The 57,671-nt window shown below is 36.6% G+C and carries 55 protein-coding genes (2 of these 55 cut by a window edge); 24 read left to right on the forward strand and 31 right to left on the reverse strand.

Translation table 11 applies throughout. The features are described 5' to 3' along the window. Together M0G43_RS13180 and M0G43_RS13185 are read left to right on the forward strand one after the other, a co-directional pair. Positions 1-1,039 carry the 3' portion of a tetratricopeptide repeat protein gene (locus M0G43_RS13180; protein ID WP_248027098.1) on the forward strand. 839 nt of this gene lie to the left of the window's left edge, so only the last 1,039 of its 1,878 coding nucleotides appear in the window; its start codon lies off the left edge, out of view; the stop codon is at positions 1,037-1,039. A 71-nt stretch (positions 1,040-1,110) separates the two neighbouring features. Then, on the forward strand, positions 1,111-1,761 hold the full coding sequence (locus M0G43_RS13185; protein WP_248027100.1) for a response regulator: 651 nt from the start codon (positions 1,111-1,113) through the stop codon (positions 1,759-1,761). Here M0G43_RS13185 and coaD read toward each other — a convergent pair. Continuing rightward, positions 1,754-2,209: a pantetheine-phosphate adenylyltransferase gene (gene coaD, locus M0G43_RS13190; RefSeq protein ID WP_248027102.1), complete on the reverse strand. Its 456-nt coding sequence runs from the start codon at positions 2,207-2,209 to the stop codon at positions 1,754-1,756. The genes M0G43_RS13185 and coaD overlap by 8 nt on opposite strands. Positions 2,210-2,278: 69 nt before the next feature. Then, positions 2,279-3,256: a D-alanine--D-alanine ligase gene (locus M0G43_RS13195; RefSeq protein WP_248027103.1), complete on the reverse strand. Its 978-nt coding sequence runs from the start codon at positions 3,254-3,256 to the stop codon at positions 2,279-2,281. Positions 3,257-3,360: 104 nt separating this feature from the next. Here M0G43_RS13195 and M0G43_RS13200 point away from each other — a divergent pair, with 104 nt between their 5' ends. From M0G43_RS13200 to yaaA, 4 genes are all read left to right on the forward strand, one after another. Continuing rightward, a complete protein-coding gene (locus tag M0G43_RS13200) occupies positions 3,361-3,924 on the forward strand; it encodes a PASTA domain-containing protein (RefSeq protein ID WP_248027105.1) in 564 nt (187 codons plus the stop codon). Further along, entirely contained in the window at positions 3,924-4,970 is a 1,047-nt protein-coding gene (locus M0G43_RS13205; protein WP_248027107.1) for an RluA family pseudouridine synthase, read from the forward strand. The genes M0G43_RS13200 and M0G43_RS13205 overlap by 1 nt, the downstream gene beginning before the upstream one ends. Positions 4,971-5,020: 50 nt before the next feature. Then, positions 5,021-5,386, forward strand: coding sequence for a VOC family protein (locus tag M0G43_RS13210; RefSeq protein ID WP_248027109.1), 366 nt, complete (start codon positions 5,021-5,023; stop codon positions 5,384-5,386). Between the two features lie 88 nt (positions 5,387-5,474). Further along, complete coding sequence (gene yaaA / locus M0G43_RS13215) at positions 5,475-6,233, forward strand: peroxide stress protein YaaA (RefSeq protein ID WP_248027111.1); 759 nt, start codon at positions 5,475-5,477, stop codon at positions 6,231-6,233. Here the strand turns inward: yaaA and M0G43_RS13220 are convergent, their stop codons facing one another. Continuing rightward, entirely contained in the window at positions 6,234-6,365 is a 132-nt protein-coding gene (locus M0G43_RS13220; RefSeq protein WP_248027113.1) for a 30S ribosomal protein THX, read from the reverse strand. A gap of 171 nt (positions 6,366-6,536) precedes the next feature. Here M0G43_RS13220 and M0G43_RS13225 point away from each other — a divergent pair, with 171 nt between their 5' ends. After that, complete coding sequence (locus M0G43_RS13225; protein ID WP_248027115.1) at positions 6,537-7,202, forward strand: uracil-DNA glycosylase family protein; 666 nt, start codon at positions 6,537-6,539, stop codon at positions 7,200-7,202. Here M0G43_RS13225 and M0G43_RS13230 read toward each other — a convergent pair whose 3' ends face one another. Continuing rightward, positions 7,203-7,874: a YceI family protein gene (locus M0G43_RS13230; protein ID WP_248027117.1), complete on the reverse strand. Its 672-nt coding sequence runs from the start codon at positions 7,872-7,874 to the stop codon at positions 7,203-7,205. A gap of 147 nt (positions 7,875-8,021) precedes the next feature. Here M0G43_RS13230 and M0G43_RS13235 point away from each other — a divergent pair, with 147 nt between their 5' ends. The 10 genes from M0G43_RS13235 to M0G43_RS13280 all read left to right on the forward strand — a co-directional run bounded on the left by M0G43_RS13235 (position 8,022) and on the right by M0G43_RS13280 (position 18,045). Beyond that, positions 8,022-8,555, forward strand: coding sequence for a nucleotide exchange factor GrpE (locus M0G43_RS13235; RefSeq protein ID WP_248027119.1), 534 nt, complete (start codon positions 8,022-8,024; stop codon positions 8,553-8,555). A gap of 45 nt (positions 8,556-8,600) precedes the next feature. Then, complete coding sequence (dnaJ, locus tag M0G43_RS13240) at positions 8,601-9,719, forward strand: molecular chaperone DnaJ (protein WP_248027121.1); 1,119 nt, start codon at positions 8,601-8,603, stop codon at positions 9,717-9,719. A gap of 237 nt (positions 9,720-9,956) precedes the next feature. Beyond that, positions 9,957-10,883 (forward strand): ABC transporter ATP-binding protein, encoded by a 927-nt coding sequence (locus M0G43_RS13245; protein WP_248027124.1) that lies wholly within the window; start codon positions 9,957-9,959, stop codon positions 10,881-10,883. Between the two features lie 2 nt (positions 10,884-10,885). Next, the gene (locus M0G43_RS13250) at positions 10,886-12,199 is read left to right on the forward strand and encodes an ABC transporter permease (RefSeq protein WP_248027126.1); all 1,314 of its coding nucleotides are present in this window, start codon (positions 10,886-10,888) and stop codon (positions 12,197-12,199) included. Between the two features lie 3 nt (positions 12,200-12,202). Next, positions 12,203-13,045 (forward strand): mechanosensitive ion channel family protein, encoded by an 843-nt coding sequence (locus tag M0G43_RS13255; RefSeq protein WP_248027128.1) that lies wholly within the window; start codon positions 12,203-12,205, stop codon positions 13,043-13,045. Between the two features lie 3 nt (positions 13,046-13,048). Continuing rightward, the gene (locus M0G43_RS13260; protein ID WP_248027130.1) at positions 13,049-13,930 is read left to right on the forward strand and encodes a hypothetical protein; all 882 of its coding nucleotides are present in this window, start codon (positions 13,049-13,051) and stop codon (positions 13,928-13,930) included. A gap of 1 nt (position 13,931) precedes the next feature. Beyond that, positions 13,932-15,095 carry a sigma-54-dependent transcriptional regulator gene (locus M0G43_RS13265; protein ID WP_248027132.1) on the forward strand — a complete coding sequence of 388 codons (1,164 nt, stop codon included), beginning with the start codon at positions 13,932-13,934 and terminating at the stop codon, positions 15,093-15,095. Positions 15,096-15,127: 32 nt separating this feature from the next. Beyond that, entirely contained in the window at positions 15,128-16,006 is an 879-nt protein-coding gene (locus tag M0G43_RS13270; RefSeq protein ID WP_248027134.1) for a PPK2 family polyphosphate kinase, read from the forward strand. A gap of 85 nt (positions 16,007-16,091) precedes the next feature. Continuing rightward, entirely contained in the window at positions 16,092-17,465 is a 1,374-nt protein-coding gene (locus tag M0G43_RS13275; protein ID WP_248027136.1) for a M20/M25/M40 family metallo-hydrolase, read from the forward strand. Positions 17,466-17,472: 7 nt separating this feature from the next. Beyond that, entirely contained in the window at positions 17,473-18,045 is a 573-nt protein-coding gene (locus M0G43_RS13280) for a hypothetical protein (RefSeq protein ID WP_248027138.1), read from the forward strand. Between the two features lies 1 nt (position 18,046). On the opposite strand, the gene M0G43_RS13285 is transcribed toward M0G43_RS13280, so the two are convergent. The 7 genes from M0G43_RS13285 to lysA form a co-directional block, all read right to left on the reverse strand. After that, positions 18,047-18,679: a hypothetical protein gene (locus M0G43_RS13285; protein ID WP_248027140.1), complete on the reverse strand. Its 633-nt coding sequence runs from the start codon at positions 18,677-18,679 to the stop codon at positions 18,047-18,049. A gap of 170 nt (positions 18,680-18,849) precedes the next feature. Continuing rightward, positions 18,850-19,194 carry a cupin domain-containing protein gene (locus tag M0G43_RS13290; RefSeq protein WP_248027142.1) on the reverse strand — a complete coding sequence of 115 codons (345 nt, stop codon included), beginning with the start codon at positions 19,192-19,194 and terminating at the stop codon, positions 18,850-18,852. Between the two features lie 163 nt (positions 19,195-19,357). After that, positions 19,358-20,680 (reverse strand): MBOAT family O-acyltransferase, encoded by a 1,323-nt coding sequence (locus tag M0G43_RS13295; protein ID WP_248027144.1) that lies wholly within the window; start codon positions 20,678-20,680, stop codon positions 19,358-19,360. A 95-nt stretch (positions 20,681-20,775) separates the two neighbouring features. Then, positions 20,776-21,813 carry a hypothetical protein gene (locus M0G43_RS13300; RefSeq protein WP_248027146.1) on the reverse strand — a complete coding sequence of 346 codons (1,038 nt, stop codon included), beginning with the start codon at positions 21,811-21,813 and terminating at the stop codon, positions 20,776-20,778. A 335-nt stretch (positions 21,814-22,148) separates the two neighbouring features. After that, positions 22,149-22,517: a hypothetical protein gene (locus tag M0G43_RS13305; RefSeq protein ID WP_248027148.1), complete on the reverse strand. Its 369-nt coding sequence runs from the start codon at positions 22,515-22,517 to the stop codon at positions 22,149-22,151. A 92-nt stretch (positions 22,518-22,609) separates the two neighbouring features. After that, the gene (locus M0G43_RS13310; RefSeq protein WP_248027151.1) at positions 22,610-23,647 is read right to left on the reverse strand and encodes an AI-2E family transporter; all 1,038 of its coding nucleotides are present in this window, start codon (positions 23,645-23,647) and stop codon (positions 22,610-22,612) included. 103 nt (positions 23,648-23,750) lie between these two features. Then, the gene (gene lysA / locus M0G43_RS13315) at positions 23,751-24,959 is read right to left on the reverse strand and encodes a diaminopimelate decarboxylase (RefSeq protein WP_248027153.1); all 1,209 of its coding nucleotides are present in this window, start codon (positions 24,957-24,959) and stop codon (positions 23,751-23,753) included. A 184-nt stretch (positions 24,960-25,143) separates the two neighbouring features. Between lysA and sucC the strand changes: the two genes are divergently transcribed. Both sucC and M0G43_RS13325 read left to right on the forward strand, forming a co-directional pair. After that, the gene (sucC, locus tag M0G43_RS13320; protein WP_248027155.1) at positions 25,144-26,334 is read left to right on the forward strand and encodes an ADP-forming succinate--CoA ligase subunit beta; all 1,191 of its coding nucleotides are present in this window, start codon (positions 25,144-25,146) and stop codon (positions 26,332-26,334) included. A 121-nt stretch (positions 26,335-26,455) separates the two neighbouring features. After that, positions 26,456-27,037 carry a hypothetical protein gene (locus tag M0G43_RS13325; RefSeq protein ID WP_248027156.1) on the forward strand — a complete coding sequence of 194 codons (582 nt, stop codon included), beginning with the start codon at positions 26,456-26,458 and terminating at the stop codon, positions 27,035-27,037. Between the two features lies 1 nt (position 27,038). Here M0G43_RS13325 and M0G43_RS13330 read toward each other — a convergent pair whose 3' ends face one another. The 3 genes from M0G43_RS13330 to M0G43_RS13340 form a co-directional block, all read right to left on the reverse strand. After that, positions 27,039-27,737, reverse strand: a complete 699-nt coding sequence (locus M0G43_RS13330) for a phosphoadenylyl-sulfate reductase (RefSeq protein ID WP_248027159.1) — start codon at positions 27,735-27,737, stop codon at positions 27,039-27,041. A gap of 99 nt (positions 27,738-27,836) precedes the next feature. Then, entirely contained in the window at positions 27,837-28,073 is a 237-nt protein-coding gene (locus M0G43_RS13335; protein WP_248027161.1) for a DUF1456 family protein, read from the reverse strand. Between the two features lie 12 nt (positions 28,074-28,085). After that, entirely contained in the window at positions 28,086-28,778 is a 693-nt protein-coding gene (locus tag M0G43_RS13340) for an alpha/beta hydrolase (RefSeq protein ID WP_317231460.1), read from the reverse strand. Between the two features lie 259 nt (positions 28,779-29,037). Here M0G43_RS13340 and M0G43_RS13345 point away from each other — a divergent pair, with 259 nt between their 5' ends. Beyond that, on the forward strand, positions 29,038-29,439 hold the full coding sequence (locus tag M0G43_RS13345) for a TerB family tellurite resistance protein (RefSeq protein ID WP_248027165.1): 402 nt from the start codon (positions 29,038-29,040) through the stop codon (positions 29,437-29,439). A 2-nt stretch (positions 29,440-29,441) separates the two neighbouring features. Here the strand turns inward: M0G43_RS13345 and uvrB are convergent, their stop codons facing one another. From uvrB to M0G43_RS13395, 10 genes are all read right to left on the reverse strand, one after another. Continuing rightward, entirely contained in the window at positions 29,442-31,445 is a 2,004-nt protein-coding gene (uvrB, locus tag M0G43_RS13350; RefSeq protein ID WP_248027167.1) for an excinuclease ABC subunit UvrB, read from the reverse strand. Positions 31,446-31,595: 150 nt separating this feature from the next. After that, positions 31,596-31,958 carry a hypothetical protein gene (locus tag M0G43_RS13355; protein ID WP_248027169.1) on the reverse strand — a complete coding sequence of 121 codons (363 nt, stop codon included), beginning with the start codon at positions 31,956-31,958 and terminating at the stop codon, positions 31,596-31,598. Between the two features lie 124 nt (positions 31,959-32,082). Next, positions 32,083-32,862 carry a hypothetical protein gene (locus M0G43_RS13360; protein WP_248027172.1) on the reverse strand — a complete coding sequence of 260 codons (780 nt, stop codon included), beginning with the start codon at positions 32,860-32,862 and terminating at the stop codon, positions 32,083-32,085. A 67-nt stretch (positions 32,863-32,929) separates the two neighbouring features. Continuing rightward, the gene (locus M0G43_RS13365) at positions 32,930-33,421 is read right to left on the reverse strand and encodes a hypothetical protein (RefSeq protein WP_248027174.1); all 492 of its coding nucleotides are present in this window, start codon (positions 33,419-33,421) and stop codon (positions 32,930-32,932) included. 90 nt (positions 33,422-33,511) lie between these two features. Beyond that, positions 33,512-35,842 carry a T9SS type B sorting domain-containing protein gene (locus M0G43_RS13370; RefSeq protein WP_248027176.1) on the reverse strand — a complete coding sequence of 777 codons (2,331 nt, stop codon included), beginning with the start codon at positions 35,840-35,842 and terminating at the stop codon, positions 33,512-33,514. A 150-nt stretch (positions 35,843-35,992) separates the two neighbouring features. Further along, the gene (locus tag M0G43_RS13375) at positions 35,993-40,819 is read right to left on the reverse strand and encodes a T9SS type B sorting domain-containing protein (protein ID WP_248027178.1); all 4,827 of its coding nucleotides are present in this window, start codon (positions 40,817-40,819) and stop codon (positions 35,993-35,995) included. Positions 40,820-41,076: 257 nt separating this feature from the next. After that, positions 41,077-42,915: a gliding motility-associated C-terminal domain-containing protein gene (locus M0G43_RS13380; RefSeq protein WP_248027180.1), complete on the reverse strand. Its 1,839-nt coding sequence runs from the start codon at positions 42,913-42,915 to the stop codon at positions 41,077-41,079. A gap of 51 nt (positions 42,916-42,966) precedes the next feature. Beyond that, on the reverse strand, positions 42,967-46,239 hold the full coding sequence (locus tag M0G43_RS13385; RefSeq protein ID WP_248027182.1) for a T9SS type B sorting domain-containing protein: 3,273 nt from the start codon (positions 46,237-46,239) through the stop codon (positions 42,967-42,969). Between the two features lie 30 nt (positions 46,240-46,269). Continuing rightward, the gene (locus tag M0G43_RS13390; protein WP_248027184.1) at positions 46,270-47,097 is read right to left on the reverse strand and encodes an ABC transporter permease; all 828 of its coding nucleotides are present in this window, start codon (positions 47,095-47,097) and stop codon (positions 46,270-46,272) included. Between the two features lie 19 nt (positions 47,098-47,116). Further along, positions 47,117-48,013 (reverse strand): ABC transporter ATP-binding protein, encoded by an 897-nt coding sequence (locus M0G43_RS13395; protein WP_248027187.1) that lies wholly within the window; start codon positions 48,011-48,013, stop codon positions 47,117-47,119. A gap of 186 nt (positions 48,014-48,199) precedes the next feature. Between M0G43_RS13395 and M0G43_RS13400 the strand changes: the two genes are divergently transcribed. Continuing rightward, positions 48,200-49,000 (forward strand): TIGR00266 family protein, encoded by an 801-nt coding sequence (locus M0G43_RS13400; protein WP_248027189.1) that lies wholly within the window; start codon positions 48,200-48,202, stop codon positions 48,998-49,000. 185 nt (positions 49,001-49,185) lie between these two features. Next, positions 49,186-49,383, forward strand: a complete 198-nt coding sequence (locus tag M0G43_RS13405) for a hypothetical protein (protein WP_248027191.1) — start codon at positions 49,186-49,188, stop codon at positions 49,381-49,383. A 25-nt stretch (positions 49,384-49,408) separates the two neighbouring features. On the opposite strand, the gene M0G43_RS13410 is transcribed toward M0G43_RS13405, so the two are convergent. Continuing rightward, positions 49,409-50,347 (reverse strand): LysR substrate-binding domain-containing protein, encoded by a 939-nt coding sequence (locus tag M0G43_RS13410; RefSeq protein ID WP_248027193.1) that lies wholly within the window; start codon positions 50,345-50,347, stop codon positions 49,409-49,411. 105 nt (positions 50,348-50,452) lie between these two features. Here M0G43_RS13410 and M0G43_RS13415 point away from each other — a divergent pair, with 105 nt between their 5' ends. Beyond that, positions 50,453-50,932 carry a Dps family protein gene (locus tag M0G43_RS13415; protein ID WP_248027196.1) on the forward strand — a complete coding sequence of 160 codons (480 nt, stop codon included), beginning with the start codon at positions 50,453-50,455 and terminating at the stop codon, positions 50,930-50,932. 134 nt (positions 50,933-51,066) lie between these two features. Here M0G43_RS13415 and M0G43_RS13420 read toward each other — a convergent pair whose 3' ends face one another. The 6 genes from M0G43_RS13420 to M0G43_RS13445 all read right to left on the reverse strand — a co-directional run bounded on the left by M0G43_RS13420 (position 51,067) and on the right by M0G43_RS13445 (position 57,402). Beyond that, positions 51,067-52,338 (reverse strand): DUF58 domain-containing protein, encoded by a 1,272-nt coding sequence (locus tag M0G43_RS13420; RefSeq protein ID WP_248027699.1) that lies wholly within the window; start codon positions 52,336-52,338, stop codon positions 51,067-51,069. Between the two features lie 129 nt (positions 52,339-52,467). Further along, positions 52,468-53,547: an AAA family ATPase gene (locus tag M0G43_RS13425; protein WP_248027197.1), complete on the reverse strand. Its 1,080-nt coding sequence runs from the start codon at positions 53,545-53,547 to the stop codon at positions 52,468-52,470. A 2-nt stretch (positions 53,548-53,549) separates the two neighbouring features. Continuing rightward, a complete protein-coding gene (locus M0G43_RS13430; RefSeq protein ID WP_248027200.1) occupies positions 53,550-54,746 on the reverse strand; it encodes a DUF4350 domain-containing protein in 1,197 nt (398 codons plus the stop codon). Next, a complete protein-coding gene (locus tag M0G43_RS13435) occupies positions 54,743-55,507 on the reverse strand; it encodes a DUF4129 domain-containing protein (protein WP_248027202.1) in 765 nt (254 codons plus the stop codon). The genes M0G43_RS13430 and M0G43_RS13435 overlap by 4 nt, the downstream gene beginning before the upstream one ends. Then, positions 55,500-56,438, reverse strand: coding sequence for a hypothetical protein (locus M0G43_RS13440; RefSeq protein ID WP_248027204.1), 939 nt, complete (start codon positions 56,436-56,438; stop codon positions 55,500-55,502). Before M0G43_RS13440 ends, M0G43_RS13435 begins: the two co-directional genes overlap by 8 nt. Then, on the reverse strand, positions 56,425-57,402 hold the full coding sequence (locus M0G43_RS13445; RefSeq protein WP_248027206.1) for a stage II sporulation protein M: 978 nt from the start codon (positions 57,400-57,402) through the stop codon (positions 56,425-56,427). The genes M0G43_RS13440 and M0G43_RS13445 overlap by 14 nt, the downstream gene beginning before the upstream one ends. Before the next feature lie 23 nt (positions 57,403-57,425). Between M0G43_RS13445 and M0G43_RS13450 the strand changes: the two genes are divergently transcribed. Continuing rightward, positions 57,426-57,671 carry the 5' end (the start) of an RDD family protein gene (locus M0G43_RS13450; protein ID WP_248027208.1) on the forward strand. Its footprint extends 498 nt past the window's final position, so only the first 246 of its 744 coding nucleotides appear in the window; the start codon lies at positions 57,426-57,428; its stop codon lies beyond the right edge, outside the window.

Genomic DNA, 57,671 nt, shown 5'->3' on the forward strand with positions numbered 1-57,671 from the left:
TATTGACAGCGCATATATTTTTGCCAACGAATCTAAAACGGCTGTAGATATTGAAATGGCTTTGGAATTGTATTCACAATATTATGAAGCTAAAAACGACACAAAGACTGCATTAAAATACTACAAAGATTACACGAAGATAAAGGACAGTCTGTTGAATTTTGATACCAATGAAAGAGTTGCAAAGCTCGAAATTGAATATCAAACCGAAAAAAAGGAAAAGGAAATTCTGTCGCAACGAGCCGACTTGGCTGAAAAAGAACTCGATTTAAGCAAGAAGAATTATTACATTCTAGGATTGGTAGCATTAGCCGTTGTGCTGACGCTATTGGGTTTTTTGGTCTATAATCAGCAGAAGCTCAAAAACCGACAACTCAAAAAGGAGAATGAGTTAAAAGATGCTTTGATTAAAATTGAAACCCAAAATAGGTTGCAAGAACAACGCTTACGAATCAGTCGCGATTTGCACGACAATATTGGAGCGCAGCTTACCTTCATCATTTCATCGCTAGACAATCTAAAATATGGTTTTCAACTTCCTGAAAAACTAGGTCAAAAGCTTAAAAACATCAGCGAATTTACCACAACCACTATCTATGAACTGCGCGATACCATTTGGGCAATGAACAAAAACGAAATCTCTTTAGAAGATTTACAAACACGTATTTCAAATTTTATTGAAAAAGCTGATTCTGCTTCAGATGCTGTTAATTTTCAGTTTGAAATGGATAAGAATTTGAATGGTGATTTGAAGTTTTCATCTGTAGAAGGAATGAATATTTATAGAATTATTCAAGAAGCCATTAATAATGCTTTGAAATATGCTAATGCCAAAACCATTAAGGTGCATTTTGAAAAAATTGATGATGAACTGCATATCATTATCAAAGATGATGGTGTAGGATTTGATGATATGACAGTGCAGATGGGCAATGGCATTAATAATATGAGAAAGAGAGCTCAAGAACTGGGAGCAAGCATCACTATAAATTCAACAGTGAATCAAGGAACAGCTATATTGTTGAAATATCATCTGTGAATATACGCTAAATGACGTATTTGTATAAATTCTCAAAATTGTAACTTACGCCTAAACTAAATTGATTCGTAATGAATATTAAGATAGCCATTGTTGACGATAATATGTTTTTAATTAATGCGGTAAAAGAGAAACTTTCTTTTTTTGAAGAACTGAATTTCAAATTTTCTGCAATGAATGGCTCTGAATTGTTGATACAACTTGAGGGCAATTCAAATCTCGATTTGATATTGATGGATATTGAAATGCCTGTGCTGAACGGCATTGAAACTACCGAAATTGTCAAGCAAAAATATCCGCATATCAAAATCATTATGTTGACGGTTTTTGATAATGATGAAAATATTTTCAACGCCATCAAGGCAGGAGCAGATGGTTATTTATTGAAAGAAATCAACGCCAAAGATTTATACAACGGCATTCTTGAAACCTTGAATGGAGGTGCAGCGATGAATCCATCGATTGCTATGAAAACATTGAAATTGCTTCGTAATCCAATGGCAATTGAAAATCCAGACGATAAAGAAGATATTCAGTTGACCCAACGAGAAATTGATGTTCTCGAACAGTTAAGTAAGGGTTTGAATTATAACAAAATCGCTGAAAATCTCATATTATCATCAGGAACTGTAAGAAAGCATATTGAAAATATTTACAGAAAATTACAAGTGCATAACAAACTTGAAGCTGTTCAAAAAGCAAAAAAGAACAATCTTATTTGATTGTTACGCTTTCAGGAACCAAAACGGTATAATCACCATTGTTTCTGATGACATCTCTCACAATTGAAGAAGAAATAAATGATGTTCGAGCAGCTGTTAAAAGAAAAACCGTCTCAATTTTAGAGAGTTTTCTGTTGGTGTGAGCAATCGCTTTTTCGAATTCAAAGTCCGCCGGATTTCTTAAACCACGAAGAATAAATTGGGCATCAATTTTATGACAAAAGTCAATCGTAAGACCTTTATAAGTCATTACTTTTACTTTTGGTTCATCTTTGAAGGCTTCTTCTATAAACTGTTTTCTTTCTTCCAAAGAAAACATATATTTCTTATCAGCATTGATACCAATGGCTACCACCACTTCATCAAACAATTTGACGCCTCTTTTTATGATGTCGTAATGACCTAAAGTAATTGGATCAAACGATCCTGGAAATAATGCTCTTCTCATACCACTTCCTGCAAATGCAGTACTTCTGAATTAATGTTAGTATTATCAAAGATACTTAATTATTCATCATTAATTGGCAAGAGCTTCCTCAATGGCATTTCCAAACAATTCACCCAAACTGATACCAGCTGCAGCAGCTTGTTGAGGTAAAATACTAGCCTTTGTCAAACCTGGTACTGTATTGACTTCCAACAAATGTGGTTCGCCATCTTTAAAGATATATTCGCTCCTGCTGAAACCTGTCATTTTTAAAACTTCATAAACTTTCTTGGCAACTGAATTTACCTTTTCTTCTTGCTCTTTCGAAATTCTGGCAGGTGTAATTTCTTGTGATTCACCTAAATATTTTGCTTTATAATCAAAAAAATCATTGTCGCTCACGATTTCCGTGATTGGCAAAACCTTCACTTCACCTTTGTAAGTGATGACTCCGACAGATACTTCGGTGCCATCCAAAAACGATTCAATAATCACTTCATCATCTTCCTTAAAAGCTACTTCAAGGGCATACTGAAGTTCTTCTTTTTTGTAAACCTTGGTCACGCCAAAACTGCTTCCTGCTTTGTTCGCTTTCACAAAACAAGGCAATCCAACTTTATCTATGATTGCTGGTTCATCAACAGTATCGCCATAATTCACGTAATAAGAAGTCGCTGTTTTGATGCCATAAGGTTTAAGGACGCTTAAACAATCCCTTTTATTGAAGGTGAGAGCCGCTTGGTACATACCGCAACTCGTATGCGGAATATTCAATAACTGAAAATAGCCTTGCATATAACCATCTTCACCAGGCGTGCCGTGAATCGCATTGAAAACACAGTCGAAGGTTGTTTTTTGACCTTCAACAGTTACGGAAAAATCATTTTTATCAATTGGAAATTCAGCCTCATTTTCATCAACATACACCCATTTATTCTTGAAAATATGAACGCGAAAAGCGTTATAGTGTTCTTTGTCCAAAGTTTCAAAAACCACTTGGCCACTTTTTAGCGAGATTTCATATTCGCTGGAATAGCCTCCCATAATGATGGCAATATTCTTTTTCATATATAAAACAAACGACGGAAATAATCGTTAAGCTAAAATATCACATAAAAACCAAAAGAAAAAACGCTTTGGTTTTTATATATTTGTCCTATACAAAAAACTTAATGAGCCTTAAAAATTTTCTGACCAGCAAAGTATTTCTCAAGCAATTGGCATTGGCTATTTTGGCACTGGTTGTTCTCTCTTTTATCATTTTGAAATGGTTAAACATCACCACAAATCACGGTAGTTTTGTGGAAGTGCCTGATTTGACCGGGAAATCTTTGGAAACAGTTCAAATAGAATTGGAAGACAGAGATTTAAGAATGGAAATTCAAGATTCGGCAAACTTCAATCCTAAATATCCAAAGTATTCTGTGATAGAGCAATATCCTTTGGCAGGAACCCAAGTAAAGGAAGACCGTAAAATTTATTTAACATTGAATCCTTCAGGCTATAGAAAAGTTGAGGTGCCAAATATCGTAAGACGAACATTTAGACAAGCTAAACCAACGCTTGAAGCCCTTGGTTTTGAGGTTGGAAAAATATCTTATGTTGATGATATCGGGAAGGATGAAGTATTGTCAATGAGTTTCAAAGGTGAGAAATTGGCGAAAGGCGATTTGTTGCCAATTACTTCAAAAATCGATTTGGTTCTTGGCAATGGTAATAGAACGGATGGCGAATAATGATTGAAGATACTACACCCAATGACGAAAATGACGATGATGATTTATACGAGCATCACGCATTTACGGTAGATAAAGGCCAGCAGCCACTTCGCATCGATAAATACTTGATGAATCGTGTGGAAAATGCCACTCGAAACAAAATTCAGACGGCCGCAAAAGAAGGAAGCATCTACGTTAACAATGTGCCTGTAAAACAGAATTACAAGGTTAAGCCATTTGATAAAATACGGGTGCTGTTTTCGCATCCTCCTTACGAATACCTTCTTACGCCTGAAAATATTCCATTGGATATTGTGTATGAAGACGATGAGTTGTTGGTAGTCAATAAACCTGCAGGTATGGTGGTGCATCCTGGTCACGGTAATTATTCTGGGACGCTTATCAATGCCTTGACGTATCATTTTGATAATTTGCCAAATAACTCCAGTAATAGACCTGGTTTGGTGCATCGTATTGATAAAGACACCAGCGGACTATTGGTCATTGCGAAGACAGAAGAAGCGATGACGCATCTGGCAAAGCAGTTTTTTGACAAAACCAGCGAACGTGAATATGTAGCCATTGTTTGGGGAAATGTGGAAGCCGATGAAGGCACCATTGAAGGCAACATAGGTCGTCACCCAAAAAATAGATTGCAGAATACCGTTTTTGAAGGTGATGATGAAGACAAAGGCAAGCCAGCTGTGACGCATTATAAAGTTTTGGAGCGTTTGGGATATGTCACTTTGGTAGCCTGTACACTAGAAACAGGTCGTACGCATCAAATACGTGTGCATATGAAACATATTGGTCATACGCTTTTTAATGACGAACGTTATGGTGGTGAGAAAATATTGAAAGGAACTACGTTTAGCAAGTACAAACAATTTGTTGAAAACTGCTTTAAAATTTTGCCAAGACAGGCATTACACGCAAAAACACTCGGTTTTGAACATCCTAAAACTGGTAAATTATTGCGTTTTGATTCTGAAATTCCACAAGATATGCAAGACTGTATCGAGAAGTGGAGGAATTATGCAAAGCATCAAGATATTGAGGAATGAAGTGAATTCTTGCAAAAACGAGAATCTTTGAGGTTTTAATCTTTCAAACTATGCATTTCAAATCTATTACACCAATGCTCTATACAGAGGATATAGAAGAAACCATTCAATTTTATACGACGTATTTGGGTTTTATTTGTGCCGAAAAGAATGATGATTGGGGCTGGGCTGCAATGCATCGAGATGATGTTGACATTATGTTAGCCAAACCCAATGCACATATTCCATTTGATAAACCAACGTTTTCGGGTTCGTTTTACATCAAGGTAGAGGATGTAGAAGCTGTCTGGGACAAGGTGAAAGACAAAGTAAGGGTTTGCTATCCTTTGGAAACTTTTGATTGGAATATGCGTGAATTTGCCATTTATGACAATAATGGGTATTTGCTTCAGTTTGGACAAGATTTAATAGAATAGTTTTTACTTATCCCTAAATTGAAATTATAAAACATGCATCTTGAATTTTCTCGTAGGTAATTGTAACTTTGAAAACTATTTGACAATTATGAAACTTGTTCTATCTCCTGCAAAATCACTTGATTTCGAAAGCAAATTACCAACTACTAAACATACTGAAGCACAATTCTTAAATGCTTCAGAACGTCTAAACAAGCTGTTGAAAAAGAAATCAGCAAAAAGTCTTTCAAAATTGATGAGCATATCAGATGCTTTGGGCCAACTCAATTATGAACGCAATCAGGAGTGGTCCTTACCTTTTACTGAAGATAATGCACGGCCTGCTATTTATGCTTTCAGTGGTGATGTATATCGAGGGTTTGATACGTATTCAATTCCGAAGAACAAAATTGACGTTGTTCAAGATAAAGTAAGGATTCTTTCCGGATTATATGGGTTGCTGAAACCTCTCGATTTGATTCAACCATACCGTTTGGAAATGGGTACAAAATTGCCTGTCGGAAAGCATAAAAATCTATATGAGTTTTGGAAGAAAGACATTGTGAAGGCTTTGAACGAAGAATTGAAGGATGATGAATTGTTCCTGAATCTTGCCAGTAACGAATATTTCAAGGCCATTGACACAAAAGCACTGAAAGTTCCAGTTATTACAGCCAATTTTAAAGATCTTAAAAACGGTGAGTATAAAACCATTATGACCTTTGCAAAGTTGGCACGTGGCTATATGGCTCGTTATGTGGTAGATACCAATGCCAATACCATCGATGACCTCAAAGGCTTCAATTACGAAGGTTATGGCTTTAGTGAACAGTTGTCATCCGAAAACGAACTTGTGTTTATCAGATAATTAAGGAATATCTTTTTTATCGACATTGATTTTTTCCAGTGTAGAAGGGCGCTTTTTGATCTTCCTGCGACGCACGCCATAAGTTCCTCTGTGTATTTTACCTCGTCTTGTTTTTTTATCTCCTTTTCCCATTGAAATTAGTTTTTTTATTCCCTTGAAAAAGGGAAACACTCCTGCGAAGACAGAAATCTTCTAAATTAAACAGTAATTTTAGAACATTTAAGATACAACAATTAATGCGGAGAACCAAGTCTATTTAATTTCGGTTTATGCGTTAACTTTGTCATAAACATTCAAACAATCGTGTTCCTCCACAAACACCCATATCCACCATTCATTAAAGAAGATACTACCAAGTTAATCGTTGGAACCTTACCACCACCTAGATTTTCAACAGGCGATTTGTTCGAACAGGATGTTGATTTTTGCTACGGAAGTTATTATAATTCGTTGTGGCTATATATAGATGCAATTCATCATCTCAATTTACGCTATGATAATTCAGAAGAAGCCGTCAATCAACGAAAAGATTTTCTCATTAAACATAAAATAGGTGTCTGTGACATTGTTGAAAGTGCTGAACGTGCCAAAATTGACGCCTCCGATTTAGGTATGACTAACGTCATTTTGAGAGATTTGATCGGTTATCTCAAACAATATCCAAATATCGACACACTTTTGTTTACAGGAGGTAATAGCAAAAATGGCCCTGAATATTTTTTCAGAAAACACATTAAAGATTATCAGTTAAAAATGCGATTGATTTCTGATGAAATCCCAAGAATTCACGAGATGAAATTACCATCTCAAAACGAAGACAGAGTTATTAAAACAGTATCCTTGACTTCAGCATCAGGTTCTGCGAATCGCGCTATTGGGAGTATGCCTTTGTACCGACAGTTAAAAAATAAAAACCCGAAATTCAAAACATTTGATTTTCGGGTCATGCAATATCGAGAGTTTTTTTAGTTACTCTTTTTCAGCAACTAATGTAACCTTCAATTCAATCTCGTCATTGATAAATTTGTCTCCGAGATTATCAAATACAGATTTTGAACCGAAGTTGATTCCCCATTTTGTTCTGTCAATGGTAAAAGGTTCGCTATTGATGGTTAGGCTTTGCTCATCTTTAGTAACCTTTACAGGAAAAGTAATATTGTTTTTTACACCTTTAATGGTTAGGTTGCCAGAAAGGTTAAAAGCACCATTTTCGATAGCTGCAATAGTCGTGATTTCAAAAACCGCTTCAGGAAACATTTTCACATTAAAAAAATCGCCTTCTTTGCCCTCAACAGTTCCTTTTAAATGATTTTCAAGATTGTACTTCATATCGCCTTCCAAATCCAAAACAGATATCGATGACATATCAATCACAACTTTCCCGCCAGATAACACGTCATTATTGGTATTGATGTTGCCGTATTCTACACGAATGACACCATTGTGAGTAGCCGTTGGTTTAAATCCTTTCCATTCAATGAAAGATTCCGTAGCATTTACGATATACTTTTCAGAGGAAGCATCAGCCACTTTTGCTGGTTCAGCTTCGCTCATATTAGCTTCATTTGCTTTGTCTTTACACCCAAAAATGGCAAGGCAAATCAATAATGTCATCAAACTTTTGCTCAAATGGTTTTTCATTGGTATATGGTTAATGGTTTCTTACAAAAATAGACATAAGAACTTTACTTTGAAAAAAAGACTAAAATATATGGTGACATTTTGACATTTTATCAATAATGGCAGTACTTTTGCCAAATTGAAAAGAAATATTTAAGCTATTGAAAAATGAGTAAAAAAGATAAAAGCGAACATATAGATGATGAGCTTGTTATGGAAAATGAGCAAGCAGAACAGAAAGAAGAGCAATCAGTTGAAGAGCAATTGAAAGAAGATCTGGGTAAGGAAAAGGACAAATTCCTGCGTTTGTTTGCCGAATTTGAAAATTATAAGCGTCGAACTTCAAAAGAACGAATAGAATTGTTTAAAACAGCAAGTCAGGATGTTATGATTTCGTTGTTGCCAGTTTTGGATGATTTTGAGCGAGCGCTGTTGCATACAGAAGATGACAAGGAAGCTGAACATTTAAGAAAAGGCGTGTTGCTGATTTACCAAAAGTTGCTTTCCACTTTAGAGAAAAATGGCCTGACAAAAATGGAGGTTGCACAAGGCGATGCTTTTAATGCTGATGAGCACGAGGCTATTACTCAAGTTGCAGCACCTTCAGATGATCTCAAAGGTAAAATTATCGATGTAGTGGAGAAGGGTTATAAATTGGGTGATAAAATCATCCGTTTTCCAAAAGTTGTTACTGGATTTTAAAGAAAAAAGCCGTTTCAACTACAAAAGAACAAATAACAAGTTTCGATGAAAGAAGATTATTACGACATACTAGGAGTTTCAAAAAGTGCCTCGGCAGATGAGATTAAAAAGGCTTATCGCAAAATGGCGTTGAAATACCATCCTGATAAAAATCCGGACAACAAAGAGGCCGAAGCAATGTTCAAAAAAGCAGCCGAAGCTTATGAAGTGTTGAGCAATCCTGAAAAGAAATCACGATATGACCAATTTGGACACCAAGCCTTTGAAGGAGGCGGATTTGGTGGAGGTGGTATGAATATGGACGACATATTTAGCCAATTCGGTGATATTTTTGGAGGAGCTTTCGGTGGAGGCGGTTTTTCTGGATTTGGTGGTGGCTTCGGTGGAGGTCAACGACGAGTGAAAGGCAGTAACTTGAGAATTAGAATTACGTTGACTCTTGAAGAAATTGCCAATGGTGTCGAGAAAAAACTAAAAGTCAAAAGAAAAGTTCAGGCCGAAGGAACCACTTATAAAACCTGCTCAACTTGTAATGGTCAAGGTCAGGTGATGCGTGTTACCAATACTATTTTAGGAAGGATGCAAACCGCTTCAACGTGTCACACTTGTGGTGGTTCTGGTCAAATTATTGATAAAAAACCTTCTGATGCAGATGCTCAAGGTTTAATTACTAAAGAGGAGACCGTTTCCGTAAAAATTCCAGCTGGTGTTGTAGATGGAATGCAACTTAAAGTTTCTGGTAAAGGTAATGACGCTCCAGGTAATGGTATAGCTGGTGATTTATTGGTGGCCATTCAAGAGGAAGACCATCCGACTTTGAAACGTGAAGGCGATAATCTTCATTATGATATGTATATCAGTCTTCCAGACGCTGTACTTGGTACGTCCAAAGAAATTGATACTGTAACTGGAAAAGTTCGTATTAAAATCGATTCTGGTGTTCAGTCTGGCAAAATTTTAAGACTTCGTGGTAAGGGAATTCCTAGTATCAATGGCTATGGTAAAGGTGATTTGTTGGTTCACGTGAATGTTTGGACACCTAAAACACTGAACAAGGAACAAAAAGAATTCTTTGAAAACATGAAGAATAATGAGCATTTTGAACCGAAACCAGACAGCGAAGAAAAATCTTTTTTTGAAAAAGTAAAAGATATGTTTTCTTAAAAAAGGGTTTTTTGATAAAAAACACTATATTTGAATATCACTAATTCACATTAGTGGTATTTTTCTTTTTCATAGCAATTTTTTCCCATCCTTGATTTATTAAGGGTGGGTTTTGCTTTTATAGAGTCTCGACCTTTCCGAAATAAGTTAAAAATATCCTCTATTTTGTTAACGTAACCTTTGACATTTAATATATTTACAAATCAAAATTTTGTAATCCTTTCAACCCTCATATTTATGAATAACTTATTAGTCGCCGAAAATGTTTCCAAACATTTTGGGGATTTTAAGGCGCTAAATGACGTTTCCATCGCAGTTCCAAAAGGAAGCATTTTTGGGCTATTGGGTCCCAACGGAGCAGGGAAAACCACTCTTATTAGAATCATCAACCAAATCACTATGCCAGACAAAGGCAAGGTTTATTTAGATGGTGAAGCTTTAAAACCGACTGACATTCAGAATATTGGATACCTTCCAGAAGAGCGTGGGCTTTACAAATCGATGAAAGTAGGTGAGCAAGCACTTTATTTGGCGCAACTTAAAGGTATGTCCAAGCAAGATGCGAAGGCACGATTGAAATATTGGTTTGAAAGACTTGAAATAGGTGATTGGTGGAACAAGAAAATACAAGAATTAAGTAAAGGTCAAGCACAGAAAATACAGTTTATCGTAACGGTATTGCACAGGCCTAAATTGCTCATATTTGACGAACCTTTTTCAGGATTTGACCCCATTAACGCCACATTAATCAAAGATGAAATTTTACAATTGAGAGAAGAAGGTGCAACGGTTATATTCTCGACACATCGTATGGAATCGGTTGAAGAATTGTGCGACCATATTGCCTTGATTCATAGATCCAATAAAATTCTAGACGGAAAATTGATAGACATAAAAAGACAGTTTAAGACCAATACGTTTGAGGTCGGTTTGCAAACACAAGATTCAGAAGCTGTGGTGAGTAGCATCAAGGAACGTTTTGAAGTGCTTCCTGCAACATTCAAAAATCTGAATGATGATATAAAGCTCAATGTTAAGTTAGCTGAAAACGTATCTTCAAATGATTTACTTTCTTTTCTGACCTCAAAAGCAGAAGTGCATCATTTTGTAGAAGTGATTCCGAGTGCCAATGACATTTTTATTCAAACCGTAAAAAGAAACTGAAGATGAATCATTTACCTCTTATCATTAAGCGTGAATATTTGACAAAGGTTAGAAATAAGTCATTCATCATTATGACCTTTTTAAGTCCGATGATTATGATTGCCTTGATAGCTTTGGTAGCTTATCTATCACAAATAAATAATAATCAAGACCGCACTATATCTGTTCTAGATGAAACAGGAGTTTTTTCTGAAGTGTTTACTGATGAAGAGCATATTAAGTATAATTATTTAGATAATATTAATTTGGAAAATGCCAAAGATTTGGTCAGTTCCAAAGAAGAATATGGATTATTATATATCAAAAAGGGTTCGGATTCTTTGTCGCAATTTGAAAGTGCAAAATTTTATTCTGAAGACTCACCATCGTTGAGTATCATCTCTAGTTTAGAAGGAAAAATTGAGAAAAAACTAACCGATTTGAAATTGGTTCAAGATGGCGTTGATATTGAAAAGATTCAGGCTTCACGTACACGAATAACTATTGGTCAAGAGAGTTTTTTAGGAGAAAAAACATCGAAAACAGATAGTTGGTTGAAGCTGGCTTTCGGAGGTGCGGCAGGTTACCTGCTGTTTATGTTCATCATCATTTATGGAAATATGATTATGCGCAGTGTCATTGAAGAAAAAACAAGTCGCATCATTGAGGTGATTATTTCGTCCGTAAAGCCTATCCAACTGATGATGGGAAAAATCATCGGAACATCATTGGCTGGTATTACGCAATTCATCATTTGGGTTTTACTCGGAGGTGTAATGTTGCTCCTGGTTTCGGCGATTTTCGGAATAGATGTAATGCAAATGCAAGGACCGCAACAGGAGATGATCCGTCAGGCAATGGAATCACCAGAAGCTCAAAACCAAGCACAGGAATTGTTCACGGCATTTTTGAATTTACCGTTGCTCAATCTGTGTGTGGCTTTTATGTTTTTCTTCCTAGGTGGATTTTTGTTGTACAGTTCATTGTACGCAGCTATAGGCGCCGCAGTGGACAGCGAGACCGATACACAACAATTTATGATGCCTATCATTATGCCATTGATCATTGCAGTGTATGTAGGTGTTTTTACGGTTATTGAGGATCCACACGGAACGGTTTCAACAATTTTTTCGTTTATACCATTGACGTCGCCTGTCGTGATGCTTATGAGAATTCCTTTTGGTGTTCCCATATGGCAGCAAATTTTGTCGTTAGCTATTCTGATTGCAACTTTTGCTTTTACAGTTTGGTTTGCAGCAAAAATTTATAGGGTTGGTATTTTGATGTATGGAAAGAAGCCAAGTTACAAGGAATTGTTCAAGTGGTTAAAATATTGATAAATGGAAGAGTTATTTAATTTTCTCCGAAAGGAATATCACATTACAGAAAAGATTTCTTTAAGTCTGATGGACTTGATTATCTTAACAATTGTCTTGATCATTGCTACCATCGTGATGAGGATTATTTTGAAATTGTTGAGCAGAAATCTGCCTTATGATGATAAAAGGAAGTTCAAGGTAGTTTTCGGTTATGCAAGATGGTTAGTGTACGTCATTATTTTGCTCATAACTTTCCATTCACTCGGCATTCCAGTTACAGGAGTTTTTGCCGCTTCAGCCGCGTTATTGATAGGTATCGGTTTGGCGCTTCAAACCTTATTTCAAGATATCATCTCTGGCGTTTTTATTCTCATTGACCAATCGGTTCACGTTGGTGATATCATAGAAATTGAAGGTAAAGTAGGTAGAGTAGAGGAAATCAAATTACGAACAACTCGCGCTGTCACGATAGATAACAAAATCCTTATTATACCGAACCATCTATATCTTGAGAACAGTTTATACAATTGGACCCAGAATGGAACAACTACTCGCGAAAATGTCAAAGTAGGTGTTGCTTACGGAAGCGATGTTCAACTTGTAAAGAAATTATTACTTCAAGCGGCCAATGCACAGCCTGAAGTATTAGAAAAGCCAGAACCGACAGTTTTATTTACGGATTTTGGTGATAGCTCATTGAATTTTTCAGTTGCATTTACCATAAACGATAGTTTTAATGCACGCTTTCCGCAAAGTGGAATTCGTTTTGAAATTGATAGATTGTTCAGGGAACATAACATTACCATTCCTTTTCCTCAAAGAGATATTCATATCATTGAAAAGAATTTACCCCAAAAAGAATAACATATGCCAAATAAAAATAAACTAGTAATAGCTTTCTTGTCGATATTCTGTAGCTGTTTAATATCTGCACAGACAAGCGATTTGTTAAGATTGGAATATTTAAATATTCCTAATTCCAATTCAAAAAACTCAATTAGCCGATTTAGGGCTTTGATTCAGGCACCTTTAAAGGTTAGCGAAGGGAATTACATAGTGATTGGTGGTGAATATCGATATATTGATTTTACTTTTGACAATGTACCGTTTTCAACTGATGATTTACAATCAATTCAAAATATTGAGGCAAGTCTTGGATTTCTGCATCGCTCAAAAAATACTGATTGGATTTATGCGGGTAAAGTTGCAGGTAGAATCTCTTCTAATTTCGAAACAAAATTAACATCTGATGATTACATCTACATTGTTACAGGTTACGCCATTAGAGATAGAACAGCTGAAGGTAAGTCAGACAAACCCAATCGATTGATTTTGGGACTCGAATATTCCACTACTCCTGGCAGAAATTATCCACTTCCCATTATTAACTATTACAGAGAATTTGCTCCAAAATGGACTTACACATTGGGTGTTCCTAAAACAAATATCCGTTATAAGTTTGATGACAAAAATCATATACAAGCATTTGCTACTCTAGATAATATTTTTGCCAATATTCAAGGAAATAAAACAATTGATGGAAAAGTGGCCGAAAATATTTCCGCAACCTTGGTTTTAGGTGGTTTAGGATATGAACACTATTTCACAAAACATTTACTATATTACGGGTATGCTGCATACAGTATTACTAACGATTATCGTTTGAGAGATAATGAACGGGAAGATATTTATACCATAGACGATAAAAACACAATCTATTTTAGAACAGGAATAAAATTCAAATATTAAAATGCCAAAAATTTTAGTCATAGAAGACGAAGCAACCATCAGAAGAGTTCTCATAAAAATTTTAACCGAAGAAAATGACGCTTATGATGTGGAGGAAGCAGAAGATGGGTTAGCAGGAATTGAAAAAATCAAAAAAGAGGATTATGACTTGGTCCTTTGTGATATCAAAATGCCTAAAATGGATGGCGTCGAAGTATTGGAGGCTGCAAAAAAAATAAAGCCTGAAGTGCCTATTGTGATGATTTCTGGTCACGGCGATTTAGATACTGCCGTAAACACAATGCGTTTGGGAGCGTTTGACTACATTTCAAAACCACCAGATTTAAACAGACTTCTCAACACCGTAAGAATTGCTCTTGACAGAAAAGAACTTGTTGTAGAGAATAAGATGCTCAAAAAGAAAGTGAGCAAAAACTATGAAATGATAGGTGAGAGCAAGGCTATTTCTCAAATCAAGGATATGATTGAGAAAGTCGCGGCTACAGATGCACGGGTTTTAATCACAGGACCAAATGGAACAGGAAAAGAGTTGGTGGCACATTGGTTGCACCAAAAAAGTGAAAGAGCAGCCGGACCATTGGTTGAAGTGAATTGTGCTGCAATTCCTTCCGAATTGATTGAAAGTGAATTGTTTGGTCACGTTAAAGGTGCGTTTACGAGTGCTGTAAAAGATAGAGCAGGAAAATTTGAAGCTGCAAATGGTGGAACGATTTTTTTGGATGAAATTGGCGATATGAGCCTTTCGGCACAGGCGAAAGTGTTGAGAGCGCTTCAAGAAAATAAAATTCAAAGGGTTGGTAACGATAAAGATATCAAAGTTGATGTTCGCGTTGTTGCCGCTACCAATAAAAATCTGAAAAAGGAAATTGAAGAAAACCGATTTCGAGAGGATTTATATCATCGACTTGCTGTAATTCTCATTCAAGTTCCAGCATTGAACGATAGGCGAGAAGATATTCCGCTATTGGTTGATTATTTTTCAGGTAAAATTGCTGAAGAACAAGGCACAGCTAAAAAATCCTTTTCATCTAAAGCATTGAAATTATTGCAAGAATATGATTGGACAGGTAATATTCGGGAATTGCGAAATGTTGTGGAGCGATTGATTATTCTTGGTGAAAAAGAAGTAAATGAGAACGATGTGAAAATGTTCGCTTCAAAATAAACTCAAATTAAGAATCAAAATCCAACCATAAAATGAAAGACATCAGTATCAACGACTTCCAAATCACTGAAAAAATCAATATCAAAGATTTAAAGACGACTTATGATTTAGAAGCATCTGAAGATAAGATTGAAGATGAGTTGGAAGATGTTAGAGAGAAGTTAGGAAAGCTGCAAGATACGATGTACGCTCACGGCAAATATGCTGTTTTGGTTTGCTTGCAAGGTATGGACACCGCAGGAAAGGACAGTCTCATCCGTGAAGTTTTTAAAGACTTCAATACTAGAGGAATCGTTGTGCATAGCTTTAAAGTCCCGACCGAATTGGAGTTGCGGCACGACTATCTTTGGAGACATTACATTGCATTGCCAGAGCGTGGTAAGTTTGGTGTTTTCAACCGTACGCATTATGAAAATGTGTTGGTTACAAGGGTGCATCCTGGTTATATTTTGGGTGAAAATATTCCTTCGGTCACGTCTTTGGAAGATATCAATGAGGGGTTCTGGTCGAAACGATTTCAACAAATCAATGATTTCGAAAAACATATAGCAGAAAATGGTACGATTATTTTCAAGTTTTTCCTGAACCTGTCCAAGGATGAACAACGGAATAGGTTGCTTCGACGACTTGAGAAGCAAGAGAAGAACTGGAAATTTTCACCAGGAGACCTCAAAGAACGAGCATTATGGAATCAATATCAAGAATGCTATGAGGATGCATTAAATAGAACATCAAAACCTCACGCACCTTGGTTTTCCATTCCAGCAGATCACAAAGAAACGGCTCGCTACATTGTTGCGAAAATTATGTATGACACTTTGAAAACCTATACAGATATCCAAGAGCCAGAACTTGATGACGATATCAAAGCAAATTTAGAACAGTATAAAAAGCAATTGGAGAACGAATAGTTGCCGCCTAAACTTTAAGATTTTGTTTTAAATCGAAAAAATTTATTAGTGGTATATTAGTGCCATTAAAAATTTTTATCTCTCTATGAAATATCTATTAATAGCAAGTTTCTTCATTACACTTCAATTGTCTGCGCAAAGCAGTGATGCCGATGTCATCAAAAGCATTTATTCTAAGGCACTTACAGACGGGAAAAGTTACAGTTGGTTAGATCATTTGTCCAATCAAATAGGGTCACGTTTATCTGGTTCTTTGGGAGCCGAGCAAGCGGTTGAATATACTAAAGCTGAAATGGAGAAACTAGGTTTCGACAAGGTTTGGCTTCAACCAGTTATGGTGCCGAAATGGGTAAGAGGTGCTCCGGAATTTGCTTATATTGAAACATCTCCAGGCAAAACAACAACGGTAAATATTTGTGCTTTAGGCGGCTCCATTGCAACGCCAAATGCAGGTGTAAAAGCTAATATAATTGAGGTTAAGAGTTTAAAAGAACTCGAAACTTTGGGAAGAGATAAGATCGAGGGTAAAATAGTTTTTTTTAATCGGCCGATGCAAGCTGATGCCATCAGGACTTTTGATGCTTACAGTGGAGCGGTTGACCAACGAGGTTCTGGTGCCAAGGAAGCTGCCAAGTTTGGTGCAGTTGGCGTTATTGTCCGTTCTATGAATTTACGTCTTGATGATTTCCCCCATACAGGCGGAATGGGTTATGGTGATTTGCCAGCGTCTCAATATATTCCTGCGGCGGCTATCAGTACCAATGATGCTGAATTGTTGAGCGGAATGCTTTCGCTCAATAAAGACATCAAATTCTTTTTTAGACAGAATTGCCAACAGCTGAAAGATGTGCAATCTTATAACGTTATTGGTGAAATAAAAGGAAGTGAATTTCCCAATGAATATATTGTGGTAGGAGGACACTTGGATTCTTGGGATTTAGGTGATGGCTCTCACGATGATGGTGCAGGATGCGTACAGTCGATGGATGCTTTGAGGATTTTAAAGAAGTTAGGTTACAAACCAAAACGAACTATTAGAGTGGTGTTGTTTATGAATGAGGAAAACGGACTTCGAGGTGGTACGGAATACGCGAAAGTAGCCAAATCTAAAGGTGAGAAACACATTTTTGCACTGGAAAGTGATTCTGGAGGTTTTACGCCAAGAGGGTTTTCGTTTGATACAGAAGGCGAATTTATTTCGAAAGCACAACAGTGGGCATCTTTGTTTGAACCATATCTTATCCATCAGTTTGTGAAAGGTTATGGAGGCGCAGATATTGGTCCGTTAAAAGATGGAAATGTTGTTTTGGCCGGATTTGTCCCAGATTCACAGCGTTATTTTGATTATCATCACGCTAAAAATGATACGTTTGACGCCATCAATAAGCGCGAATTGGAGCTTGGCACTGCAACAATGGCTTCTATGATTTATTTGGTGGATAAATATGGCGTCAACTGATTTTTATATGAAAAACTTTGCTCTAATAGTTTTATTTATTATTTCTATGGTCTCATCGGCACAAACGGCTGATAAATCACTGCCATATTATGAGCTTCCGGAGTATTCAGAAAATTTTACTGCTGGAACGGTGGCTGCTCGACAGGTAGAAGCATTAGGATTTCGATATTATTGGGCAACAAACAACTTGGTGGAAAAGGATTTGGCTTATAAATCTGATAAAGACGCTCGTTCGGTTGATGAAACTATTGAACATATCTTGAACTTATCGTATGTGATAGTCAATTCTACCTTGAAAAAGCCGAATGAGAAAACGGATTTTTCACAATTGGATTTTGAAGCCAAACGAAAACAGACATTGATAAACTTGAAAATTGCTGCTGATATTTTGAAGCAAAGTGATGATATTTCTCAATTCAAAATTATTTTAGGAGAAAGAGAGGTACCATTTTGGAATGCAATCAATGGTCCGATTGCAGACGCTATTTGGCATTGTGGGCAGATTGCATCATTTCGTAGAATTACAGGTAATCCTATAAACCCCAACGTGAATCATTTTATGGGAACGGTAAAAGAATAGCTCAATATTCTTCCTTTATACGCTTATTAATTCCTTCCAATAATTCTATTGCATCTTGCTTGTATTGTTTTGCAATTGCCAGATGATTACCAACGGCAAGCATCGCGTGGGAGGTTACTCGTTTTTTATAATCCTCACTTTCGGTGAAATAGGTAATGACTTCATCCGTAAGATTGCCTTTTGCCATATCAATAAACCAAGGAAACTTTTCAAGATCATTGAAATTTTTTAGAACAATATTATCCATACGTTCATTACTTTTATCTATTAAAGGACCGAAAACAGCATAGAATTTAGTAATATCAGTAATTAAAGTATCTTTTTCAGTCGATGGAATATCTGTTAAAGTCTTAAGTTGCCCAATACCTCGTGTCTGATAATTAAATGGCTGATAGATTGTCACTAAATTCAGGCACTCCAAACATTCTGTATAGTTATCTTTTGTGATCTCACCATCAATGATTCTTTTGCTGTTCGTTCTATTGATTTCATAAAATTTTATGATGGTAGATGCGAAAGTGGTATCGATTTCTAAATCATAAGAAATAGTTTTTAGCGTATTATTTATAGCTCTTTTTAGCTTCCGCTCTTCATTCCAATTATTCACTTGGAGTGCCAACAAAATACCAATCATTACCAAAAAGATTTCTCCGATGGCATAGAGTAAATAACTTGTGAATTTGTTCTTCTTTAAAAGTTATCTACGGATTTTTTTAAAAATGGTGACCATAAGCCATTTTATTTGAATTGGTTGATTTTGAGCATAATGTAGTGATTTATTTAGTTATAGTATGAACGATGAAACTATTTAGGCTCGATAATCAAAAAAACTGCAGTGCTGTCGCCAACATTTAAAACTTCATGAACAGATAGTTCGTCATTCGAAAATGTATAGCCAATGGGAACATTTACTTCTCTTGTTCCGTTTTCATCGGTAATTCTAAAGGTACTTCCAGATAATGTATATCCTGTATGTGGCTTGTGATAATGTTTTTCATGGCCTACTCCAGGTGGGAATGTACATTTCAGGATTCGCATTTGTGAATTGTCCTCTATTATCTCGCTTACTTGTTGTCCTTCCCAGCCTGCTTCAAATGGATCTGGTAAATTCTCGATCGATGATTGTTTTCCATTACAATTGACAAACATTATTGACAATAAGAGAGTTAATGCAACATTATATATTTTTAACATCTGATAGTTTTTTCTTGCTAGATTGTTTTAAATGTTCAACAATTTTAATTAAAAAAGTTAATCTTTACCTTCTATCCTAGAATTAATTTGATTGGTTTAGGAAATAATTAATTATTGATTAAAACTGAAAATAGATAAATTGCTCGCCACTACCTTGGGAAATCACTATAAGAAAAAACATAATAGCCCAAAAAACTCCTAGAACCCATGAAGGTATTTTAAAAGATACTTCTTTCAAAGAAGTATTCCTCATAAACCAATGGCATACAAATAAAATGCTAATAACCGCTAATACTTTAATGATTTCGAATGAATCCAAAACTTTTGAGCCTTCAACATTCATAAAAAACATAGAGGAAATAATATTCTTCGCAACCGAAAACTCTCTTGCTCTAAAAAATACCCAAGTGAAATTTACTAGAGTATAAGTGACTAACGCCAAGATAACCCCATTATAAGGACCGATTTTGATATGAATTTTGTTTTTGAACATTCGTTCCACTACCAGATAAATACCATGAAGAGCTCCCCAAACTACAAAAGTCCATGCAGCACCATGCCACAAACCTCCTAGAAGCATTGTGATCATCAAAGCTGCATACATTCTTACAATTCCGTGTCTGTTTCCTCCCAAAGGAATGTAGAGATAGTCTCTCAACCAACTGGAGAGCGAAATATGCCATCGACGCCATAAATCTGAAAAACCAATTGCTGCATAAGGATACCTGAAATTATCTGGCAATATGATACCCAGCATAAGCGCAATACCGATAGCACATGTAGAATAGCCAGCAAAATCAAAAAATATCTGTCCGGAAAAAGCAAGTGTCCCTGTCCATGCATCCAATCCGTTTAAAATATCTTTTGAACCAAATACTGTATCAGCAGTATCAGCCAACAAAGTGTCGGCTAGAACCACTTTTTGGAAAAGACCAATAGTCAATAAAAACAATCCCCAAATAAATTGATTTATGGTTGCTTTTTTTTCTTCATAAAATTGAGAAATTAAATCTTGCGCTCTAACAATAGGTCCTGCTACCAATTGAGGGAAAAATGTAACATACAAAGCGAAGTCTAAAAATGTTCTAGCTTTTTCGGTCCTCCTCAAATACATGTCAATTGTATACGACATAGTTTGGAACGTATAAAAAGAAATTCCCATTGGCAATAAAATATCAATTGGTTCGGCTTTGTAGCCATAACCATATGTATTAACTACTGATGTGAAATTATCCAATAAGAAATCACGATACTTAAAAAAGACCAAAAATCCAAGATTGACAAACAAGCTCAACAGTAGCCACATTTTTCGCTTACGTTGATTTTCTTCAATGGATAGTTTGTTTCCTGCAATCCAATCTACAACTGTTGAGATCCAAAGAAGAATCACAAGTGGTGGATTCCATAATCCGTAAAAAATATAACTTGCAAAAAGTAACATTCGTTTACGGTTGATCCAGTTTAAAATGTTGCCGTAATATAGTACGAGAACGATGACTAAAAAGACGATAAAACTCAATGAATTGAATAACATGGTTAGTTGGATTTAAGGTTAGTGATTACTCCATCTTTTTTCATGGCTTCAATAATTACTCTTGTGAAAACTTCGGCATCCTCCGCAGCTAAATGGGACCATTCTGGAAGAAATAGGTTGGTCAATTCTGGAAAATCTTCATAATGATATGCTTTTGCACCAGATTTTTCAACTAATGGATCCCAAAATTGTGCTCGTGGAAATGCTTTACTTTCGATGTCCTTGAACAAACCTGATGAAGGGCATCTCACCAAGATCAAATTGCCACCTCGAGCTTGAAATTTTTTTGCTAAATCAACGAAAGTATTCGTAGTGGTCTCCTTGTCAGGTGGTGGGTTGTCACCACTTAAGATGGTGGTCCATACTTTTTTGATTGTATTTGCATACGCCGTATCTTTTACCATTATTTCAGGCATTTTCATGCGTCTATCCAATGTGATTTCTTCAAAATTATTAAATGGTGGGTAGCGTGGACCGCTTCGCTCATCCCAATGAACTTGCTTTAAAAGGGTCTTAAGGTCAACATCCGAATCCCAGCTTTCATCACCATCCCTTATAAACACAAGATTCTTCTGTAAGGGAACAGAAAGCATATGGTTCAATCGTTGTGCGTATGTTCGATTGTAATAATAGTCCACTAAAGATTGTGAACGTTGGACAAAATTTGCTTTTGGATTAATAGTTGAGAAAAAAAGTGGTGGAGTAATCCCTATTACCAGTGTACCGTTGAAATCAGTATTTTCAACAATATCCTGCATCACAGGAATTGGCGTTGATCCTTGTGCAGCAAGCATAATTCCATTGGTACCAGTTTCATTTTCCCAGATATCGAGATTTATATCATAAAGTATACGTGAGGAACCGATAAAGACTACCGTCTTTTCATCATAATTTTCCAGACGAGCCCTTTGATTGGCCCATAAATTTTTGTTATCATCAATATTGGGTTCAAGACCTTGATTTCTCCAATAAAGTTCCCATATGACAAGGCTTATCATACCCAATGTCACAGCAACGAACAAGGATTGTTTTAGATTCATTTTGGTTGGTTTTAGTTATTAATTTTTATAAAATCATAATCTATATCATCAGCTTTTATTTAATTGTGAAATATTATATAACATGAATGTTTACATAGCTCATCAAATGGTGGATGTGGCTTTCAATACGTCTATTATTCAGATGATTATATGAATTTAGACATTTTTTAAATATGATATTGTTTTTTTTAAGGTTAAATTATGATTGTTCTAAAAAACATCAGATGTTAACATTATTTGGTTTTAAAACCACAAAATTATCAACTTTGAATTGATGACTGTCAAAATGTGTAAGCTGTATAAGCATGACCATAATTACTGGCATAATAGCAATATTAAAAATACGATTTCCCAAACGAAATAGTTTTTAAAATCCCCAGCGAAGCTGCGCCAGCAGCACATTTCATATTCGATATCGCCATATAAAGCGTAAATTGGGTGGTGGCAACAGTTTTCCAACAAAGATGCATGCCAGAGCCAGATACTGCTATGCATAGAAAGGTATAAAAGGTATAATTAGGAAAGGATAAAAGTGTAGACAACGAAATTATTGCTCCATAAATTGCAATTTTATGGGAATTGATGGTAATATGAATAAAATCAGAAGGAATTTTAATATGAAGATAGAGGCAATGGATCAAAGAATCCAATTTGATTGAATCTGAACATAGAAGTACTATGAAAGTGGTTAATCTGCTTTCCATAAGTCTTCGTCAGTACTATTATAAAGACTTGAGGAGATTTTAGATATAGTGAAATTTCTTACATATTTACCATTCTCATTTGGCAGGAAGAATTATAGTCGCTCTTCATCTGTTTTTGAAACTTCTTTTCCATATTCAATTCGATAAATTCTAACCATTGCCATAAATAAACTGATGAGTAATGGACCAAAAATCAATCCGATAAAACCAAAAATAGGAACGCCTACAATTACGCCTATAAGTGTAACCAAAGGATGCACGTCGTCAAGCTTTTTTAGTACATACAATCGAATAATATTGTCTGTGGAACCAACAACAATAAATCCATAAAGCAAAATTCCCCAGGCCTGAAAATTATCTCCAGACGATAGGGCAATAATAAAGACTGGAAGTATTCCTAAAAGGGTGCCTATGAACGGTATCATTGAGCCAATTGTGGTAATAACAAACCAAAAGAAAGGGTTTTCAACGCCAAAAATCCAAAACCCAATAAGAGCTATGACTCCTTGGGCCAATGCTACCAGAGGGATTCCAAGTGCATTCGACCGAACCATTGCTTGTACCTCATCCCCAACTTCAGATAGATTTTCCTTACTCATAGGAATGTATTCTTTCAAAGACTCTCTAAGGGTTCTTCTATTTGTCAACATATAGAAAAGCATGAAGTACATCAATCCAATAGCAATAAACGCATTGAATGTGCCGCCCACGAGGTTTTGAAGATTCTCTGATAACCAACTTGTAATGGCACTTGTGTCGATACTGGAGTTTAAGTCAAAGCCGACATATTGTTCAGCTTTTCCTATTTGATCTTTGACAGCCTTAATTACCTCTTCGCTGTTTTGGACTGCTTGACCTATCTTATTTCCCAGCATCATAACCACACCCGTGATTGGCAATAAAACCACAACAAAAGAAATCAATATGATTGTCAAAGCAGCAAGAGTAGGATTCCATTTTCTCTTTTTGACAAGAGTAGCCATCCATTTTCTGAAAAGAATGTAAATGGTAACAGCTCCAAGCACACCGGTAAGATATGGAAGCATTTCTCTGAAAATGAGACTTCCCATCAATAAAATAAGAAGCAGCACGAAAATTTGACGAATGATTTTAGGAGGTATCTGTTCCATATGAAACTAATGTGTCTTTAAACTGAAGGTTGTTCTTCGATTTAAAGATACAGTAAGTTTCTGAAATTTCAACAATTAAGATTGACCTTGATAGATTCCGTTTTTAACCCAAATCAATTTCGATTTGATTTTTAAGAATGTCTTCAAAAGTTTCGCGCTGTCTTATCAATTTAGCTTTGCCTTTATGCCAAAGCACCTCGGCTGGTCGATAGCGCGAGTTGTAATTGCTAGACATGGTAAAGCAATAAGCTCCAGCATTTTTGAAACATAATATGTCACCCTCGGTTATTTCATTGATACGACGGTTATTTGCGAATGTGTCGGTTTCACAGATGTAGCCCACCACAGAGTAAAAGCGTTCTCGTCCTTTCGGATTGGAAATGTTGATAATTTCATGTTGAGAACCGTAGAGCATAGGACGAATTAAATGATTGAACCCAGAATCCACCTGTGCAAAAACGGTTGATGTAGTCTGTTTAACAACATTCACTTTTGTCAAGAAAAAGCCTGCTTCACTCACCAGAAATTTTCCAGGTTCGAAGGCCAGCGTTAAATCTTTACCATAGTCTTTACAGAATTCATTGAAGCGCTTGCCTAATTTTTTTCCAAGTTCTTCAATATTGGTTTCGATATCACCTTCTTTATAAGGTACTTTAAACCCCGAACCAAAATCGATGAACTCTAAATCCTTGAAATGAGTTGCCGTGTCAAATAGAATTTCGCTTGCATAAAGAAAGACATCAATATCCAAAATATCACTACCAGTATGCATATGGATGCCATTGATGTTCATTTTTGTGTTTTCTACAATTCTGAATAAATGTGGCAATTGATGGATTGATATTCCAAATTTACTGTCAATATGTCCAACAGAAATGTTAGTGTTGCCTCCAGCCATCACATGTGGATTGATTCTGACGCAAACAGGAGTTTTAGGATGGCGTGTGCCAAATTGCTCTAAAATGGAAAGATTGTCAATATTGATTTGAACTCCCAGTTCAGCTGCAGCTTCAATTTCTTCCAAGGAAACACCATTTGGTGTGTATATGATTTGTTCGGGTGCAAAACCTGCGGCCAATCCTAATCTCACCTCTTGAATTGATACGGTATCCAAACCAGACCCAAGTGTATTGAACAATTTTAAGACTGAAATATTGGATAAAGCTTTTACAGCATAATTTATGCGTAATTGCTTCACCTTACCAAATGCTGATGTCAAACGTTTATATTGAGATGTGATTTTTTCAGAATCGTAGACATATACAGGACTTCCGTAGTCGCTGGCAATTTGTAGTAAGGTTTCGTTTTTCATTTTATATTAAAATTAAATTAAGCTGGTAAATTTATAGTTTGTGAGTGATTATTCCCATAAAAAAAATTGTCATTAACATTTAAATAACTTTACATGGAACACATTGCTATACTTAATCGAAAAAACATTGCTAAAAACAGATAGGTTAATTACTTTTGTGCAGCAATAATCTAGACCAATTAAGATGAATTTACACGAGTATCAAGGAAAAGAGATTTTAAACAGTTATGGTGTACGTATCCAAAGAGGAATTGTTGCCCATAATGCGCAAGAAGCCGTAACTGCTGCAAAACAATTAACAGCTGAAACCGGAACAGGATGGCACGTCATCAAAGCCCAAATCCATGCGGGTGGACGCGGAAAGGGTGGCGGTGTAAAGCTGGCGAAAAACCTAAAAGAAGTGGAAGAAATTGCAGGGAAGATCATTGGGATGCAGTTGATTACACCTCAAACTTCCAAAGAGGGTAAGAAAGTGCATCAGGTGTTGGTGGCAGAAGATGTTTATTATCCAGGACCAAGTGAAACGAGTGAATTTTATATTTCAGTATTGTTGAATCGTGCTACAGGACGAAATATGATTATGTATTCTACTGAAGGTGGTATGGATATTGAAACTGTGGCTGAAGAAACGCCACATTTGATTTTCACCGAGGAAGTGGATCCTTCTGTAGGATTGATGCCTTTTCAAGCGAGACGCATCGCTTTCAATTTAGGTTTGGAAGGAAATGCGTTCAAGGAAATGACAAAATTTGTAACTTCTTTATACACGGCTTATGTAAAATCTGATGCATCATTGTTTGAAATCAATCCAGTTTTGAAAACAAGTGATGACAAAATTATGGCTGTTGATGCCAAAGTGACTATTGATGACAATGCACTTTACAGACATCGAAATTATGAAGAGCTTCGCGATCTCCGTGAAGAAAATGCTATAGAAGTTGAAGCAAAAGCCGTTGGACTAAACTATGTCGACCTTGATGGGAACGTTGGATGTATGGTGAATGGTGCCGGTTTGGCTATGGCAACTATGGATTTGATCAAACAAGCTGGAGGCGAACCAGCAAACTTTTTGGACGTCGGTGGAACCGCCGATGCTGCTAGAGTGGAAGCTGCCTTCAGAATTATATTGAAAGATCCAGCTGTAAAAGCTATTTTGATAAACATTTTCGGTGGAATCGTTCGTTGCGATCGTGTTGCCCAAGGAGTCATCGATGCTTATAAAAATATGGGAACCATTAATGTGCCTATCATCGTGCGTTTACAAGGAACTAATGCTGACATTGCAAAAGAATTGATTGACAAATCTGGTTTGGACGTTATGAGTGCTACTGAATTTCAGGAAGCAGCCGACAAAGTGCAATCTGTATTGGATTAAAATTCAGACATATAAATTTAAAAAGCTTCTAATTTTAGAAGCTTTTTTTGTTTTTTGACGCAACCTTTTTTAATTTGATGCATCTTCTTAAAAAACAAATAATCATCAAAATCAACTTATTATGAAAATCTCGCTTTATTTTATTCTATTCTTTTCTGTAATTCTTCTTTCGTGTTCTGATGATGATACCACCAATCAATTGGAACCTGCAAGCAATAAAGTAGCGCTTCTTAAAATTGATTATTTGACCCAAACGTTTGAAGGCGGCAAAGAGCTTACTTTCGATACCGCTACTGATTTCAACATTACTTATAATTATCAAGCGCCTGGCGACTTTGGAAGTGTAGAACTTATGTATGAAGAGTTGGATGAAATGTTATTTGATGGAACCATTATCTGGATGGGTTTAGGAGCAAGATCTTATCCAATATCACTGATGAGTCCAGAAGATTTTCAAACAATTGATGAGCCATTGGATATGCTATCAAATACTATGTTTGAAAATGTAATGTATTCAGAATTTGCATATTATCCAGAAGATTTGGATTATTCGACCTTGTGGAATTCTATTGCTGATTTAAGAATTGTTGAAGAATACAGATCAAGCAATCCAAATGCAACTATCAATGTGTTTTTGTATACACCGAGCGTTGGGGTCGGAGATCCAGCCGATTGGGATTACTATGTGATTCTTAAAAACTGATTTATAGGTGCAGACCGCATTCGGTTTTTGGATTGTTATTCCATCGACCACTTCTATCTTCACCAGGAATGGTGCAGTGTGAACATCCTATGGAATTATAACCTTTAGAAACCAATGGATGAAAAGGTAATTGATGCTCTTCTATGTAAGCGTCTCGTTGTTCCTTTGTGATATCAAGCAGTGGGTAGAATTTCAATATTTCTCCACGCATTTCAAAAATGTCCAAAGTAGCTCTATGGTCACTTTGCCATTCCATAAGTCCAGAAGCCCAAACTTTATATTTGTTTTTAATAATATCTAAAGGCCTTACCTTATTGATAGAACAGCAAAAATCTGGATTCTTTTTCCAAGTTTCATCTTGTGTGGTAAAATCGTGTTCTTCCTTTAAAGCACTAATGGATGAGACATTGAGACCATACAATTTTTTCAGTTCTTCTTTATATTTTAAGGTTTCTTCAAAATGATAGCCTGTGTCAATAAAAAACACCTTTTGCGCTTGATTTGCTTCAGAAAAAAGTTTTAAGAAAAATGCAGATGTTGCAGCAAAAGAACTCGTAAGCATCACATCATCAACATCAAAATCATTATATAATTCCTTAATGCGCTGTGTTGCGGAAAGCGGTTTATACTTTTTATTTAGGGCTGCAATTTCAGAATCAGTCAGTTGAATTTGCTTTATTTCCGACGCGTTTTCAAACATAGTTGCTATTAATCTCTGATAGAAAGAACCTGCAAACTACAATTTTGTTTTTAGCGAGAAAAACGTTTGGGAAATTTTTAGGAATTCGACAAAAAACGTCTATTTTTTTTCCTTTTTTGGCATCGGACCTCGTAAATGTATGATTAATCCGTTGAGGAAGTTACGCAGAATTTGGTCACCACACTCAACATATTTAGGATGATCTTCTTTTCTAAAGAATGCTCCCAATTCACTTTTGGAAATTCTAAAATCTACCAACTCAAGGATTTTTACGATGTCATCGTCACGCAATTTTAGTGCAACACGCAGTTTTTTGAAGATATCATTATTGGTCATTCTTTTGTGATTTTAGTTGTTTTTTGTGAGCCAAAGATACGCTTTCGGAAAATTATTGCTCCAAAGTGCTTCATTATGCTTTCCACCTTCAATAATAAGTTTCTCAATATTTTTAGGTTTTACCCCTTTTCGCTGTAAAAGAGAAATCATCTTTTCGAGGTCAGGTACCATTTCCTCACTTTCATCAGAACCCATCAAGAAGTAAAAGCGAGATGTTTTGGGGATATCCGTTTTCTCGACCAACTTGTAAATTTCATCATTAAACCAAAATGAAGGTGAAAAGACTCCTGCACTTCCGAAAATTTCAGGATGTTTAAGGATTGCATAAAAAGACATCAGACCTCCTAAGGAAGAACCAACAATGCTTGTATGATTGGGATCAGGTTTTGTTCTGTAATTTTTATCAACATAGGGTTTCAAAGTATGAGTGATGAAATCTAGATAGTCATCGCCTTTTCCACCTCCATATTTGTCGTGAGGATAGGGTGTCAATTCATCTATTCGTTTCTCGTTACCGTGTTCAATGCCGATTATGATAGTTTTGTTTTCAGAAATGGAGTCTAAAAACTCATCCACTTTCCATTCGCCTACATAAGAAGTCTTGGCGTCAAAAAGATTTTGTGCATCGTGCATATACATCACAGAATACGCTTTTTTAGAATTTTGATATTTTTTCGGTAAGTAAATCCAAATTTTCTTTTTCACATTGAGTTGAGGTGCTTCAATAGAGAACGTGTCAACTTGCTGTGAAGCAGTACTTTGTGCGGAAATTCTTAAGAAAAAACATATTAAAAATATTATTAAAAAGTGTCTTAACTGCATGATTTTTAAGTCTTAACGAGTGATGAAAGTTGAAAATTACCGATAAAATGTCAATTATTTTTCGACAAGTTACGTTTTATCAACGACAATAACATTTACATTCTTACTAACTTTATATTGTAAAATTGTTACTCCCTCTATTATGATAAATCGTGTTGAGAAATTAAGCTTGCTGTCAGAAATGATAGCGTTTGCACAGGCCGATGATAACCTAAAATCCATCGAATACAAATTTTTGTTGGGTGTTGCCAAACAATTAGAAATATCACAAGAAGATTTTGACTACCTTATTAAGTATCCTGTAAATTATGTTCACTTAAAATCACATAGTGAACGTGTCGTGCAATTTCATCGATTAGTTTTATTGATGAATCTTGACAATGAAATCACTGAAAAAGAATTGGTAAGGCTTTACAATTTTGGATTGCGAATGGGATTAAGCCACGAATCCATCAGTAGAGTATTGGATTTGATGGATAGTTTCCCAAATAAGATTGTTCCTCCTGATTTTTTAATTGATATTTTCAAGATTCAATATAATTAAGATTAAACTTTAAGTTTCTCCAGTTTTTCTTGATATCCTTTTATTTCGTCTCTTAATTGTGCAGCGATGATGAAGTCGAGTGCTTTTGCGGCTTGCTCCATTGATTTGCGTTTTTCACGGATTTTCTTTTCCAACTCTGGTTTGGTGAGGTATTCGCTTTCAGATTCGGCGGCTTTTTGGGCATCCAATTCATAACGATAAGTGCTAACAGAGTTTTTCGCCAAAACATTGTCCAAACTTTTGTTCAAGGCTTGAGGCGTAATGTTGTTCGTTATGTTGTAAGCAATCTGCTTTTCGCGTCTGTAATTAGTTTCATCAATGGTTTTTTGCATACTGCTTGTAATAGTATCTGCATACATAATGGCTTTTCCATTCAAGTTTCGAGCTGCACGACCTACTGTTTGTGTTAGGGAACGATTCGAACGTAAAAAACCTTCTTTATCCGCATCGAGGATGGCGACGAGTGAAACTTCTGGTAAGTCCAAACCTTCACGGAGTAAGTTGACACCAACCAAAACATCAAACAAGCCTTTTCTTAAGTCCTGCATAATTTCTACACGTTCCAACGTGTCGACATCGCTGTGGATGTATCTAACACGTATTTGAATTCTGCTTAAATATTTGGTCAATTCCTCTGCCATACGTTTGGTGAGGGTTGTTACCAAGGTGCGTTCGTCTTTTTCGACGCGGTCTTGAATTTCTTCAATTAAATCATCAATTTGATTGAGACTTGGACGCACATCTATGATAGGGTCGAGGAGACCTGTAGGGCGAATGACTTGTTCTACATAAATACCATCTGTTTTTTGGAGTTCATAATCCGCTGGTGTGGCGCTGACATAAATGACTTGGTTTTGCAATGCCTCAAATTCTTCAAACTTTAATGGCCTATTATCCATAGCAGCTGGTAAACGGAAACCGTATTCTACCAAATTTTCCTTACGACTTCTATCGCCACCATACATAGCGTGGACTTGCGAAATGGTGACGTGACTTTCATCTACCACCATCAAATAATCATCTGGGAAATAGTCCAAAAGACAGAATGGACGTGTGCCAGGCAATCTTCCGTCGAGATAACGGGAATAGTTTTCAATCCCTGAACAATAGCCAAGCTCTCTGATCATTTCCAAATCGAATTCTGTGCGCTCCTGGAGCCGTTTTGCTTCGAGGTGCTTGCCAATTTCCTTGAAATAATCCACTTGTTTGACCAAATCATCCTGAATTTCACGGATGGCTCCCTGTAAAACTTCGGGTGAGGTGACAAACATATTGGCCGGATAGATATTCAGCTTGTCATACTTTTGAATCACTTCGTTGGTTTGGGCATTGAACACTTCCATATCTTCAATTTCGTCACCAAAAAAGTGAATTCGGAAGGGATTATCTGCATACCCTGGGAAGATATCGACCGTATCACCTTTGATCCTGAAGTTTCCATTGTTGAAGTCTGCTTCGGTGCGCGAGTACAGACTTTGCACAAGTTGGTGCAAGAGTTTGGTACGGGAAATGACCTGATCTCTTTGGAGGGTAATCACATTTTTTTGAAATTCCACCGGGTTACCGATACCATAGAGACAAGACACGGATGCCACTACCAGAACATCGCGACGACCTGACAACAATGATGAAGTGGTACTTAAACGCATTTTTTCAATCTCCTCATTGATGGACAAATCTTTTTCGATATAGACACCCGACACTGGAATGTAGGCTTCGGGCTGGTAATAATCATAGTATGACACGAAATATTCTACGGCATTATCGGGAAAAAACTGTTTGAACTCTGAATAAAGTTGTGCTGCCAACGTTTTATTGTGTGCCAATACAAGGGTAGGGCGTTGCACATTCTCAATGACGTTTGCCACCGTGAAGGTCTTACCCGAGCCCGTTACACCAAGAAGTGTTTGGTACTTTTCATCTTGCTCAATGCCTTGAGACAGTTTGTCAATGGCTTGCGGTTGGTCTCCTGTGGGTTTGTAACCGGAATTTATTTTGAATTTCATTGCTCTTTACAGTTTAGGCCACTAATTCACGAATGGATTGATAAAAATTGCTATCGATTTATGCCATTCAAATTTACGGTTTTGTGTTGAGTATGCCTTGAACGGTTAACGGAATTTTAGGATTGTTGCTGGTTGAATGTCAGATTTGATTTATATGGAGTGTAAATGTGAATGCAGGACGTCAACTTGTGCTTGCAGGATGACAACATTTGTTTGCAGGACGCCATATTTTTCTTGCAGGATGGCATATTTTGTTTGCAGGATGTCAACTTTTGTTTGCAGGATGGAAGATTTTGTTTGCAGGATGAAAGAATTTGCTTGTAGGATGAAAGAATTTGTTTGCAGGATGCTCACTTGTGTGGACAGAACGCTTACTTGTTTGGACAAGATGGTCACTTGCGTGGACAGGACGTTTACTTGTGTGGACAGAACGCTTACTTGTTTGGACAAGATGGTCACTTGCGTGGACAGGACGTTTACTTGTGCGGACATGATGCTCACTTTTGTGGACATGATGCTCACTTTTGTGGACAGGATGGTCACTTGTGTGGACAGGACGTTCACTCATATGGACAGTACGATCAGTTTTGTGGACAAGGATGGTGGAGACTATCCAAAAAACTGTTTAACCTCTTCACTATCGTAAACCATTTACTGTTCTGATGCGTGTTCTATTGGATGTATCCTTATAATAGTGAAGTATAAAAGTAACTGTGGTAATGTCTGATAAACTTGTTTTTTGTTTTAGGATTGTCAGGTTGTTATAAATATCTGTAAGTAATTCTTCTCTCAACTTCGGATTTCCGAATTCAATGATAGGGACCAAGTTGACAATATTATAGCTCTTATCAACTGTCACTTCATAATATGCAAATTTACCACCTTCAATATCAGCATTTTTATATTTATCGAAAATGCTAAATGATTCTATTATTGGTTGAATTTTAGAATCATAATTTGGATTCAATTTATTCTTTGACAGAAATTGAAACAAATCCAAAGTTAATGGAACGTGCCAATAATAATGCTTTTCGGCATTGGGAGCTCTATTGTTATAGAATTGCTTATCTAATTGTTTGGAGCTATTGCACCATCTCATGGTATAATATCCATTATTAGTATCTTTAGTGGCGAAAAACAGCCAGGTAGTATCTATGGGAGGATAAAACACGCACATGGATTTTGCCTCATTGTAAAGTTTTATTTGGTTTTCAAAATTTCCCTTATAAATATCAATAGGTTCTAAATTTAAATTTGAATACCCAGCACTTTTTCCATTTCTGGTTATATCTACAACTTTGGCTGTCAGTACGATATCGGCATCTGCATAGGCCTCTAAAAAATCTTTTTTATAACAATCGCATGCAAATGATTTTATGCTGATAAGTAGTGTTATGAGTATTGATAGTGTTTTCAAATCCAGTATTTAGTATAAAACGTCATTTTCATCATGCTATTATTTAAAAACGGATAGTTCATCAATACTAGGATTTTACACTCATACTAATGTCTGTAAATAGAATTTTAAGGGAGTTGTTTTTTGAGTTGTTTGTGACTACTATTTGGACGTCGTTGTATTGCCAGACCAATAGGATGGGGTGGTCTTTTAAGGCAACTTCTACAAGAGATTGTTGTCTTAATGAAGTGGCTTCAGAGTTATCAGATAAAAATTCCTTTTCTAAAGTTGTAGTATCTTCTTTTAAAACGCTGTGGGGTTCGCCATAGGTGTCAACCATTTCCTCGTAAACCTTGTCTTCAAGTATTTGTGGAAAATACGTGGAGATGCTGATGATGATGCCATCATTATTGGTTTTAATAAAGATATTTTTCACATGTAAACCGAAAAGTGATTTCACATTGTCATCAAGCAAATGGTAGGATTTGCCCGAAGGGTCCTGAAAATTTAAGGACACAGGTTTATCTAGGTCTGCTATGTGCAGACCCAGATAAACGTGGGGATTGAAGTGAGTCATCATTGGGGGGATGCATTTAAATGCTATCTAATATCAGATTATTTTTTGAGATTTCTTTACGGAAATCCTCAATTGGGGAGTTTTTTTTAAAAGTTATCTAACGAGGGCAAAATGACCTCTATAAGTTCGACCGTCGGGTAGGGTTGCGACAAACCAGTAATCATCGCTAGGCATTGGACGGCTTTTATGAGTACCATCCCAACCGGGGCTTAAGTGGTTGAACTGCGCCAGAATTTTACCATAGCGGTTAAATATCTTAATGTCGATGCCCTGATTGAAACGCGCCTTGACACCATATACCTGCCATGTTTCGTTTTGCGTATCGCCATTAGGAGTAAAGAACTTCGGGAAGCCGAGGACAGCGATTTCCTGTTCTACGATGCCACATTCGTCTTGGTTTCTTACATACACTGTATGAATTCCGGGAGCGACATTGGTAAAGGTATTGCTGTCTTGGTAAAAACCATTTGGATTGTCCAATGCATATTCATACTCGCCATTGCCCGAAACAATGACCGTAACGGTGTTATTAGAACCACCTTCTTGAACAATGATGTCCTCGATAGTAGCAGCTTCAGAAGCTGTGACCGTAATATTGCGCGTCGCCGAGCAGCCATTCGGGTCAGTGACGATGACGGTGTAAGTACCTATTTCATTGGCATCAAAGAACGACGTATTGACACCTGTTGAGGTACCGTTGAAGAGCCATTCGTAGTAATAATTGCTTGCAGAATCGTTGCGTACGCCACCTAAAATTCGGACGGTATTTGGAAAGCTATCGGTACAATAAATCACTGTTTCATCATCTGCTAATGTAGGAGTATAAAGAACGTTTAAAGTCACCGTTGTTACCGCATAGCACTGATTGTTGCTCAAAATCTTTACAAACAGCGTTTGTGTGTTTTGAGTGGTATTGCGATATGGAGAACTCAATGCATTATTGTTGCTGAAGGCATCGGCCTCTGTGAGGTAGTAGCGCACTACGGCATCTGCTGGTATTTGTGATTGAATGGAGGCTGTGATGTCGTTGAGGTTAAAATCTGTAAATCCATCTGTAGGCGCATCATCGCATGCTGTTTGTGGCGCAATAGTGACGACATTTGAGGAGATGACTAGTTGTAATTGTGCAATTTCAAAACAGCCAGCTTGGTTTTCTACACGTGCAAAAACTATTTGGTTAGGAGTAGTGTTTTGAAAATCGTTGGGATTTATGATATTGCCCGTATTCTGGATTGCGTTGTTCTGCGTGAAAAAGAAATTAGTGATGAACAATGATTGATTACTATTGGTGATACTGTTTGAAGCATCGTACAAATCATAGAATGTGATGCCGTCTTGATTTTGATCACATTCTGTAAGCGTGGCATCTGTGACCACCACTGCTGGGTAAAACTCGATGACCACATCACCATAAGAAACACAGCCATTGGACAGGGTGACTTCCACTTCGTAGGTCCCGGCTTCGTTGACCGTTAGGGTGGGATTTGTTTCACCAATGAGTTCTACATTATCTTTAAACCATTTATAGGCGCTAACATTGGGTTGGCTGGCATCCAAAGTGTATGTCTCTTCATCACATAAAGCGTTGCCTGTGGAGCTTAAGAGATTTGGGCCCAAATCGGTTGAAATTTGAAAACTACCAGCTTCCAAAAACACTGCAGAGTCATACCGATAGTTTTGCTCATCTGCAATGACCAACTTTACGTGATACGTTGTGTTGGGAGTAACATTGGCAGTTGCTGTCAGTACCTTCGTTTGCCCGTTGAAATTGATGGGAGCGGATGGTCCGTTCCAGCCTTCGAAATAAAATTCGTTGATAGGAGGGCAGCCGCCCTGAATACCCGAATGAACGGTTGTGACCTTTACAGGAGTTTGGGTATCGGGAACCAATGCAATATTAGTGTACTGTGTTTCGGTTACGGGGCGAATCAAAAATCCGAAGAGGTCGGAGTATTGGCAGGTATTATCATCATTTTCCTGATATTCTTCTGAAGCGAACAAATATCTAAAGCTGATTTGCGATGCTTGTGAGGTAAAATCAAATTCGAGTATTGTGGCGTTGAGCGTGTTGGGTTCGTTGAGGACATTTTCCAAATCCGTATCGCCGATCCAACCAGGAGCATCATCGTCACTCAAGGATGTATTGGGGCCTTCAGCATTTGCTATTTTTCCAGTACTCAAAACAATACCACTTTGGAAAGGAAAATTGCTGCCATTCGCCTCAAAATAACCATAACTGGTGTCATTTCCTCCGAAATTACCACCAACTATATTCGTCACAATCACATTGTTGATACAGGTGCTATTGATGAGGATGTCTTCTACCAATTGCTGCGGTGTATAAGTCTGGCTGTCTACACGAACATTTTGTGCAAACATGAGCGCAGGCAGAAGCAAGAAAAGTAATTTAGAAAGGCTTTTCATTTACAATTTTTCCGGATGCAAAGATACGCATCCTATCAACAGAAAAGATTGAAATATATGTTAAAGATGCCTTTCGGTTTATTTAAAAAAGGAAGTTCCAAACTCCGTGGTTTAATTGGAATTTGGAACATCAATTATAGAGGTTAACAATTATCTTCTTAAAGCGAAGTGGCCTTTAGCTTGAAACTCTTTCTGACCTCCTCTTACATCTGCCACGAACCAGTAATCTGTAGCTGGCATTTTTTGTCCATTGTAATTACCATCCCAACCAGAAGAGCTAGATGTTAGGTAGCTTACTTGTTTGCCATACCTATCATAAATGTAAATGGTAGTGCCTGGCAATGTCTCTACACCAATGATGTGCCATGTGTCAAAATATCCATCAGCATTAGGTGTCATGAATTTAGGGAAATCCAGTACCAAGACTTCTTTTGATATTTCTGAACATCCATTTAAATCGATGACCGTAACTGTGTGGTAACCAATACCAACGTTTTGGAACACATTTGATTCCTGTGGGTCGTTATCATCCAATTGATATAGGTAGTTACCGATACCACTGATGGTGATGGTGATGTTGTTAGGGTCTGAAAAATCAACAGTTTCTACAATTTCTATGATGGCCTGTTGCGATTCCGTCACGTTAAATACCTGTGTTGTCTGGCAGCCGAATTCGGTGGTTACTGTTACGTGGTAGGTACCTATGGTAGTAATTTCAATTTCAGGTGTGGTTTGATTAGTGGACCATAGATAGGTATCTGTAGGATTGTTAGTATTTGCACTTACCAACAATGGGAAGTTTTCCAAACAAATCACTTGATCAGGAATCTCTACTACAGGTCTAGGATGAATGACGATTTCGAACTGTGTCGTGCTATAGCATCCTGTGGTATTGTTTTCAACCCTTGCATAAATGATTTCACCATTGAATGCCACGTAAGTATTGGGAAGGGTATTGCTTCCTGATTCCGCATCAGCAATTGAATTGTAATAAGAGACGGTAAAGTTGTTAGGGTTTTGTCCACCAAGAATTGCAGAATTTTGTGCCGTTAGGTTAAAAGCAAGGATACCATCAAAATCGTCGTCACAATCTTCCAGGTTATTTGGTGTATTTGCCACTGGTAAAGGTCTTATACGCACATTAAATTCGTAAGTGATGAAACATCCTGTTGTTGCATTTTCAACTCTTGCAAATAAAGTGGTGTTAGGAGCTGAATAGGTAAAGTTAGTATCCAAAGTGCCTGTATTTGCTAGAGCATCTGCATTTGATGTGTGATATGTAATTGCTGTGTTGCTTTGATCATTTACAATGAGATTGTTAACCTCTAATAGATCAAAGTAGCTGTTTTCGTTATCACAGACATTGATACTGCCAAAATCATTGATAGCAGGAGGTAGGTTGACATTCAGCTCTAATGGAATCGCCAAATAACAATCTGAAAGTGTATTTGTAATCCTAACATATACTGTTTGTGGATTTGATTGATTGGTGAAGGATGATGGATTATTGATACGATTGGTGTTGTTTTCTAAATTGTCAATATTTCTGAAATATGCTATTTCTAAATTATCTTGTCTTACATCCAGAATTTCAATTTCAGAAAGCGTCAAATCAAATGTAACAATGCCATCATAATTAGTATCGCACATTTCTAGAGGAGTTGCAGGATTGGCCTGCGCCACTTGTACCACATTTAACGTAAAGCTCGTGATAGAAGGACAGATATTTCCATTGTCGATACGTACATATATTTGCTGTGGGTTAAAAGTGTTTGTAAATTCTAATGGAATTGCATTAACCCCTTCTTCTGCATTTTCTTGCGTGGTGTAAAATGTCACATCTGAATTTTCATTGATGCCCTGGGTGATTTCTGATATTTTGGAGCTCAAGTCAAATGTTTCCATCGCATCGTTACTAATATCATCGCATTTGAACCAATCTGAAGGTTGATTGAACAGAGGGTTTGTTCCAACTTCAATTTGAAACGATGAAGTACCATAACAATCTTGGTTATCTATGCTCTCAACCCTTACAAATATCGTTTGAGGGTTGCTACTATTTTGATATGCTGAATTTTTGTCGATCTCATTTTGTCTATTATCGGCGTCATTCTGATTGAAATAATAGAGGGCTTGTTTGCCAATTTGACCATTTAAAATTTCGGAGTCTTTTGATGAGAAAAAGAAATCTCCGACGCCATCGCTAGCATTTTCACAAAACTTGTAAGTGCTTATTTGAGGAAAATCTGGTAAGGTGCTGACATAAACACCAAACAACTCTCTAGACCAACATCCTGTGGTGGTATTGGTTACTTTGGCATAGATGCCCGATGTATCTGTATAATAATTAGTGACATTGGTAAGTGCGTTTGTATTGTTTATTAGATCTTCATTGGTAAGGAAGAACGAAACAGATCTATTAGACATATCTGTTACCAATTGGCTATATGTTTGGGTTAAATTCACAAAAACAAATCCATCCTGATCATCATCACAAATAAAAATGTCATCTGGTTGAAATGTTTCGGGCGCTGGCAATACATTAATTGTAAACGGATTTACATCACCACAATCTGAACCTGCAACTGAAACTTTAGGATAAACTGTGACTGGATTAACTGTATTGGTATAAAAGTCGGGAAGCGGATTGCTATTTGCATCTGCATCTTCCTCTGAAGCGTAATAAGTAACTACAAAACCAGATTGGCCACCAGTTACCAAGGAGTCAAAACTGTGCAAATCTATAGAGGCAAAACCATCCAAATCGTAATCGCAATAATCTACTGGGCCTACACTAGGAAATTCGACGATTGGATTTAAAATCAATTCGATTTCAGCTGTTTCGCTACAGGTTGGACTTGTAATGGTGAGATATAGCATCGTTGGATATTCTGTCGGTTGAAACGAAACACCTTGATCTAACTCATTAATTTGATTGTCCCTGTCTGATTCTGAAGTGAAAAAACTAACAGAAACGTCTTCTAGGCCATTGATAATATCCGTAGCCATATCGGCCAAATTGAAAAGTTCTATATTATCATTCTCTTCATCACAAGCCGAGAAATCTTTAATATTGGTGCCTGTAAGTAACAAATTTGAATGAATCTCAAACGATCTTACAGATGCACATCCAGTGGTATCGTCCTCAACTCTTATATAAACAATTTGCTCTTCAGCGACGGTATTATTGAAGTTACCAGGATTAGCTATAGGGTTGCTTCCATTTTGGGCATCATTGAACGATTCATGAAAAGTCACAGATACTCCGGTCAAACCGGCTAAAACATCATTTACAATACTATCGAGATCGAAAGTAGCCAACCCATCATGATCTTGGTCGCAAGCATCTAGATAAATATCATCATAATTTATTGTTGGACTACCAATTACCTCATAATCTAACGTTGTAGTGGTATAACATCCAGTTGTTGAATTTACAACTCTCACATACACATGTCCTGTTGGAGATGTATTTACAAATGGCATTGCGATGGCATTAGATCCGATATTGGCAGCATTGGCAGTAAGATGATATGTAACCACAAGGGCGGTCTGACCATTGGTAATTTGTTCATTACTATCCGTGAAATTAATTTGGGTAATGCCATCGTTGGTTGCATCATCACAAACTATTAAAGTGGATGGCGAAGTGATAGATGGTAATGGGTTCACGACCAAATGGAAGCTGCTAAAGGCTAAACAACCATTTACAGTGTCTTCAATTCTAATATGAATGAGTTGATTGTTTACACTATTTTGTATAGGTGAATTAATGGGATTATTATTGTTTTGCGCTTCAGAAGCTGAATAGTGGTACGAAATGTTGTAGTTAGATGCAGGAACTGATGCTAAAACTTCGTTATTTCGTGTGCTCAAATCAAACGTTTCTATGCCATCCATACTTGAATCATCGCACAGCTCATAATCATCAATGGATGTGGCAGTTTGGGTAGAACTTAAACTGATTTCAACAGTATCTTCAATTGTACAGGTTGAACCAGCTAATGGAATTTCTACAATAACACTGTAACTTCCAGATTGAGAAACAACCATTGTAGATTGGGTTTCTCCAGGAATCAAATTTGAATTTAGATACCATGAGTAAATAGCAGCTGGATTTCCTATGTTTGCATCTAGTAATAAACTGTCGGCACAGGTTGTAATATCATCACCTAGATCAACGGAAGCATTAAAACTATTGCCCTCAATAAAAACGGCTGAATCATAGTTTTTGTCTGTCTGATCGGCGATTACGAGTTTGATATGATAAGTAACGTTTGGTGTGATGTTGGCTGTAGCAGACATTACTTTGGTACGTCCGTTGAAATTTGTATCAGCCAAATTATAACCGGCGAAATATTGTGGGTTTGATGCTGGACAATAACCCGCAATGGCAGCGTGAATGGTATTGGTGTTAACAGGTGTTGAGCTGCCAGGTATTACGGCAATATTTGTATAAGGATTTGAGGTGCCAGCCTCCTTAATTAGAAAAGCAAAGCCATCAGAATACTCACATGGAAAATTGTGAAAATATTCTTCTGAAGCTAAAATGTAATTGAATTGTATTTGATTTGAAATCGAAACAAAATCGAATTCAATAGACGTTGCATTGAGTGTATTTGAAATTCCAAGGGCAGCTTCTAAATCTGGGTCAGTTAACCAATCTGATTGTCCTTCATTTAAAACAGCTGTATTTAGTGAGTTTCCGCCAGATATAGCTCGACCTGTAGAAAGTACAATACCATTTTCGAATGGAAAATTTGAGGAGGCTTTTTCAAAATACCCAAAACTCGAAAAGCCATTAATAGAGCCATTTATTTGGGATGTGATATTTGAAGTCTCAACACAACCCTGAATGAGATTGTTTTCAATCAATTGTTGAGGTGAGAATGTATCGTTAATCGTGACTTGTTGTGACAGCATTAAACCGGAAGACAAGTACATAAGTAGATAGAGGGAACTACGAAAAAAATTCATTTTGGGCTAATTTTCTTTATCACAGCATTTAAAAATAAAACATGCTGAAAGCTATTCGAGGCGAAAATTATATTATAATTAGATGAAATGCAAAAAAACACGATGAAATACACTAAATATTAACATTTCATCAATTTTTCCGGGAAATAATTATTTCAATCCTGGGTAGCTAATAGCGGCTAAATGTATGAAAAAATAACGCTATCATTCTAAAAAATAGTACTTTAACACAAGAAAATTATTAACAATTGTGAAGTTTAATAATTCATATATACCCATCCTTGTATTGGCTTATAATTTGGGTCGTTTAGGTTCAGAATAAAGAAATAGGTTCCTTGTGGCAATAATTTTCCTAAATTATTCAAACCTCTATTGGCTTTTCCGTTCCAAGGCGTATCGTTATTGCCTTCAAAAATTAAAGTGCCGTATCTATTAAAAATCACAAGTTCATGGTCTAGAAAAATATTGTAAAGTCCCTGGATGTTAAACCAGTCATTCTTTGAGTCGTTGTTTGGCGAAAAGCCATCAGGCACGTACGGAGGACAATTTTCCACCATGATGTCAAATTGTAATATATCAAAACATGGGATGGTTTCGACCTTTACATAAATGGTTTGCGGATTGTTGATGCTTGCATAGGCTTCTGGTAAGAAAATTTCGTTTTCGGTTGCAGTTAAATCTTCAATACTTTCATAGAACCCTATAATCGTTGAAATATCAATTTCCTCTGGAATTGCATCAATTAAATTAAATACTGCTGAATCGTAGCCTTCGTTGCATTTTAATACATTTGGAAGTGTTGTAACAGTGGGAAGTTGTAACAATTCAATAGTTACGGTAAAAGTGTTATTGACTTCACTGGTTTCTGTGACCATTCCGTTATGGGAGCCATCGTCATCTACAGAAATAGTCAGTTCAAAAGAGTCGACCAAACCATCAGGAATAGTCAAAATAATACTTCCGGATTCTGAATCACCAATGGGAATTTCATTTTCTGTATTACTTTGACCGACCACAATGCCATTTATATAAAATGCAATAGGTGTGCTTGCAGGAAGTATATCTGTTGAATTTATATTGAAAACGGTATAGTTCAATAATAACTCGTCATCGCAATTGAGGTCATAATCATCTAGGGCAATAGTTGCATCAGGTAATTGACTATTTAAAACGGTAATAATGTTATTAATGATTATCAAATCTGCCTGAAAAACGCCATTTGCATCTAAACCACCAGTTGTCATTCTGATTGTCGCCTCTGAATCACCAATTTGAATGTTGTCTTGAATATCATATACATCCAAATCCATATTATAAAATGTGTTTGAATTAGTGAATGTATTCGTACCATTAAATGCATTGTTGGCCAAATTCAATGGAGGATTGGCCAAAATATTTCCGTTTATCGAAAGCGTTTCGCCATAATTTAAGGCATTGTCACCTTCCCAAGCTAAAAAGCCAATTTTTGCATCTTCGTTGTCAATGACATTCAAATTTTCCAAGACGATGGTTTTTTCCTGAACATTTCTATTGATGATTTCCAATCCTTGAAATAAATTGATTTGATTTAGGGGTAAATCATCATTCTGATAAATAACATACATCGCCCAACCTGCAAAGTTGGTTCGATTGTCGCAATACCTAAAATCGTTAGCAAGTACATCTGAAATGTCTAAATCTGATAATGTGTAAGTTGCATTTCCTTCTGAAAGAACTAAATCCGTAACATCGGCAAAACATGAAAAGTAGACCAATGGACCGAGCGCATTTTCTGTATAAGTTACATTAAAAAGTAAATCGGAATTAATTGAATTTCCATTTAGACTAATATTGGTGTCACCTTCACCAGAACCTGCCCAGTATAAATAAGCAGCAACGATAGTATCACCTGTATTAAGGTTTAAGTCGGCTTGGGAAGATGGTAAAATTTCGCAAAAGCTACCAACCAAGTTATTTTCAAATGGGTTTAATGTGTTGCCGATGGCAAGATAGTCGTACCTCCCATTGAATTGTTGATGCAAAGAAATGTCCTGCCCAAAGTTTTTAAGCGGTATGCCAATAATAAAACCAATAAGAAACAGTTTAACTACTTTCATGAAAAGTTTTATTAACTATCTGTCCGCATTAGATACGTGAAGTTAAGCAACTCAACGTTTCAATGCAAAATGTCCATTGTAAACCCTTCCATCCTGCAGGGTAACTTGAAACCAATAATCACTTGCAGGTAGATTGTATCCATTCAGCGTTCCATCCCAACCTTTGCTCAAAGGGTCCAATTCTTTAATGAGTTTGCCATGACGGTCAAAAATGTAAATCATGGTATTTGGTTGAAACTGGGTATTCACCCCATATACTTGCCAAAAATCATTATAAGTATCATCGTTAGGCGTAAAAAACTTGGGAAACCCAATTACCGAAATCAATTCTTCAGCAATGCCACAATCATTTTGGTCTTTGACGTATACCGTATGAAATCCAGGCGGTACATTATCAAATCTATTACTGTCTTGATATGGGCCATTCATGTCATCCAAGGCATATTCATAGTCTCCTTCACCTGAAACCAATATAGTTACCGTATTGTTTTGAGTAGCATCAACAATTTCGACATTTGTAATTGTAGCAATATTTGATGGTAAAACAGTGACTGTTCTATCCTTGTAACAGCCATCTGTGTTGGTCACTCTAACTGTGTAAACACCGGGTTCATTCACCATAATTTCTGATGTATTTTCTCCTGTGGACCATAGATAATAGTAATTGCTAGCAGAATCGCCTACAACACCACCTGTTATAATGGTTGTTTCAGGAAATGTGTTGAGGCAATAAATCACTTCATCTTCAATTTCAATGTTAGGAAGTTCAAATACTGTAAGTTTCACTTCACTGATGCCGTAACAGGCGTTGCCATTTTCTACTCTCGCATAAATTGTTTGAGAATAAGGAGTGGTATTAGTGTAACTAGTTCCTAATGCATTTGTTTCCAGGAGTGCATCAACATAGTTTTCATAGTAACTGATGTTTAAATTTGATGGTAGTGTTACCATAACGGTGTCATTAGCGTCAGTTAAATCGAAATTATAAAAACCATCTTCAGTTCCGTCGTCATCACAACGCTCTAGAGTTGCATTATAAGCAAAGGTATTGCTTACGGTTAAAGTGATATCGGCAAAGTTAGAGCAACCAGATGTGGTGTCTGTAACCTTTGCATAAACCACTTGAGGATTAAAGAAGTTTTCAAAGGCATCTCCATTAATTTCATTTTCGCCGGCTAAAGCATCTGTCATCGACAAATAATAGGTCACTTCTCGATTTGCAGTACCTCCTGTAATATCATCCAATGCTTGATTGATGTTAAAAACAGTGTATCCTTCAGGAATACCATCCTCATCACACTGGACCACAGTTGTGTCGAAAGCTTCTGGTGAATCATTAACCGTCAAAATAAAAGAATCTGTACTGTAACAGTCAGTGTTGCTGTTGTTCTCAACTCGTACAAAGATTTCCTCAACATAAGGCATTTGATTGGTATAAGAACTTGGTAATGGGTTGTCACCCGAATCTGCATCTAATTGAGAATTGTGGTATGTTACCGTATAAAGTGCGTCATCTTGATTTCCTAAAACGCCTTCTGTATAGTCTGATAGATTTAAGGTTGTAAATCCATCATTAAAGTTGCCATTGAAGTCAGTATCACATACAGTAACATCATCAATATTAGAAACTATCGGAGTTATGTTAACTTCTATAAAAAAAGAAGTGGTATCAAAACAATTAGAATTATTTCTATGATGAATTCTGGCAAAAATTTCCTGCGGATTTGAATCATTTGTAAATGTTCCGTTTATTTCATTCATATCATCCAAGGCATCTTGCTGTGTTCTATAGTAATGGACTTCATAATTTGTTAAGTCTTGAGGACCCAATATGTTACTATTCTGAAGTGTTAAATCAAATGTGGAAGTTGTAGTGGTATCACAATTAACTATATTTGATGGTTGATTTGCAACAGGTATTTGGTAATAGCTTACAAATGCTTGCCCTTCAATATCACAATCCCCGTTGTTTTGATCTATATAAACCTGATAATGTCCACTTTGTGTAATAACCAAATCAAAGTCAGTTTCGGGGAGAGGATTTCCATCCAATGTCCAAGTATAATCTGCACCCAGAATATCATCAGCCATTAATGTATAACTTTCGCCTTCACACAAAGGTAGATTGACTGTGTTCACATTATTCCTAATAATGTCTATTTGTGTATTAAATATGGACTGTATAAAAGGTGGCAATCCCTGAGAAGAATTGTTAGGAGAAAGATTTACAGCGTTATGCTGATAATCACATGCTAACCCTGGCTCATTGGGGTTATTGATTACTCCTAAAGAAGGCAATCCTATGTCATAAGTGGCACTTAAAGCTCTGTAAATCCTTCCATCTGGCCCTAGCTGTAATCCTCCTCTATAAAGTTGTTGTTGATCTATCGTAATTCTTGATGCTGAAATATTTGGAGCAGTGAGGTCAAATTGACTCAAGGTTGAAGCATGGGCCGCAGGACTTCCACTTTGTTGATCGTTTGAAGAATTGACATATAAAAATTGGCTATTGGGTGAAAACTCAACACCATATGCACTATTGCTGGCTGTGTTAATAGTGAGTTGTTGCTGGCTACTTACAATTCCAGTGTTTGCATCAAAATCAAAAAGAAACATCCCACTTCCCATATTGGCACAGGCTAACTTCTCTCCGTCAGGTGATAGTTTGAGGTAACCTCTGGCTTCTTGTGTGGTCATATTGTTAAAAGTAGTCACCACAGGTACAGGGTTTACGCCCGTATCCGATACCTCATAAGCATAGAAAGAATTATAATTGGTAGTAGATCCATTTTGTGAAGCATAAGTCAGCACCCAAATAGATTTAGTGATACAATCTTTTAATACGGCACTGATTTTTTCGGAACAATTGTCCAATAAATTGATGTTCTTATTGGTTACACTACCCAATCCACCACTTAAAGTCATATCGATTATTGAATAGTTAAGTCCAAAATTAGAACCATTAAGGGCATTATCCACGGTAAACACATAGTAAATATCAGGGTCGTTTGGTTTAGGAACGATGATAGCTGACTGCGTACTGGAAGGGTCTCCAAAAAGTCCAGAACCATTAGTCATTATATTATTGTTTCTGTTCCAAACAAATGAACCATCGGTGTAAAACAAAAGGTTGCCAAAAACATCAGAAATCGAGGCACAACCTTCATTTGTTGAAAGAGCACCGCCGTTAATTGAGGTAAGGGTGTTGGCTCCTAGATCAAACTGTAGGGCAGCTCCATAACCAAAATACCAATTAGCAGCCTGATTTTGTGAAAGAGCGTAAAAACTCGATACGAGAAGTAAAAAGGTAAAAATCTTTTTCATCTGATAGCATAGCAATAGCTATCAAATATATTATAAATCGCGCACTTTTAATAATCGATAGGATAAAAAGACAAATAAAGCAGTCCAACCTAACACTATCGCAATTTCATACCAATGAACGGCGTAGTCGTAAGCTAAATCCATTTTATCGGGATATTTTGTAATGATGATGCGCTGAAAAGGTTGGTCAATCAATTTGTACATTGATTCCAATGGCATAAAGTTCTTGACTTTCCAAGCCATATCTGTGCTTTCAAATGCTTCATACGAGCCCCAAAAAACAAGCCATTCTACTATGTAAAGCACAAACAGAAAGGCTAATGCAAAAGCAGAACGCTTCACTAGCATTCCAAAGAACAAACACAAACTAAAGAAACCTATAAGTTTCACAAAATAAGCCAATAAATATTCGACTTCTCTAACAATAATAGACGCTTCGGTATAGCTGGAATAATATAAGCCAATCAAAAAGGAGGCAACGCCTATCAATACAGTTGATACTAACGAGAAAAAGACAATGGTATAGAATTTAGAAAGAATGAATTCTTTTTTGCTTAACCCATCGATGAGATTTTGCTTGATGGTTTTGTTACTATATTCATTACCAATCATACTTACAACCACTATTGCGAAAAACAGTTTAAAATAGGAAGCAAAAAACGTGGTGATGTGCCAGATAATTGGAAAGTTGAAGATACCTAATTCGCCCAATTCTAAAGTGAAAAATCCAAAGAAATTGATTTTTATAGATGATAGAATAAGCACTGTAAACGGTAAAATAAAGGAGATAAAAATCAGTACCTTGTTTACTCTACTTAACAGCAGCTTTTGTAATTCTAGATTGATGAGTCGTAACATTGGTTTGGTTTTGATGGTGTTATTTGTTGTCGGTTAGTTGTAAAAATTGCTCTTCAAGGCTTTCTTTTCGTTTTACAAGGTGTGATAATGTGATGCCTTTTTCAAACATTAGTTTATTAAAAGTTGAAGCATCCATGGGTTCAGTTAGAAACGCTGTAATCAATTCTCCTTCGACCTTGAGCTTGCTAAATTTGGTATCAGATTCCAAAAATGACACTAACTCATCGTGTTTATTGGTTTTCAGTTCAAAAAAGCCGTGACTGCTTGTCATTTCATCCACACGACCTGAATATAATTTTTCTCCTTTGCGAAGTACCACTACGTGACTGCACACTTTTTCAACTTCATCCAATAAGTGTGAAGCCAATAAAATAGTCGTTCCATTGCTGGCAATCAATTTTATCAACGAACGTATTTGATGAATTCCCTGTGGATCCAAACCATTGGTTGGTTCGTCCAAAATCAATATTTCCGGGTCATTCAAAAGAGCGGAAGCAATGGCGAGACGTTGTTTCATTCCCAAGGAATAAGTACTGAACTTACTGTCCTTTCTTTCCAACAATCCTACCAACTCTAATTTTTCATCTATTTTGGAATATTCAACCCCTTTAATTTTACATACCAACTTTAGGTTTTGGTAAGCACTCATATACGGATAGAAATTTGGACGTTCAATAATGGCACCCACTTTTTTTAGTGCGTCGTGTGTGGAGGTCTTTCCGTCAAACCAGCTAAAATCACCAGCGGTTTTATTGACAACATTGAGAACAATACCAAGCGTTGTAGACTTCCCACTTCCGTTAGGTCCCAAGATGCCATACACGTTTCCTTTATTGATGGTAAAACTTAAATCTTTGACTGCCGTGAGATAGCCAAATTTCTTTGTGAGGTTGTTGATGGTTAAGATTGTTTCCAAAGCGAATTTGATTGATTAGTTATAAGTATGACGAGTGTCTTTTGATTTTGTTACAATATACGATTAACGATTTGGTATTTCGAATTTTAATCTTTTGAACTTTGAATTTTTGAATCCTTTGTAACATATCGTAAATTTAGCAAACATATAAGTATAGAAACAATCAATCTTAAAACGTAAAATAGTATGACAGCACACGAAATTGACTACAGAATCTACGGCGAAGAAATGCAATACGTAGAAATAGAACTCGACCCTCAAGAAGGCGTCATAGCAGAAGCGGGAAGCTTTATGATGATGGATGACGGTATTAAAATGGAAACCATTTTTGGCGATGGTTCTGAAAAGAATAAAGGCTTTTTGGGTTCCATACTTGGAGCTGGTAAACGTATTCTTACAGGAGAAAGTCTATTTATGACAGCGTTCTATAACACCTTGCCAGGAAAGAAAAATGTGTCTTTTGCATCGCCTTATCCCGGTAAAATCATTCCGATTGATTTAACAGAGTTTAGAGGGAAATTCATCTGCCAAAAAGATGCTTTTTTATGCGCTGCAAAAGGTGTAAGCGTTGGAATTGAATTTTCAAAGAAACTGGGACGAGGACTTTTTGGTGGAGAAGGGTTTATTATGCAGAAATTGGAAGGTAATGGAATGGCATTTGTACACGCTGGAGGTACGATGGCTCGAAAAGAATTGAAGCCAGGTGAAACGTTGAGGGTCGATACAGGTTGTTTGGTGGGTTTTACACAAGATGTAGATTACGATATTGAATTTATTGGAGGTATCAAAAATTCTATTTTTGGAGGTGAAGGCTTATTTTATGCCAAACTTCAAGGACCAGGTTCGGTTTATATTCAATCTTTACCGTTTAGCCGACTTGCAGGACGTGTGTTGGCAGCTGCTCCTCAAGGTGGAGGTAAAGATAGAGGAGAAGGAAGTATATTAGGTGGCTTGGGTAATCTATTGGATGGCGACAATCGTTTTTAAAGCATCGGTTCAAAATTTGAGTATGAATTGAATGCTTATAGAGGTTTACGAAAACGATTTAGATAATGTTAAAGTTTACCTTAATAAAATAGAGATATGATTTTTTTTAGTACATTTAAACTGAATTTAAAAAATACTGCTTATAAAAAAATCTACTTATTCTAACCCCTAAACCTAAAAAACGAATGGCAAGAGCGATGTTTGAGTACACAAAGACTGTACTTAAAAAAGTAAGCTTTGATGCTACTTTGTTCTGCAGAGAGGTACAAAAGGCGATTCAACGGTTGTTGCCCTATGAAATTGAAGAGCTAAAAGTATTTATCAAATCTTTGATACAGCAGAACCCAGAATTAAATCAGTGTTTAATTTATTTAAAACCATAGAAAAAAGCGACGATAAGTCGCTTTTTTATTTGAGTATCGGACTGATTATTTGAACATTGGAGAAAGCAATTGCCCCACGAATAATGCCCGAAATGGAATTGTGTAATGCTTCAATGATGTGAATTTTCAATTCACTTTTATGATAAATTAGACTGACTTCACGCGCTGGTGATGGTTCATTAAAATGATGAAGATTGCTTTTAAGAGTGTCGTTGAGGTCAAGCGTATGCAAATACGGTAACAAGGTCATACCAAGTCCTTCATTTGACAATTTTATGAGTGTTTCAATACTGCCGCTTTCCAATTGAAAGTGTTCATCATTTTGGTCTTTAAAAGCTTTACAAAGGTTGATAACACCATCTCTAAAACAATGGCCATCTTCTAATAAGAGCATATCTTCAATTTCCAAATCGCTGACTTCCAATTTTTTCTTCACTGCCAATCGATGATCCGTCGGGATATAACCTACAAACGGTTCGTAATAAAGCGGTCGCTCTTTAATAAGTTCATTTTCTAATGGAGTCGCCGCAATACCAGCATCAAGATGCCCTTCGTGGATACGTTGCATTATTTCTTCAGTGGTGAGCTCTTCGATTTTAAGCTTGACTTTTGGATATTTTTTGATGAATGATTTTAGAAACATTGGCAGTAGAGTTGGCATAACAGTAGGAATGATACCTAATCTAAATTCACCTCCAATAAAACCTTTTTGTTGGTCGACAATATCTTGAATTCTATCAGACTCGTTAACAATGTTTCGAGCTTGATGGACAATCTTTTTGCCTACTTCGGTAAGTTCGATCGGTTTTTTTCCTCTATCAAAAATCAAAACGTCCAGCTCTTCTTCCAGCTTTTGAATTTGGGTACTTAAAGTTGGTTGTGTCACAAAGCACTTTTCAGCTGCTTTGGTAAAATTTTTATGTTCTGCAATAGCGAGTACGTAGTGTAGTTGCGTTATGGTCATTAGTTATTAATTTAAGCTATAAAAATATAAAAACGATTAATAAAAACTATGACTCTAACTGTTAATTCTGTCGTAAATTTGAGGTAACACAAAAAAACACTAGATATGACTAAAAACAGTATAGGTTTAGATACCAAAAAAACAAAAGAAATTGCCAAAGATTTGAATACGCTTTTGGCAAATTTCCAAGTTTATTATCAAAACTTGAGAGGTATTCATTGGAATATCAAAGGAAAGCGCTTTTTTGATTTGCATATCAAATTTGAAGAACTTTACACCGATGCCAATTTGAAAGTAGATGAGATTGCAGAGCGTATCTTGACATTGGGCGAAACTCCCTTACATACTTTTGATGATTATACTAAAGCAGCAAAAGTTCCTGTCGGTAAAAATGTGTCTGTTGATGAGAAGGCAGTGGAATTGATTGTCGAATCGCTGACAGAGCTTTTAATTATTGAAAGAAGCATTCTCGATAAATCAGATAAGGCCGATGATGAAGGTACCAACTCAATGATGAGTGATTTTATTACCGAACAAGAGAAAACTGTTTGGATGATGAAAGCTTGGCTTGGCGAAACTGTCTAAATCAAGTAAATAGTTGGCAGTAGCAGTAGGCAGTTTTTTTTTAATAGATTATGCTAACTTCTATTTTAATATCATAAAATAATAATTAAGAGATTTCAAAAATTCGGAATCTCTTTTTTTGTTTTTACTGACCACTACAACAACCCTCTTGCTTTTATCTCAAGATATTTATTGATGGTGTCAATTGTGAGATTTTCTGGTGTGGTGAGAATGGATTGAATACCATATTTTTGAAGTTCGTTGACAATCAATCGTTTTTCAAAAGCGAATTTTTCCGCAATCACTTTATCATATGCTTGCTGGACAGTTTCTGCCGGATTCTCAATGATAGATTCCAGTTCGGTGTTTTTAAAGAATATGACCACCAACAAATGATTTTTTGCAATTCCTTTGAGATACGGCATTTGGCGATGCAAGCCGTCCAAAGTTTCAAAATTGGTGTATAACAACATCAAACCTCGTTGCGTAATGTTTCGTTTGATATCCGCGTACAATCTTCCGAAGTCGCTTTCAAAAAAATCAGTTTCTACATTATAAAGTGCCTCAAGAATCAGATTCATTTGTGAGGTTCGTTTTTCTGCAACTACAATATTTTCAAGCTTTTTTGAGAAAGCTATAATACCAGCTTTGTCGTGTTTTTTTAGGGCGACATTAGAAATAACCAAAGCAGCATTGATGGCATAATCCAACAACATCAATCCGTTAAAGGGCATTTTCATCACACGTCCCTTATCGATCACTGAATAAACAGGTTGTGATTTTTCATCCTGAAACTGATTGACCATCAGAGCATTTTTCTTTGCAGTTGCTTTCCAGTTGATGGTGCGCAAATCGTCACCTAGAACATACTCTTTTATTTGCTCAAATTCCATAGTATGCCCAATACGACGTATTTTTTTGATACCATATTGATGAAGGTTGTTGCTGATGGCAAGCAAATCATACTTTCGTAACTGTATAAAGCTAGGGTAGGTTGGTACCATGGCCTTATCATCCGCAGTAAAACGACGTGCAATCAAACCAAAAACCGAAGTGACATAAATATTCAATTTCCCAAAATGATATTCGCCACGCGCGACAGGTCGCAATTCATATTGCAGTTCGAGCGCACTTGAAGCGTCTAGTTTTCTGTCAATCTTAAAATTACGAACTTGGAATTGCTGTGGAATTTCATCGATAATACGAACATACACTGGAAACGTATAAAAATTTTCAAGACGAAGTCGGATAGGGTTGTGGTCGCCGTTTGAAAGTTTTTCAGGCAACATACGATGACCTTTGACGCCCTGTTTTGCAAAAAACAGAATCAACGTATCTAAAATCGTCAATGCCACCAACACCAAGAGTAACATCCTCACCACTTGAAACCATCTCGGAAATACAAAACTCACAACGAACAAGATCATAATGACAATGCACGCATAGAAAAAGCGGTTTTGAATGTATAATGGTTTTATTTTAGAGAATAACTTCAAGATAAACGATTAACGATTGATAATTAACGATTACTGAAAACTGCGACTGAACACTGCCAACTATCTAGGTATTTCAACAGCTTCAATAATCTGTTTGATAATCTGTTTTGTGCTGACACCTTCCATTTCGCGTTCTGGAGTGACGATAATACGATGTTGAAGCACAGGAATGGCAGCTTGCTTGATATCTTCTGGTGTTACGAAATCGCGTCCATTCATAGCTGCAAACGCCTTACTCGCTCTTAAAATAGCAATCGATGCCCTTGGCGATGCACCTAAATACAAAAACGGATTGTTTCGAGTATTCACGATGATGTCTGCAATGTATTTCACCAAATGCGATTCGATGATGATTTGGTTTACCAAACCTTGAAACTTACTGATTTGTTCCTTTGTTAAATGCGAAGTCACTTTATCTAATTTCGCTTCACCTTTTAAATTTTGTTCTCTGTTGATTATTTCAATTTCTTCTTCAAGATTAGGATAATCAATATCTATTTTGAACAAGAAGCGGTCCAATTGTGCCTCAGGAAGTCGATACGTTCCTTCTTGCTCAACCGGATTTTGTGTTGCCAAAACGATAAAAGGCAAATCCATCACATACTTGTGACCATCGATGGTAATTTGGCGTTCCTCCATAACTTCAAACAACGCAGCCTGTGTTTTTGCAGGTGCCCTGTTGATCTCATCAATCAAAATCATATTAGAGAAGATAGGACCTTGTTTGAACTCAAACTCTGATGTTTTCATATCAAAAACCGATGTTCCCAAGATATCACTCGGCATCAAATCTGGAGTGAACTGAATACGGCTGAACCCAATGTCCAAGGACTTTGCCAAAAGTTTTGCCGAAATAGTTTTTGCCACACCAGGAACACCTTCAATCAGCGAATGCCCATTTGCCAAAATAGAGGCAATCAGCATATCTACCATCCCTTTTTGGCCTACTATGACCTTACTGATTTCATCTTTGATGAGTGCTATGCCGTTTTGCAATTCACTTAAATCAATACGATTTTTAAAGTTGACCGTATCTCCTTCTTCCTGCACAGTATTCGGATTCAAGACTGATTCGAACTCATTTTGTTCGTTCTCATTGTTGGGAGTTGGGTTTAAATTGTCGTTTTGGTTATCTTCCATAATTATTTATTGTAAAAATCTTCAATACGTTTATTCAGGTTCAATAGGTCGCTTTCTGTACAATTGGGTTTTGCCTTTAAATATACAATAAGGTCTATCAATTTTTTGGTAAGTTCTTTATCTTTTCCAGATTTGACACTCAAATTCTTCACAAATTTATCGTCCAAGAGTTGCGTGTCGAGATAATATACTCTTCGGATGTATTCCAAAAAGTACGTAATTTTCTTATCGATAAGGTTGTTGTGGTCCTTGGTTTCGTAATACAGATTGCCAATGGTTTTTGTGAAGGCAACAGTTGTGTTTTCCAATGGTTTGATGACCTTGACGATACGTTGTTTTCGCTTCGCATTAAAAATCATAAACAGAACAAGACTCAATAGCGCCAAATACCAAGCTGATCTTAACGCTGGCTGGCTCAACACAAATCGCATAGGCGAGCTTCCCAAATCTTGACCAACTTTTGAATGGTAATCATAGTAAATGGCATCATCTGGCAAGTAAGACATCGCTGCAGCCGCATACTTCTGATTGTCTTTTTTCAATAGATGATAGTTGGTAAAAGCAACCGGTTGAAGGTGTAAATACACGCTGCCATAGCCATAATCGATTTTCACAAAATTGATATGCTTAATAGAATCGAATTTTTGATAACCCAAAACAGTTGTAATGGAAGAATTTAATTTTGAGAAGTAAATGTTGCTCAAACCTTTATCAATGGTGATGGAATCATTCTTAAAAGTTGAGTTTGTAAAGCCAAATTCCGCTTCGCCTTTGATGTCGTAGCGATGTTCGGTATCTAAACCCAGCGAATCATAAAACTTTTGAGGCGGATAAGAGGTAGAGATGAAAACATCATTACCATAAGATGCAAAATCTAAAAGTTCTTGTGCCGAAACATCATCAATGGCGGCATATTCATCGATATGAACGTAAGAGCCAGAAATGGAATAAGTACTGTCCTGCCAATTATAATAGTCATCAAAATACTCGTAAGGCGACACTTTGATGTCTTCAATATCACTATCAGGAAATAGATTTGGCAGTTCTTCGTAAAAAACAAAAGTTCCGTAAGGTATTTTATCTGTTTCTTGATAAGTTCGTGACCAATCGATAGGCGTTTCCTTTGAAAACTCAATGATGGTGAGCCCAACAAAAAGCACTACGAGCAAACCAATATATATTTTTACTGTCTTGCTCACGCCTTTATCGATTTTAAAAATTTGGTAAAAGCAGTCTTGGCCTTGTCAAATTGCTGTTCGTTGACATCAAATTCACCATACCAAATATAATTGTAGAGATATGATGTGTATGAGAACTCGTCTTTTATTTGTTTTGAAACGATTTCGTTGTAATAGTCGCTGTTTGTTTTTTCAACATCGTATTCTATGATTTCGGCATTTGTCAAACCTTTCAGTAACCATAGATAGTAATATCGAATTGCCAAACGATAATTGCCATCTTTTTCTGCATTAGCAGTCAGTTTCTTAAAATCAGTACTATGAATGTTCGTCTCAACGTCAGTAACAGGAATGATGCTTTTATCGGACGATTTACCAAAAATCCATTTACCTTCATCATTCATCACAGCTTTAAAGATGAAGTAAATCACCAATAAAAAGATGATGACTCCGCCAATTTTCAACGCAATATCCGTAGCTCTTGAAGCCTGACCAGCGCTATTCAGATTGAATAAATCTCGAAACAGGTCATTCAGCCATTGTTTGAAACGCGTCCACCAACCAGCATTCTCAACGTTACGTTCGTAAACAAATTCATCACCTTTATATTTATCCTTAAGATTATCGTATTCACGCGGCTCGATTGAAGTATCATCAGACGGAATGGAATCAATCAAGGTTTGCTGCTGTGCCATTTCAGTCGAAACAGTTGATACGGCAAAGCCATTGACCGAAACGCCAAGGCAAATAATAAGGCAATATATCCAGAGTTTTTTATTCACCAGAACCTATTTGGTCAATGACGCTTTTAGTGTTGATGTTTTCGTTTTCCTCTTTCAAACTATAGAAAATAATGCCTTGATTGAGTTGGACGATGACACCCAAAATGGCACCAGCCAAAAAGCTTAAAAAGAAAATTGCCAACATTACAATCATCATCGTATAGCCTATTTGTTCTGGGTCTGGGTTGCCGCTTTCAATTGTAGTGAACAAACTAGCCACTCCAAAAATATATGGAATCATTGAAAAAATTCCTTGAACGATATAGCTCATCAAGAAAAACAGACCAACACTACCAACGGCTGGCCAAAACTTTGACGTCAAAAGTGTCCAGGCGTATCCAAAACTATCCCAAATGCCTCGTTTTTTCTCCAAATACTCCATTAAGGACATATTGTAAAAAAGACTGAATGCACCAATAAGTACAGGTACTAACAACATTCCTACAATGGTGATCACCAAAATAAACATCCCAATACCCAATGCGATGACCAAAGGAATGGCTAGCAACAGCGCGCACAGCAAGAAAATGAAAATTTTACCAATGTTTGATTTGTATTCAGAAACCAATTCCGACGTGCCAAATGCAGTGTTTTGCTCTTTGGCATATAGCTTTAAGTAAATAGGTACATAAGAATAAGATATCACACCAGCAATCAGCGCAATGATAAAAAACACGATGAACAGTATAATAAACAGCCCTGCATTGTCATTCATATAATCGTCAATGACAGTCGGATTATCCTGCATCAAGCCACCAAAAATAACATCGGTGTAAAACTTTGTAAAGAAATACATCATCACCATCAGAAAGATCAAAAAGATGCCGTTGATGGTAAGGTAATGCTTGAAGAAATGCTTTCCATTCAATTTTAGAAAGGCAAACGTATCTTGAAAAAAATCACCAAAGCCTCTCGATTTATATAATTGCATACTGTTTTTTAAGTTTTTTATTGAGGATGAATGGATAAATCAAATAATAATAGGAGATGATACTCAACGTAATTAAAATAATGCCTACCGAAAGCCAATTGGGCATCACGTTGGAATATCTGGTGACGTAGCCTTCCAAAAATCCGGCACAAAATGTAAATGGAAAAGTACTGATCAAAATCTTGACACCATCTTTCATTCCCATTTTAAAGGATGTCAAACGTGAATAGGTTTTTGGAAACAAAATACTTGCGCCTAGCATCAATCCCGCTGCGCCTTCAATGACAATGGCAAAAATCTCCATCGCTCCGTGAATCCAAATACCGCGAACACTTTCCCAAAGCACACCTTCTTTATGAAAGAAATACTGAAACGAACCCAGCATTATACCATTATATAATAAGGACAGACCTGTACCTAATCCGCCAAAAACACCAAGAATAAATGTACGGATGCCAACATAGAGATTATTAAGCGTAATGCCTATAAAACTTCCCCAATTACTACCGCTTTTATACACGGCAACAGGATCACCTTTTTCAATGTTTTCCAAGGTCATATTCACATAATGATCACCCAAAATCAAACGGACAAAGGTGTCATCAAAAGCTGCCGACAAAGCGCCAATACCAACAAAACTTCCAAATATAATAAATGCGTAGAGGACGTATCGTCGATATTCATAAACAATCATTGGTACTTCAACCTTCCAGAAATGCACAAAGCGATTGGTGTCCTCACGTTTCGTTTTGTAAATTTTTTGAAATGCCTTTGCCGCAAGGTTGTTTAAATAAATTATTGTTTTACTTTTGGGATAATATGTTTGAGCGTAGGCGAGGTCGTTTATCAATTGAATATAAAGGGATGCCAATTCATCAGGATTTTTAAGGTTTTTTCCGAAAATTGCCTGTTCAAAATGAAACCATTTTTCTTTATTTTGTTTGATAAAAGCGACTTCTCTCATAGGGATTCAAATTAAAGCAATTAATGACAGAGTTACAAATAAATACTACCCAAAACGTGAACATTAGTTTTACGGCTGCAAGTGTGGGCGAGCGTATTTTGGCGTATGTGATTGATTGGATCATTAAGATTGCATACATCATTGTGACCTATCAAATCACTTTCAATCTGTTAGAGGTTGATAGAATGATTGAGGATATGGACCAGTGGTCGCAAATTGCCATTTACGTCACCTTTTATTTACCTGTGGTGTTCTACACGCTTATTTTT

The organism is Subsaxibacter sp. CAU 1640 (assembly GCF_023156585.1).
Classification (GTDB): Bacteria; Bacteroidota; Bacteroidia; order Flavobacteriales; family Flavobacteriaceae; genus JBPOFM01.

Bases quoted from the DNA above. Each gene is read 5' to 3' on its own strand.
- M0G43_RS13205 (WP_248027107.1), top strand. From the start codon at position 3,924: ATGATTGAAGATACTACACCCAATGACGAAAATGACGATGATGATTTA.
- dnaJ (WP_248027121.1), top strand. From the start codon at position 8,601: ATGAAAGAAGATTATTACGACATACTAGGAGTTTCAAAAAGTGCCTCG.
- M0G43_RS13330 (WP_248027159.1), bottom strand. From the start codon at position 27,737: ATGTTTGAAAACGCGTCGGAAATAAAGCAAATTCAACTGACTGATTCT.
- M0G43_RS13325 (WP_248027156.1), top strand. From the start codon at position 26,456: ATGAAAATCTCGCTTTATTTTATTCTATTCTTTTCTGTAATTCTTCTT.
- M0G43_RS13250 (WP_248027126.1), top strand. From the start codon at position 10,886: ATGAATCATTTACCTCTTATCATTAAGCGTGAATATTTGACAAAGGTT.
- M0G43_RS13275 (WP_248027136.1), top strand. From the start codon at position 16,092: ATGAAATATCTATTAATAGCAAGTTTCTTCATTACACTTCAATTGTCT.
- coaD (WP_248027102.1), bottom strand. From the start codon at position 2,209: ATGAGAAGAGCATTATTTCCAGGATCGTTTGATCCAATTACTTTAGGT.
- M0G43_RS13210 (WP_248027109.1), top strand. From the start codon at position 5,021: ATGCATTTCAAATCTATTACACCAATGCTCTATACAGAGGATATAGAA.
- M0G43_RS13245 (WP_248027124.1), top strand. From the start codon at position 9,957: ATGAATAACTTATTAGTCGCCGAAAATGTTTCCAAACATTTTGGGGAT.
- M0G43_RS13255 (WP_248027128.1), top strand. From the start codon at position 12,203: ATGGAAGAGTTATTTAATTTTCTCCGAAAGGAATATCACATTACAGAA.
- M0G43_RS13345 (WP_248027165.1), top strand. From the start codon at position 29,038: ATGATAAATCGTGTTGAGAAATTAAGCTTGCTGTCAGAAATGATAGCG.
- M0G43_RS13220 (WP_248027113.1), bottom strand. From the start codon at position 6,365: ATGGGAAAAGGAGATAAAAAAACAAGACGAGGTAAAATACACAGAGGA.
- M0G43_RS13305 (WP_248027148.1), bottom strand. From the start codon at position 22,517: ATGGAAAGCAGATTAACCACTTTCATAGTACTTCTATGTTCAGATTCA.
- yaaA (WP_248027111.1), top strand. From the start codon at position 5,475: ATGAAACTTGTTCTATCTCCTGCAAAATCACTTGATTTCGAAAGCAAA.
- M0G43_RS13425 (WP_248027197.1), bottom strand. From the start codon at position 53,547: ATGGAAGATAACCAAAACGACAATTTAAACCCAACTCCCAACAATGAG.
- M0G43_RS13410 (WP_248027193.1), bottom strand. From the start codon at position 50,347: ATGACCATAACGCAACTACACTACGTACTCGCTATTGCAGAACATAAA.
- M0G43_RS13285 (WP_248027140.1), bottom strand. From the start codon at position 18,679: ATGATTGGTATTTTGTTGGCACTCCAAGTGAATAATTGGAATGAAGAG.
- M0G43_RS13290 (WP_248027142.1), bottom strand. From the start codon at position 19,194: ATGTTTGTCAATTGTAATGGAAAACAATCATCGATCGAGAATTTACCA.
- M0G43_RS13260 (WP_248027130.1), top strand. From the start codon at position 13,049: ATGCCAAATAAAAATAAACTAGTAATAGCTTTCTTGTCGATATTCTGT.
- M0G43_RS13280 (WP_248027138.1), top strand. From the start codon at position 17,473: ATGAAAAACTTTGCTCTAATAGTTTTATTTATTATTTCTATGGTCTCA.
- M0G43_RS13235 (WP_248027119.1), top strand. From the start codon at position 8,022: ATGAGTAAAAAAGATAAAAGCGAACATATAGATGATGAGCTTGTTATG.
- M0G43_RS13385 (WP_248027182.1), bottom strand. From the start codon at position 46,239: ATGAAAAAGATTTTTACCTTTTTACTTCTCGTATCGAGTTTTTACGCT.
- M0G43_RS13370 (WP_248027176.1), bottom strand. From the start codon at position 35,842: ATGAAAAGCCTTTCTAAATTACTTTTCTTGCTTCTGCCTGCGCTCATG.
- M0G43_RS13265 (WP_248027132.1), top strand. From the start codon at position 13,932: ATGCCAAAAATTTTAGTCATAGAAGACGAAGCAACCATCAGAAGAGTT.
- M0G43_RS13300 (WP_248027146.1), bottom strand. From the start codon at position 21,813: ATGAATCTAAAACAATCCTTGTTCGTTGCTGTGACATTGGGTATGATA.
- M0G43_RS13335 (WP_248027161.1), bottom strand. From the start codon at position 28,073: ATGACCAATAATGATATCTTCAAAAAACTGCGTGTTGCACTAAAATTG.
- uvrB (WP_248027167.1), bottom strand. From the start codon at position 31,445: ATGAAATTCAAAATAAATTCCGGTTACAAACCCACAGGAGACCAACCG.
- M0G43_RS13200 (WP_248027105.1), top strand. From the start codon at position 3,361: ATGAGCCTTAAAAATTTTCTGACCAGCAAAGTATTTCTCAAGCAATTG.
- lysA (WP_248027153.1), bottom strand. From the start codon at position 24,959: ATGAAAAACGAAACCTTACTACAAATTGCCAGCGACTACGGAAGTCCT.
- M0G43_RS13415 (WP_248027196.1), top strand. From the start codon at position 50,453: ATGACTAAAAACAGTATAGGTTTAGATACCAAAAAAACAAAAGAAATT.
- M0G43_RS13380 (WP_248027180.1), bottom strand. From the start codon at position 42,915: ATGAAAGTAGTTAAACTGTTTCTTATTGGTTTTATTATTGGCATACCG.
- M0G43_RS13440 (WP_248027204.1), bottom strand. From the start codon at position 56,438: ATGCAATTATATAAATCGAGAGGCTTTGGTGATTTTTTTCAAGATACG.
- M0G43_RS13230 (WP_248027117.1), bottom strand. From the start codon at position 7,874: ATGAAAAACCATTTGAGCAAAAGTTTGATGACATTATTGATTTGCCTT.
- M0G43_RS13445 (WP_248027206.1), bottom strand. From the start codon at position 57,402: ATGAGAGAAGTCGCTTTTATCAAACAAAATAAAGAAAAATGGTTTCAT.
- M0G43_RS13295 (WP_248027144.1), bottom strand. From the start codon at position 20,680: ATGTTACTTTTTGCAAGTTATATTTTTTACGGATTATGGAATCCACCA.
- M0G43_RS13195 (WP_248027103.1), bottom strand. From the start codon at position 3,256: ATGAAAAAGAATATTGCCATCATTATGGGAGGCTATTCCAGCGAATAT.
- M0G43_RS13420 (WP_248027699.1), bottom strand. From the start codon at position 52,338: ATGATCTTGTTCGTTGTGAGTTTTGTATTTCCGAGATGGTTTCAAGTG.
- sucC (WP_248027155.1), top strand. From the start codon at position 25,144: ATGAATTTACACGAGTATCAAGGAAAAGAGATTTTAAACAGTTATGGT.
- M0G43_RS13390 (WP_248027184.1), bottom strand. From the start codon at position 47,097: ATGTTACGACTCATCAATCTAGAATTACAAAAGCTGCTGTTAAGTAGA.
- M0G43_RS13310 (WP_248027151.1), bottom strand. From the start codon at position 23,647: ATGGAACAGATACCTCCTAAAATCATTCGTCAAATTTTCGTGCTGCTT.
- M0G43_RS13365 (WP_248027174.1), bottom strand. From the start codon at position 33,421: ATGATGACTCACTTCAATCCCCACGTTTATCTGGGTCTGCACATAGCA.
- M0G43_RS13375 (WP_248027178.1), bottom strand. From the start codon at position 40,819: ATGAATTTTTTTCGTAGTTCCCTCTATCTACTTATGTACTTGTCTTCC.
- M0G43_RS13405 (WP_248027191.1), top strand. From the start codon at position 49,186: ATGGCAAGAGCGATGTTTGAGTACACAAAGACTGTACTTAAAAAAGTA.
- M0G43_RS13400 (WP_248027189.1), top strand. From the start codon at position 48,200: ATGACAGCACACGAAATTGACTACAGAATCTACGGCGAAGAAATGCAA.
- M0G43_RS13355 (WP_248027169.1), bottom strand. From the start codon at position 31,958: ATGTCCACAAAAGTGAGCATCATGTCCGCACAAGTAAACGTCCTGTCC.
- M0G43_RS13185 (WP_248027100.1), top strand. From the start codon at position 1,111: ATGAATATTAAGATAGCCATTGTTGACGATAATATGTTTTTAATTAAT.
- M0G43_RS13270 (WP_248027134.1), top strand. From the start codon at position 15,128: ATGAAAGACATCAGTATCAACGACTTCCAAATCACTGAAAAAATCAAT.